The organism is Streptomyces sp. NPDC043878 (genome assembly GCF_056435735.1).
Map to the genome: position 1 here is coordinate 57,007 of NZ_JBWKDW010000025.1, position 56,636 is coordinate 113,642.

Below are 56,636 nucleotides of genomic sequence, written 5' to 3' on the forward strand. Positions count from 1 at the left end.
CGCGGGCCAGTCCGCCGGGGTGCGTACGGTCGTCGTCATGGTGGGGCCGAGCGTACGGGTCCCCGGACGCACGGCGGCGTCCGGGGACGGGCCCGCGCGGTCACGGCCCGGCGGACGGGGCGGGTCAGCCCCCGTCCAGCGGGCGAGGCGGGTCAGCCCCCTCCAGCGCGCGAGGCGGGGTCAGCCCTTGTCCAGCGCGCGCTGCAGCTCGCTCTTGTTCATGCCCGAGCGGCCGTCGATGTCGCGGCGCCTGGCCTCTTCGTACAGCTGGTCGCGGGTGGGGCCCCGGGAGCCCTTTCCGGACCGTTCGCCGCCCCGCTGACCGGCCGACTTGCTGTCCTCGGTCGAGGTGCGGCTCGCGGTCTTCGACTCACCGGACCGGGCGCGTTCCTTGTTCACCGTGCGGGCCGCGATCTCCTCGGCACGTTCGGTGCTCTCGCCCCGGTCCTCGGCGCTGTCCTTGATGTGCTCGTACTGGCGTTCCCGCTTGGGGCTCGAACCACGTGGCATGTCCGTTCACTCCTTCCGGTCCGGTGCACGGGTACCCCCCTCGCGCGACTCCCCCACGTCGTCGCGGGATCAGCTCTCCAGCCGGGCCACCCGGCCCTTCTCGCCCGCCGCCCAGCACCCCTTGTCGGACGCGCAGTCCACCGTGTCGTAGGAGCCCGTGTCGACCGTGCGCCAGGTACGGCCGCCGTCGGTCGTCAGGTCGGTGCCGGTGGGGCCGACCGCGAGCGCGGCCGTGCGGGAGCGCGGGAGCCAGGCGACGCCCGAGCGGTAGGCGGGCGGGGGCGTGGCGGCGGCGCGCCAGGTGCCGCCGCCGTCGCCGGTCACGGCCGCCGCCCGCGGTGACGGCTGGTCGGCGCGGTAGTCGCCGCCGACCGCGAGCCCGTGGTGACGGTCGCGGAAGGCGAGGGCGAAGACACCGCGGGCCGGGTCGCCGGCCGGGATCGGCGCGTCGGCGGCCGTCCAGGTCAGTCCGCGGTCGGCGGAGTGCAGTACGCGCGCGCGGGCGGCCCCGCCGGTGGCCAGCCACACGTCCCGGGGCCCGGAGGCGACCAGGCACTGGCCACTGGCCGCGAAAGCGGCCTCGCCGTCCTGCGCGGCCGGCATGCCCCCGTTCGGCAGGACCTTCCAGGAGCGGCCGCCGTCGCTGGTGGACAGGATGCGGAAGGCGCCGTCCACCGGGTCGCTCATCGCGAGACCGTGGCGGTGGTCGAAGAAGGTGAGGCAGTCGTAGAAGGCGTCGGCGTCGGTGTTGCGGAAGGACTCGGTCCAGGTCGCCCCGCCGTCGTCGGTGCGGTAGACGCGGGACGCCTCGCCCTCCCCGATGGCCAGGACCACGGCCCGCCGCGCGTCGAACGCCTCGATGTCCCGGAACTGGAGGTCGGCGGCGCCCGGCGGGGAGACGTTCCGCCAGTTCGCCCCGCCGTCGGTGGTGCGCAGGACGGTGCCCTGGGTTCCCGCCACCCAGGCGGTGTTCCGGCTGACGGCCGACAGGCCCCTGAACCGCACGTCCGGGGTACCGCTGTCCTTGAGTTCCCAGTGCGGCGCCGGATGCCGGGGCGGGTGCGCCTGCGCCTGCGCCTGCGCGGGTACGGCCGTCACGGCGGCCAGCGCCGCCGCGCACAGCACGCCGGCCGCCGTACGCCGCAGACGTGCCGTCGTGCGTTTCGCCGGCACCCTCTGCCCCGCGGGTACCTTCCGCACCGCTCGCATCGTCCGTATCGCCGGTGCCGTCTGTGCTCCCTGTATCGCCGGTGCCGTCCGTATCGCCTGTACCGCCGGTGCCGTTCGTCGCGTGTTCCCCAAGCGCCTCATGGCGGGCGAAGCTAGCCCACCACCCCGGCGCCGTCCAGACGCCCTCGCCGCGTCACCGGCGTGAGGGAAGGTGGTGACGGACGTCACTCGGCACTCGTGTGCACGGATTGGCCGATTCCGACGTCTCATCGAGTGCCCGGCCTCGTCCACCGGCAGTCCGTCCGTCCGTCGCAAGGGAGCAAGGCGTTGTCCATCGTCATCGAGCAGCCCGTTGAGGCCCGTCTCGTCGCCGCCGCGCCGAGGATGTCGACCATTCCCGCCGTGCTGCACTACGACCGGCGCGACCCCTACGCGGTCCGTATGACCTTCCCCGCCCCGGCCACGCTGGAGGGTGTGGAGGTCTGCTGGACCTTCAGCCGCGAGCTGCTGGCGGCCGGTGTCCACGAGCCCCAGGGCCACGGCGACGTCCGGGTGCGGCCCTACGGCTACGACCGCACGGTCATGGAGTTCCACGCCCCCGAGGGCACCGCCGTCGTGCACGTCATGACGGGCGAGCTGCGCCGGTTCCTGGAGGCCACCGGCGAACTCGTACCGGTCGGCCTGGAGTACCTCCAGCTCGACCTGGACCACGACCTGGCACAGCTCATGCGGGACGCCTGCTGACCGGGCCCTCCCCGGTCCGTCGCCGCCGCACAGCGGGGTTTCCGGCGGCCGGCGGCCTCATTCGGCCACGGACGCCGCCGCCATCGCCGTACGCGCTTCCCTGACGACCGTCCGCAGCACCGGCACCGCCGCCCCGCAGCGACCGGCCAGCGCCTCCACGCGCTCCTCGGGCACGACGCGGTCCCTGCCCGGCAGCAGGACGCGCGGCTCCGCCGCGGCCGCCAGCGCCACCACGGCCGCGTCCCGCTCGGAGACCTCCGCGACCGGCACCGGCCCCAGCAGGACCTCCCGCGCCGCGGTACGCAGCGCGTCCACGGCCGCCTCGCGCTCCAGGACGTACTCCACCGTCGGGAAGACCCCGAGCACCCGCCGCTTCTCCGCGCGCAGATAACCGTCGGCGGTCAGCTGCTCGCGTACGGCCTCCACGGTGATCCGTGCCCGCAGCGTCACCCAGGTCCGCCAGCGGTGCGGCCGGGACTCCCGAACCAGTTCGAGCAGCCCGTCGAGGACCGGGTCCCCGGTCTCGGAGTCCAGGTCGGCGGGCGTGGCGATGCCGTCCTCGTCGGTGAGCAGACCGCGCTGGGCGAGTTCGGTGAGGGCGCCGGCCCGGACCAGCTGGGGCATACGGGTGGCGCCGGAGACCTCCCTCCCCATGGTGTCCCAGGCCAGCAGGCACAGCCGGGCCGGTAGCGAGAGCGAGCCGTCGGACACGGGATCTCCTTCGCGAGGTGCGGTCGGGGCCGAAGTTAACGCGTTGACAGCCGCCGGAGCCGTTCATACGGTGGACGACGGTTCTGTTGCCGTCGATCGGAGAAGGACGTTGCTCGTCTGAGGTTGTGAGACACCGTGTCACACACGTGAGGTGTGTGCGCAGCGTGCGACCTCGGCGTTCGAGCCGTCCCCCCGCGAGCAGGACCCGTTCTCCCTTTCAGGGTTCTCCCTCCGCCCGGTGCCCCGTCGTCGCCTCCCGGTGTCTCGATACGCGTCTGCCCCTGACCGCACCGAGCAACCACGGAGACCCGTATGTCCGCCTCCATCACCTGTACCTCCCTCTCCTTCGCCTGGCCGGACGGCACCGGCGTCCTCGACGGCCTCGACCTCGCCTTCGGCCCCGGCAGGACCGGCCTCGTCGGCGTCAACGGCTCGGGGAAGTCCACTCTGTTGAAGCTGATCGCCGGGGAACTCGCCCCGGCCGCCGGCACGGTCCGCGTGACCGGCGAGGTGGGCCACCTCCCGCAGAACGTCACGCTCGACACCGCGCTGCGGGTCGACGAGGCGCTCGGCATCGCCGACCGGCGGGCCGCGCTGCACGCCATCGAGGCGGGCGACGTGGCCGAGGAGCACTTCGAGACCGTCGGCGACGACTGGGACGTGGAGGAGCGCGCGCTCGCCACCCTCGGCGAACTCGGGCTCGGGCACATCGAACTGGACCGCACCGTCGGCGAGTTGTCGGGCGGCGAGTCGGTGCTGCTGCGGCTGGCCGCGCTGCTGCTGCGCCGGCCGGACGTCCTGCTGCTCGACGAGCCCACCAACAACCTCGACCTGTACGCGCGCAGACGGCTGTACGCGGCCGTCGCGTCCTGGCCGGGCGTACTGGTCGTGGTCAGTCACGACCGCGAACTCCTCGACCTGGTCGACCAGATCGCCGATCTGCGGGCAGGCCGCATCACCTGGTACGGCGGCAACTTCTCGGCGTACGAGGAGGCACTCGCCACCGAACAGGAGGCCGCCGAACGGATGGTGCGCTCCGCCGAGGCCGACGTCCGCCGCCAGAAACGCGAACTGGTCGACGCCCAGGTGAAGTTGGCCCGCCGCAAGCGCTACGGCCAGAAGATGTTCGAGCAGAAGCGCGAGCCGAAGATCGTCATGGGCGCCCGCAGACGCGCCGCGCAGGAGTCCGCGGGCAAGCACCGCCTGCTGCACGAGGAGCGGCTCAGCGGAGCCAGGGAACGGCTCGACGAGGCGGTGGAGGCCGTCCGGGACGACGACGAGATCCGCGTCGACCTGCCGTACACCGCCGTACCGCCGGGCCGGACCGTCCTCACCCTCCAGGATCTGCGGCTCGCGTACGGCGCCCGCGTCGACGGCGGCCTCGACCTGCGCGGTCCGGAACGCGTCGCGCTGATCGGACGCAACGGAGCCGGCAAGACGACGCTGCTGCGCACGATCGCAGGGGAGCTGCGGCCGGTGGCCGGCGAGGTGCGCGCGCACGTCCCGCTGCGTTTCCTGCCCCAGCGGCTGGACGTCCTCGACGGCGAACTGACCGTCGCCGAGAACGTGGCCCGGTTCGCGCCGGGCGCCACCGACAACCGGATCCGGGCCCGGCTCGCCCGCTTCCTGTTCCGGGGCGCCCGCGCCGACCGGCGGGCGGCGACCCTGTCCGGCGGTGAACGCTTCCGGGCCGCCCTCGCCGCGCTGATGCTGGCCGAGCCCGCGCCGCAGCTGCTGATGCTGGACGAGCCGACCAACAACCTCGACATGGCGAGCGTGCGGCAGCTGACCGGGGCCCTGGAGTCGTACGAGGGGGCGCTGATCGTGGCGAGCCACGACCTGCCGTTCCTGGAGTCGCTCGGCATCACACGCTGGCTGCTGCTCGACGGGAAGCTGCGGGACATCGCGCCGGAGGACATCGGGTGAGGCCGCCGGCCGCGCCGGAGTGTGTCGACCGGGCCACAGCCGGGCGGCCGGGGTTTTGCCCCCGCCCACCGGCCCTGCATGATGGCGGACCGGCGCCCGTCACGGGGCGCCGTCACCGTCCCGCCGATACGGAGTCCCCCTCGTGCCCAGCAAGAAGGCCCTCATCCGCCGCCCCGGTCCCCGACTCGCCGAGGGGCTGCTCACCCATCTGGAGCGCGAGACGGTCGACGTGGGGCTCGCGGCCGAGCAGTGGGAGGCGTACGCCGAGGCGCTGAACACGCACGGCTGGGAGACGGTCGAGGTGGACCCGGCCGACGACTGCCCCGACGCGGTCTTCGTCGAGGACACCGTGGTCATGTACCGCAACGTCGCCCTGATCACCCGTCCCGGCGCCGAGTCCCGGCGCGGGGAGACGGCCGGGGTCGAGGAGGCCGTGGCCCGGCTGGGCTGCTCGGTGAACTGGATCTGGGAGCCGGGCACGCTCGACGGCGGCGACGTGCTGAAGATCGGCGACACGATCTACGTCGGCCGCGGCGGGCGCACCAACGCGGCCGGCGTCCAGCAGCTGCGTGCCGTCTTCGAGCCGCTGGGGGCGCGGGTCGTCGCCGTGCCGGTGAGCAAGGTGCTGCACCTGAAGTCGGCGGTCACTGCTCTGCCCGACGGGACGGTCCTGGGCCGTATCCCCCAGCTGGACGCCCCCTCGCTGTTCCCGCGCTTCCTGCCGGTGCCGGAGGAGTCCGGAGCCCACGTGGTGCTGCTGGGCGGCGACAAGCTCCTGATGGCCGCGAGCGCCCCGAAGACCGCCGAGCTGCTCGCGGACCTCGGCCACGAGCCGGTGCAGGTCGACATCAGCGAGTTCGAGAAACTCGAAGGGTGTGTGACATGTCTCTCGGTTCGGCTGCGGGAGCTGTACGTTTGACAGTGAGGGGCACCCAGCCTTTCCGCCCGGGGACCTGCGAACCTCGCCCAACCGGCTCCATCCCCGGCACCCCGCCTGATCAGCGATCTTTACGGCGGGCTTAACCTACGGTCTCGTAACCTACGGATTCGTAGCCTACGATGCCGTAGGTTCCGGCATCGCAGCCGGTTTGCCCTGATTGAGTACGCGTCCCCCTGGAGTTTCCGTGACGATCACTTCCCCTCACCTCGGCAATTCTTCCGTCTGGACCGACGCCAGACTGCTGTACGCCCTGGAGGAAGTGGTCGAGAAGGAACTCAACCGGCACCTCGGGGTGGCCAAGGACTGGATGCCGCACGAGTACGTGCCCTGGAGCGACGGCCGCAACTTCCCCGGCATCTTCGAGGACGGCGAGGCCTGGGACAAGGAGCAGTCCAAGGTCACCGAGCTCGGCCGGATCGCGCTCGTGGTGAACCTGCTCACCGAGGACAACCTCCCCAGCTACCACCACGAGATCGCCTCGCTCTTCGGCCGCGACGGCGCCTGGGGCACCTGGGTGCACCGCTGGACGGCCGAGGAGGGCCGGCACGGCATCGTGATGCGCGACTACCTGCTCGCCTCGCGCGCGGTCGACCCGGACCAGCTGGAGCAGTTCCGCATGGCCCACATGAGTGAGGGCTTCGAGTCGGACAACCGCCACTCGATGCTGCACTCGGTGGCCTACGTCGCCTTCCAGGAGCTGGCGACCCGCGTCTCGCACCGCAACACCGGACACCAGTCGGGCGACCCGGTCTGTGACCGCATGCTGGCGCGCATCGCGACCGACGAGAACCTGCACATGGTGTTCTACCGCAACCTGCTCAAGGCGGCCTTCGACCTCGCCCCCGACCTGACCATGCAGGCCGTGCGCGACGTCATCGTGCATTTCCGCATGCCCGGCCACGGCATGCCCGGCTTCGAGCGGGCCGCGGCGCAGATGGCCATCGGCGAGGTCTACAACATGCGCATCCACCACGACGACGTGCTCCAGCCCGTGCTGCGCTTCCTGAAGGTCATGGAGATCGGTGGCCTCGGCCCGGAGGGGCTCAAGGCCCAGGAGGAGCTCGGCCTGTACATGGGCGGCCTGGACTCCGAGGCAGCGAAGTTCGACGAGAAGCTGGCGGCGCGCAAGGCGCGGATGGCCGCGCGGGCGGCCGGCTGACGCGACCCGGCTGACACGTCCGGCCGGCCCCGGGGTCCGGGGCCGGCCGGACGTCAGTGCGTCGTACGCCTCAGGTGCAGCCGCTCCTTCTCGGAGAGGCCGCCCCAGACGCCGAAGCGCTCGTCGTTGCGCAGCGCGTACTCCAGACAGGCGGGGCGCGTCTCGCACATGCCGCAGATGCGCTTCGCCTCACGCACGGAACTGCCCGGTTCGGGAAAGAAGAAGTCCGCCCCGGTCTGCGCGCACAGGGCCTGTCCCTGCCAGGCGCCGTCGGCCGGGGTGATGGTGTCGGTGTGCATGGCAGAGAGCGTGCCGTGCGGCGAAAAACGTTCGATCAACGCCGGATCAACGCCCCGGTCGGGGGTCGGCGGTCGGCGGTCGGGGGTCGGGGGTCGGGGGTCGGCGGTCGGCGGTCGGCGGTCGGCGGTCGGCGGTCGGCGGTCGGCGGTCGGCGGTCGGCGGTCGGCGGTCGGCGGTCGGCGGTCGGCGGTCGGCCCGATGATGCCGTCGCCGGTGCCGTGAGCGCACGGCGACGCGCGGGGGTGGGGAGCGGACGGCTCCGGTCGCGGCCGTGACCGGTACCCTCCTGGGCGTCCCCCGGCCGCCCGTCGTACTCCGGCAGCGATTGTCAGTGGGCGGTGCCAGACTCGGCTGTGCAGACAACGGGACCCATCCGAGGAGGGCACATGCTCACCACCCGTTTCGTCAACGGCGCACCGAACTGGATCGACGTCAGCACCTCCGACATCGACGGCGCCACCTCTTTCTACGGCGGTCTCTTCGGCTGGCGGTTCCAGTCGGCCGGACCCGAGGCCGGCGGCTACGGCTTCTTCCAGCTGGACGGCAAGACGGTCGCGGGCGGCATGCAGACCACCGCCGAGCAGGGCCCGCCCTCCTGGAACCTCTACTTCCAGAGCGCGGACGCGGAGGCCACCGCCAAGGCCGCCGAGCAGGCGCACGGCAGCGTGCTCATGCCGCCCATGGACGTGATGGACCGGGGCCGGATGGCGATCCTCGCCGACCAGGCGGGCGTGCCGTTCGGGATCTGGCAGCCCGGCCTGACCAAGGGCGTCGACGTGACGGGCGACCCGGGCTCCCTGTGCTGGGTCGAGTTGTACACGCCGGACATCGCGGCCGCCGCCGCCTTCTACCACGCGACCCTCGGCCTGGAGACCTGCGCCGTCCCCTTCGCCGGCGGCACCTACACCTCCGTCAACCCGGCCGGGCTCGGGGAGGACGCCATGTTCGGCGGTTTCGTCGGCCTGGCCGACGACCCGACCGAGGCGGCGACCGGAGCGTCCTGGCTGCCGTACTTCGAGGTCCCCGACGCGGCCGCCGCGGCCGATCGCGCCCAGGAACTGGGGGGCGGCGTGCGGATGCCCGCCACCGACCTCGAAGGCGTCGGCAGCATCGCGAAGCTCACCGACCCCTACGGAGCCCGTTTCGCCGTGATCAGAAGCGCGCCGCGGCAGCCGTGACGGCGGCGCCCGTCAAGCGGTCGGCGGCCCTGACGGAGACCTAGGCGGAGGCGCGTCGTACCAGCGTCGTCGGGGTGACCACCGCGGAGGGCACGTCGGCAGTGCCCTCGCGCCGTTCACCGGTGGCGGGGTGCTCCAGGCCGCGCAGCAGCAGGCGGGCCATCAGCCGGCCCATCTCCTCGATGTCCTGGCGGACCGTCGTGAGCGGTGGGTCGGTCTGTTCGGCGATGGGCAGCATGTCGTCGAAGCCGATCACGGCGACGTCCTCGGGCACCCGCCGTCCGTGTTCGCGCAGGACGCGCAGGGCGCCCGCCGCGGTCAGGTCGTTGGCGGCGAACACCGCGTCCAGGTCGGGGCGGCGGTCGAGGAGTTCCCGCATCGCCCGCTCGCCGCCGGCCGGCGTGAAGTCACCCTGGGCGATCAGCCGCGGGTCGGCGTCGGTCAGGACGTCCCGGAACCCGTCGAGCCGGTCCACCGCGGAGGTCTGGTCGAGGGCGCCGGTGATGTGCGCGACGCGGGTGCGGCCCAGGCCGACGAGATGGCGTACGGCCTCGCGGGCTCCGCCGCGGTTGTCGCTGTCGACGTACAGCACGCCGCTGCGGCCGTCGCTCCAGCCGGGCCGGCCGCCGAACACGGTCGGGATGCCCGCGCGCTGGATCAGTCCGGGCAGCGGATCGTCGAGGTGCAGCGAGAAGACGAGGGCGCCGTCGACGTGACCGCCGGCGAGATAGCGGCCGACACGGGCGTGGTCGTCACGTCCCTCCGTCAGCAGCAGCACGAGCTGGTTGTCGTGCGCCGTCAGTTCCTTGCTGATCCCGCGGAGCTGGAGGGCGAAGAAGGGGTCGGCGAAGACCCGGGTCTCCGGCTCGGCGACGACCACGGCGATCGCGTCGTGCCGCTTCGTGACGAGACTGCGGGCCGCCTGGTTGGGGACGTACCCGAGTTCCTCCACCGCCCGCCGGACCCGCTCCACGAGGGTTTCGCGCACCCCGTCCCCGCCGTTGACCACGCGGGAGACGGTGGCCCGGGAGACACCCGCCCGAGCGGCCACGGCCTCCAGCGTGGGGCGCTGCGCTGTCTCGGTCACTTCGCGGCTCCTCGTCGGCGGATGCGGATCAGGATAGCCGCGGCCGCGCGGACGGTGAGAGCGCTCTCGGCGGCGCTCGGGATCGAGGTCCGGCCGCGCCTGACGGCGATCCGGCCCTACGGCCGTGCGGTTCCGCCCACGGTCCGGGCCTGCCCGCGGTCCGGCCCGCCGACGCTCCGGTCCGGCAGCGGCCCGACGTCGCCCACCGGCCGGTCCGGCAGCGGCCCGACATCGCCCACCGGCCGGTCCGACGACGGTCCGGTTCCACCGACGCCCCGGTCCCGCCCGACGGCGATCCGCCGGCTACGGCGTCTCCTTCTTCGCCCGGCCCGGTGTCTTCCTCGCCCGGCTGGGCTGGACCCTGCTGGGCTCGCCCGGCATCTTCGGGTACTCCGGCGGGTAGGGCAGGTCGCCGAGGCCGTGGTCGTGCTCGTCGCGGCGCGCGAGGTCCAGCAGGGGTTCCAGGGAGAACGCGTGCTCGTCCATGTCGGCGTGCACGTCGCCGAGTTCGGCGAACCGCGCGGGCATCGTGGCGAGGTCGAAGTCCTGCGGGTGGGCCTCGCCGACCTCCTCCCAGCGCAGGGGCGCCGAGACCGGGGCGTGCGGACGGGGTCGTACGGAGTAGGCGGAGGCGATGGTGCGGTCACGCGCGGTCTGGTTGTAGTCCAGGAAGATGCGCTCCCCCCGCTCCTCCTTCCACCACTTGATGGTCACCCGGTCGGGCATCCGGCGTTCCATCTCGCGGCCGACCGCGATCGCCGCCCGCCGCACCTGGGTGAAGGTCCAGCGCGGCTCGATGGGCACGAAGACGTGCAGCCCGCGCCCGCCCGAGGTCTTGGGCCACCCGCGCAGCCCGCCGAACTCGTCCAGGACGGCGCGCAGTTCGTGGGCGGCGCGGGCCGCGTCGTCGTAGTCGGTGCCGGGCTGCGGGTCGAGGTCGATGCGGAGTTCGTCCGGGCGGTCGACGTCGTCGCGGCGCACCGGCCAGGGGTGGAAGGTGAGGGTGCCGTACTGGGCGGCCCACAGCACGGCGGCCTCCTCGGTGGGGCACATCTCGTCCGCGCTGCGGCCGCTGGGGAAGGTGATGTGGGCGGTCGGGATCCACTCGGGCATGTTCTTCGGCGCCCGCTTCTGGAAGAACGACTCGCCGCTCACGCCGTCCGGGTAGCGCTCCAGGGTGGTGGGCCGGTCGCGCAGGGCGCGCAGGATGCCGGGGGCGACGGCCTGGTAGTAGCGGGCGAGGTCCAGCTTGGTGAAGCCCCGCTCCGGGAAGAAGATCTTGTCCGGGCTGGACAGCCGTACGCTGCGGCCGCCCGCCTCCAGTTCCACCGCTTCGCCCATGCGAGCCACGGTAGGCGCACCCCGCATCCTTCGCATTTCTCCTGTCCGCCATATTTCCCTCGTCCCTCGCGTCACTCGCACACCGGGCGGCAGGGGACGTATGGGCGCAGAATCGGAGCATGGATCTGCCGGTGATGCCGCCCGTGAAGCCCATGCTCGCCAAGTCGGTGGCGAAGATCCCGCCCGGTATGCACTACGAGGCGAAGTGGGACGGCTTCCGGGCGATCGTGTTCCGGGACGGGTCCGAGGTCGAGCTCGGCAGCCGGACGGGCAAGCCGTTGACCAGGTACTTCCCCGAGCTGGTCGCGGCGCTGAAGGAGCGGCTGCCCGAGCGGTGCGTGCTGGACGGGGAGATCGTGATCGCGCGGGACGGACGGCTGGACTTCGACGCGCTCACCGAACGCATCCATCCGGCGGACTCCCGGGTGCGGACGCTTGCCGAGCGGACACCGTCGTCGTTCGTGGCCTTCGACCTGCTGGCACTCGCCGACGAGTCGCTGCTGGACCTCCCGCTGGCCGACCGCAGGGCGCTGCTGACCGGGGCGCTGGCCGGGGCGACGGCCCCTGTGCACGTGGCGCCGGCGACGACCGACGCCGAGGTGGCGCGGCGGTGGTTCGAGCAGTTCGAGGGGGCGGGCCTGGACGGTGTGGTCGCCAAACCGCTGGACCTGCCCTACCGCCAGGACGAACGCGCCATGTTCAAGATCAAGCACGAGCGTACGGCGGACGTCGTCGTCGCGGGCTACCGCCTGCACAAGAGCGGGCCCGTCGTGGGCTCGTTGCTGCTGGGGCTGCACGACGGGCAGGGGCGGCTCCAGCACGTCGGGGTGTCCGCCGCCTTCTCCATGCAGCGGCGCGCCGAGCTGGTCGAGGAGCTGGAGCCGCTGCGTATGACGGACGTCGCGGGCCACCCGTGGGCGGCCTGGGCGGAGGCGGCGGCGCACGAGTCGGACCGGCTGCCCGGCGCGCCGAGCCGCTGGTCGGGCAAGAAGGACCTGTCCTGGGTGCCGCTGCGCCCGGAGCGGGTGGCCGAGGTGGCCTACGACCACATGGAGAACGGAGCCCGCTTCCGGCACACGGCCCGGTTCCGCCGCTGGCGCCCGGACCGCACACCCGAGAGCTGCACGTACGCGCAGCTGGAGGAACCGGTGAGCTATGACCTGGCGGAGATCCTCGGCCCGCCGGTGTGACTCAGGGCTGCATCAGCACCTTGACCGCGCCGTCCTGCTTGCGCTGGAACATCTCGTACGCGTGCGGGGCGTCGGTGAGCGGCAGGTGGTGGGTGGCGAAGTCGTCCACGCCGAGCGGGTCCTCGTCGGTGAGGTAGGGGACGATCTCGTCGCTCCAGCGGCGGACGTTGGCCTGGCCCATCCGCATCTGGATCTGCTTGTCGAACAGCGTGAGCATCGGCAGCGGGTCGGCCATGCCGCCGTAGACCCCGCTGAGCGAGATGGTGCCGCCGCGCCGGACCAGTTCGATGGCGGTGTGCAGGGCGGCGAGCCGGTCGACGCTGAAGCGCTCGGCGAACGGGCCGCTCAGCTTCCTCGGCAGCAGGGCGGAGGCGTTCTGCACCATGCGGGCGGCGGCGCTGCCGTGGGCCTCGGTACCGACCGCGTCGATCACGGCGTCCGGGCCGCGTCCGTCCGTCTGGTCGCGGATCGCCTGGACCAGCTCCTTCTCGCTGTCGAAGCTCCTGAGGTCGAAGGTCTCCACGCCCCGGGCGCGGGCCCGGCGCAGCCGCTCGCTCACCAGGTCCACGCCGAACACCCGGCCGGCGCCGCGCACCTGGGCCACCCGGCAGGCCATGTCGCCGATCGGGCCGAGGCCGAGGACGGCGACGCTGCCGCCCTGCGGGACGTCCGCGTAGGCGACCGCCTGCCAGGCGGTGGGCAGGACGTCGGAGAGGTAGACGAAGCGGTCGTCGGCCGGGCCGTGCGGGATCTTGATGGGGCCGAACTGCGCCTGCGGCACCCGCAGATACTCGGCCTGGGCGCCCGGCACCGCGCCGTACAGCCGGGTGTAGCCGAACAGGGCGGCTCCCATGCCCTCGCTGGTGACCTGGGTGGTCTCGCACTGGGTGGGCAGCCCGGTCAGGCACATCCAGCAGTCGCCGCAGGCGATCTGGAACGGCACCACGACCCGGTCGCCGACCGAGAGGTCGGGCACGCCGGCCCCGACCGCCTCGACGATGCCGATGGGCTCGTGCCCGAGGATGTCGCCCGGCGTCATGAACGGCGTGAGCACCTCGTAGAGGTGCAGGTCGGACCCGCACAACCCGCTGGAGGTGACGCGGATGACGGCGTCCGTCGGCTTCTCGATCCTCGGGTCCGGCACGTTCTCCACCCGCACGTCCCGCTTGCCCTGCCAGGTCACTGCCTTCATGACGCGCACTCCCTCTGCCGAGTCGGCTGTCCGGTCCTGGGGTGGCGCCCGAGTACCCGGGCGCCCGGCGCCGAACCACGGAGGTGGGCCGATCGGCGCAGTCGACGCGCGCCAGCGGATACGAACGGGTATAGCGACCGATGAACGTACAAGCACACCATCCCTGACACGAGAAGCGGTGGCCACGGTGGGCATGAGACGCGAGGCGCGCAGACCGCGCGCCGCAACGACGGTGGCACTGCTGGCCGCCACCCTGACGGCCTCGCTGGCGGCGGGCTGCACGGGACACGGCAGCACGTCCGACGACGGACGGGGACGGCTGCGGACCCCGGCCCCGAGCCCCGCCGACACCAGCCCCAGCCCCAACGCCACCCCCCGGGTCGGTCCCGTGCTCGCCGTGAAGATCGACAACGCGCCCGCCGCCCGGCCGCAGACCGGCCTCGACGCCGCGGACGTGGTGTACGCCGAGCAGGTCGAGGGGGGCCTCAGCCGCCTCATGGCGGTCTACGCGACCCGGTTCCCGAAGGCGGTGGGGCCGGTGCGCAGCGCGCGGGAGTCCGACCTGGAGCTGCTGCGCCAGTTCGACCGGCCCACGCTCGCCTTCTCCGGGGCACAGCACAAACTGCTGCCGCTCATCGACAAGGCGTCCCTGCGGGCGGTGCCGCCCGAGACGGCCGGCGACGCCTACTACCGCGGCTCCGGCAGGGCCGCGCCGCACAACCTGTATCTGCGCCCCACCCAGCTCGCCCCCTCGGCGCCGGGCGCCGACGCGCTGACGACCGGCTTCCACTACGGGGCCGCACCCGCGGGCGGCACACCGCAGGCCTCGCGCACCGTCCGCTACCCCGCGGCCCGTTTCACCTTCACCTGGTCCGGCGACCGCCGGCGCTGGCTGGTGTCCATGGACGGCACCCCCGCCGTGAGCCCGGGCGGCAGGGCGGTGGCGCCCGCGACGGTCGTCGTGCAGTACGTGCAGGTGCGCAGGTCGGCCTTCCACGACTTCCTCGGCAACAACACGCCGTACACGCAGACAGTGGGCACCGGGAAGGCGACCGTGCTGCGCGACGGGCGGGCCTACGACGCCGACTGGTCGCGCCGGCGGGCCGTCGACGGTACGGAGTTCACCACGCCGGACGGCACGCCGCTGAACTTCGCGCCGGGCCAGGTGTGGGTGCTGTTCGCGAAGGCACCCTGACACCGGCCGGATGGCGCGCTCAGGGACCGCCCCTCGGTGTTCGCCAAGGCTCGACGCCGCCCGTGGCCCCGAAGCGCCGGGCACCGCGCGGAGGCGTTTCCGCCGCGCGCCGCCGGGCGCGCCCGGTCCCGACACGCGCGCGGCGGACACGATCCTGGCACCGTGCTCGACGCCCGGCGCACACGATCCAGGCAGCGCGCTCGGCGCCCGGCGCAAACGATCCAGCACCGCGCTCGGCGCCCGGCGCATACGATCCAGGCAGCGCGCTCGGCGCCCGGCGCTCGGCCGGAGCCCTCACGGTCGCAGGGCGGTCACGGCGCCCACAGACCCGTGGCCGTCACGCGCCCACAGTCACGTAACCCGCTTGCGCCCACCGTCACTCAAGCCGCACGGGCCCACGGTCGCGAGGCCCGCACAGGCCCACGGTCGCGAGGCCGTCAAGGGCCCACCGGCACGTAGCCCGCACGCGGCCACCGTCACCCCACCCGCAAGGGGCCCACGGTCGCAAGGCGCAAGGCCCGCAAAGGGCCCACGGTCAGCAGGCCGTCACGCGCACTCGCCGTCGCGCACACGGTCGCGTCGCCGCACGGGCGCGTCGCCTCACCGGCGCGTGGCCGTGACAGGCTCCGTCGGGTTGCGGAGTCCTTCGGCCGCGTCCGAGACGCGTTGGATGAGGTCGAGGAACTGGGTCTGTTCCGCCCCGGAGAGGGGGGCGAGGAAGACCTGGTTCATCCGGGCCGTGCGCACGGTCAGCTTGCGGTGGGTGCGGGTGCCCTCCTCCGTCAGGCGCAGCAGGAAGCGACGGCCGTCCTGCGGGTCGCGGACCTTGTCGAGCAGTCCGCGCCGGCCGAGCCTGCTGATCACCTCGGCGATGGTGGACCGGTCGAGCCCCACCCGCTCCCCCACGGTGCGCTGGTCGAGGCCCGGTTCCGCGACCAGCGCGTTGAGGACCGCGAACTGCGGCGAGGTGATCTCCTCGGAGACCATGGCGTTCCACAGGAGGTAGTGCGCCTGTTGCAGCCGCCGAGCCAGGTGCCCGGGGTGGGTGCTGAGGTCCACGGCGGCCATGAGCGCTCCAGGTAGTCGTCCGCGTCTCCGCGCTGTGCTGTCACACTTTCGTTGGTGCACTGAAGGATACCTGCCGGGGGCGACGCTGTCTCGGGGTGTCCGGCGCCGTTGACCTCGCGTGACGCAGGGGTCTTGACGGCGTTCCGGTCCGATGGCAGCGTGAGGGAACGTCACCGAAATACTCAGTGCCCTGATTAATTCTGGAGCGGGCGCTCGGACGGGATGGGGCTTCACTGATGGACAAGGTCGTGGCCGGCGCCCTGGAGGCGGTGGCCGACGTGCCGGACGGCGCGACACTCGCCGTCGGCGGATTCGGGCTGAGCGGCGTGCCGAACGTGCTGATCCAGGCGCTGTACGAGCGCGGGGTCACCGGTCTCGCCGTGGTCTCCAACAACTGCGGCGCGATGGAGACCGGGCTCGCCGTCCTCCTCGCCGCCGGGCGGGTCGCCCGGGTGACCGGCTCCTACATCGGCGGGAACAAGGAGTTCGCCCGCCAGTACCTGTCCGGGGAGCTGGAGGTGGAGATGATCCCGCAGGGCACGCTGGCCGAGCGGTTGCGGGCCGGCGGGGCGGGCATCCCCGCCTTCTACACCCCCGCCGGTGTGGGCACCCAGGTCGCCGACGGCGGGCTGCCCTGGCGCTACGACGGCTCCGGCGGGGTCGCGCTGGCCTCGCCGCCGAAGGAGGTACGGGAGTTCGACGGCGGCGAGTACGTACTGGAACGCGGCATCCGCACCGACTTCGCGCTGGTGCGCGCCGCCAGGGGCGACCGGCACGGCAACCTCGTCTTCAACAGGTCCACCCGCAACTTCAACCCGCTCGCGGCCATGGCCGGCCGGATCACGATCGCGGAGGTGGAGGAGCTGGTGGAGCCCGGCGAGATCGATCCGGACGCCGTGCACCTGCCGGGCATCTTCGTGCAGCGGGTGCTCGCCCTGACACCCGCGCAGGCGGCGGACAAGAAGATCGAGCAGCGGACGGTCTCGGCGCCCGCGGCCGGGGAAGCGGTGAGCGGCTGATGACCTGGACCCGTGAGCAGATGGCCGCGCGCGCGGCCCGTGAACTCCAGGACGGACAGTACGTCAACCTGGGCATCGGACTGCCGACGCTGATCCCCAACCACCTCCCGCCGGGCGTCGAGGTGATCCTGGAGTCGGAGAACGGCATCCTGGGCACCGGCCCCTACCCGACGGAGGAGCAGGTCGACCCCGATCTGATCAACGCGGGCAAGGAGACGGTGACGGTCCTGCCGGGGGCGTCCTTCTTCGACTCGGCGCTGTCCTTCTCGATGATCCGCGGCGGGCACATCGACGTGGCCGTGCTCGGCGCCATGCAGGTGTCGGCCGGGGGTGACCTGGCGAACTGGGCCGTCCCCGGGAAGATGATCACCGGTATCGGCGGGGCGATGGACCTGGTGCACGGTGCCCGCACGGTCATCGTGGTCATGACCCACACCGCCAAGGACGGCAGCCCCAAGATCCTTGAGGAGTGCGCGCTGCCCCTCACCGGCAGGGCCTGCGTGAACCGGATCATCACCGACCTGGGCGTGCTCGACGTGACGGACGAGGGCCTGGTCCTCGTCGAGACCGCGCCGGGCGTCACGGCCGAGGACGTCGCCGCCCGGACCGGCGCCAAGCTGGGTGTCGCGGAGGAGCTGCTGTGAACGCCATGAACACCGTGTACGTCGTGGACGCCGTCCGCACCCCGGTCGGCCGCTACAACGGTGCCCTCGCGGGCGTACGCCCGGACGACCTCGCCGCCCACGCGATCCGTGAACTCCTCGCTCGTACACCGGAGCTGGACCCGTCCCGGATCGAGGACGTCTACTTCGGCAACGCGAACGGCGCCGGCGAGGAGAACCGGAACGTCGGCCGGATGGCCGGGCTGCTGGCCGGTCTGCCGGTCTCCGTGCCGGGGGTGACCGTCAACCGGCTGTGCGCCTCCGGGCTGGAGGCCGTCATCCAGGCGGCCCGTGCCATCGCCGTCGGGGACGCCTCGATCGCCGTCGCGGGCGGTGTGGAGTCCATGACCCGCGCCCCCTACGTCCTGCCCAAGAGCGAGCGGCCCTTCCCGGCCGGACACGCCGAGCTGTACTCGACCACGCTGGGCTGGCGCATGGTCAACCCGGCGATGGAACCGCGGTGGACGATCCCGCTGGGCGAGTCGGCCGAACTCATCGCCGACAAGCACAAGATCAGCCGCGAGCAGCAGGACGAGTTCGCTCTCGGCAGCCACCGAAAGGCCGCCGCGGCCCAGGAGGCCGGCCTCTTCGACGTCGAACTCGCCCCCGTGCCCGTTCCGCGGGGCAAGGGCGAACCGGTCGCCTTCACCGCCGACGAGTCCGTCCGCGCGGACGCCTCGCTCGCGGCGATGGCCCGGCTCAAGCCGTCCTTCCGCGCCGAGGGCGGGACCGTCACCGCGGGGAACGCCTCCCCGCTGAACGACGGCGCCGCCGCCCTGCTGCTCGTCGACGAGGCGGGCCTGAGGGCCACCGGCCGCACGCCTTTGGCCCGGATCGGCGCCACCGGCGTCTCCGCGATCGAACCGCACCACTTCGGGCTCGCGCCGGTCGAGGCCGTCCACCGCGCGCTCACCAAGGCGGGCAGGGGATTCGGCGACCTGTCCGTGCTGGAGCTCAACGAGGCGTTCGCCGCCCAGGTCCTCGGCTGTGTGGCCGAGTGGCCCGAGTTCGACCCGGCGATCCTCAACCCGCAGGGCGGAGCCATCGCCCTCGGTCATCCGCTCGGCGCGTCCGGCGCCCGCCTCGCCGGCACCGTCGCCCACCAGCTCGCCCGCAGGGGCGGCGGCACCGGTGTCGCCGCCCTCTGCATCGGCGTCGGCCAGGGCCTCGCCCTGGTCCTCGAACGGTAGGAACACCCATGGAACTCACCCAGCGGGACATCGACCTGGAGATCGCGGCCGAGCACGCCGCGTACGAGAGGCGGGTCGCCGAGGGCGCGCCCGTCGAGCACCACCCGCGCCGCGACTACGCGCCCTACCGCTCCTCGCTGCTGCGCCATCCCCGGCAGCCGCCGGTCGCCATCGACGTCGGCAAGGACCCGGAGCTCGTCGAGCTGGCCTCGCCCGCCTTCGGCGAGCGGGACATCACCGAGATCGACAACGACCTCACCCGGCACCACGCCGGTGAGCCGATCGGCGAACGCATCACCGTCTCCGGCCGCGTCCTGGACCGCGGCGGGCGTCCGGTGCGCGGGCAGCTGGTCGAGATATGGCAGGCCAACTCGGCCGGCCGCTACGCCCACCAGCGGGAACAGCACGACGCCCCGCTGGATCCCCACTTCACCGGGGTGGGCCGCACGCTCACCGACGACGACGGCTTCTACCGCTTCACCACCGTGCAGCCGGGCCCCTACCCGTGGCGCAACCACGTCAACGCCTGGCGGCCGGCGCACATCCACTTCTCGCTGTTCGGCTCGGCGTTCACCCAGCGGCTCGTGACCCAGATGTACTTCCCGAACGACCCGCTCTTTCCCCACGACCCCATCCTGCAGTCCGTGACGGACGACGCGGCCCGCCGGCGCCTGGTCGCCACCTACGACCACAGCCTGTCCGTGCCCGAGTTCTCGCTGGGCTACCACTGGGACATCGTGCTCGACGGCCCGTCCGCCACCTGGCTCGAAGAAGGACGCTGACCCGCCATGACGAAGATCGACACGAGCAGCCCGGAGAACGTGCTGCCCACCCCGTCGCACACGGTCGGCCCCTTCTACGGCTACGCGCTGCCCTTCCCCGGCGGCGGGGACATCGCGCCCATCGGCCACCCGGACACCATCACCGTGCAGGGTTACGTCCTCGACGGCGCGGGCCGGCCGCTGCCGGACGCCTTCGTGGAACTGTGGGGGCCCGACCCGGACGGCGGCCTGCCGACGACCGACGGCTCGATCCGGCGCGACCCGGCGACCGGCGGCCACCTCGGCCGCAACGGCGTGGAGTTCACCGGCTGGGGCCGCGTCCAGACCGATGCCAACGGCCACTGGTACGCCCGGACACTGCGGCCCGGCGCCCGCGGACACAGCGCGCCCCACCTCAGCCTGTGCGTCTTCGCGCGCGGACTGCTCACGCACCTCTTCACCCGGATCTACCTGCCGGGCGACGAGGCGGCGCTGGCCGCGGACCCGCTGCTGTCGAGGCTGGACGAGGAGCGGCGCGGCACGCTGATCGCCGGGGACGGGGGCCACGGCACGTACCGTTTCGACATCCGCCTTCAGGGCGAAGGCGAAACGGTCTTCCTGGAGTTCCAGTGACACCTTCTGCCGCCCCCCGCGGTCCCGCCGACCCCGGCACCGACACCGACCTCGACTCCGGCACCGGCCTGCTCGCCCCCGGCTGGACCGGCTCCCCGGCGGCGGCCGCGACCGGCGACACCGCCTATCTGCGGGCCCTGCTCGACGCGGAGGCCGCCCTGACCCGGGCCCAGGCCGGACTGGGCCTGGCCCCGGCCGGGGCGGCGACCGCGGTGACCGAGGCGGCCGACCCGGACCGCTTCGACGCCCGGTCCCTCGCCGGACAGGCCCGCGCCGGCGGCAACCCGGTGATCCCCCTGGTCGCCGAGCTGACACGGGCGGTCGGCGAGGAGTACGGCCCGTACGTGCACCGGGGCGCGACCAGCCAGGACATCATGGACACGGCGACGATGCTGGTCGCCCGGCGCGCCCTGGCCCCCGTCCTCGCCGACCTCGGCCGCACCGAACGGGCGCTGGCCGGCCTGGCCGCCGAGCACCGGGACAGCGCCCTGCCGGGGCGGACGCTCACCCAGCACGCCGTACCGACGACGTTCGGGCTCAAGGCGGCCGGCTGGCGGTCCCTGGTGCTGGACGCACGGGACCGGGTGAGCGCCGTACGGCACTCGCTGCCGGCCCAACTGGGCGGCGCGGCCGGGACGCTGGCGGCCTTCGGCGCGTACGGCGCCCCCGAACCGGCCCTGCTGCCACCTGCCTACGCCCGTGAACTCGGCCTGCGGGCGGCCGACCTGCCCTGGCACACCCTGCGCACCCCCATCGCCGACCTCGCGGGGTGTCTGGCGTTCACGGCGGGGGCCCTGGGCAAGATCGCGGCGGACGTGCTGACCCTGTCCCGCACCGAGATCGCGGAGGTCGCGGAGGGCAGCGGCGGCGGCTCGTCGGCCATGCCGCACAAGGCGAACCCGGTACGGGCCACCCTCGTCGCCGCCGCGGCCCGGCGCGCGCCGCAGCTCGCCGCCACCCTCTACGCGGCGCTGGTGGCGGAGGACGAGCGGCCGGCCGGGGCGTGGCACGCCGAGTGGGAGCCGCTGCGGGACCTGCTGCGGCTGGCCGGCGGAGCGGCCCGGGACGCCGCCGAACTCGCCGAGGGCCTGCGGGTCCGTGCCGACGTCATGCGCGAACACCTGGCGCTCACCCACGGGTTGATCGTGTCCGAACGGCTGTCCGCGGAACTGGCCGCACTGCTGGGCCGCGACCGCGCGAAGTCCCTGCTCACCGAACTCGCGCGGCGCGCCTACACCGAGGACCGCCCGCTGGCCGAACTACTGGCCGAGCGACCGGAGCTGCGGGACGTCGACCTCGCCGGACCGACCGACCCGACCCGCTACACCGGCTGCGCCGGCCTGCTCACCGACCGCGCCCTGGAGCGACGTTGACCGACACCCTCCTCAACCACCGTGCGGAAGGCGCCACTTCGGCTCCCCCGCTGCTCCTCGGCCCCTCGCTGGGCACCTCGTACGCCCTGTGGGACGCGGTGGCGCCGGAACTGTCCGTGACCCACCGGGTGGTGCGCTGGGACCTGCCCGGGCACGGCGGTTCACCGGCCGGCGCGATCGGTCCCGGCGCCACCGTCGCGGATCTGGCCGCGCTGGTGCTCGCGCTCGCCGACGCGCTGGGCATCGAACGGTTCGCGTACGCCGGGGTCTCGCTGGGCGGGGCGGTCGGGCTGGAGCTGGCCCTGCACCACCCGGAGCGGGTGTCCTCGCTGGCCGTGATCTGCTCGTCCGCCCACTTCAACGGCGTGAAGCCGTGGCGGGAACGGGCCGCGCTGGTACGGCGGGAGGGGCTGGCGCAACTCGCCGAGAGCGCCGACGCCCGATGGTTCACCCCCGGCTTCACCGTGCCGCGGCTGGTCCGGGACCAGCGCGACGCCGACCCGGACGCGTACGCCGCCTGCTGCGACGCGCTGGCCGCCTTCGACCTGCGCGAGCGGCTCGCGGAGATCACCGTCCCCACGCTGCTGGTCGCCGGCCGCGAGGACCGGGCGACACCGCCGTCGCATCTGCGGGAGATCGCGGACGCGGTGCCGGACGCCACGCTCGTGGAGCTGCCGGGGGCCGCGCATCTGGCGCCGGCACAGCGCCCCGAGGCCGTACTCGCCGCGCTGCGCGCCCACTTCGGCACCGAGGCACCGCGGGGCATGGCGGTACGACGCGAGGTGCTCGGCGACGCGCACGTGGACCGGGCGCAGTCCCGGCAGACCCCGTTCACCGCCCGATTCCAGGACTTCATCTCCCGCTACGCCTGGGGCGAGATCTGGACCGATCCCACTCTCAGCCGCCGCGAGCGCAGCATGATCACCCTCACGGCGCTGGTCGCGCACGGCCACTACGACGAGCTGGCCATGCATGTGCGGGCGGCGCGGCGCAACGGGCTCACACCCGACGAGATCGGTGCCGTACTGCTGCAGACCGCCGTGTACTGCGGGGTTCCGGCGGCCAACTCGGCGTTCGCGACGGCCCAACGGGTGCTCGCCGAGGACGAGGAGAAGGAGGCCGCGGGGAGGGAGGACGGGGAGGAAGGCGGCACGGCGGGCTGAGCACGGATGCGGCACCCGGCGGGGTCACCGTAGTCCGCGGCCCTGTTCCAGCACCTTCCTGGCCTGGGCCACCAGGCCGTCCGCCCCGCACGAACGGGCCAGCGCCAGGCCCCGGTTGAGCTCGGACGTCGAGCGGGCGGCGATGCCGTACTCGACCCGGGCCGCCGCGTGTTCGTACTGGCAGGGCGAGGCCTCCAGGTAGGCGACCGCCTGGGCGGCCAGCCGGACCGCCCGCTGGCCGGTCTCCAGGGCGGCGGCGCAGCGCAGGGCCTCACCGATCGCGGTGTCGGTGCCGAAGCGTTCGGCGTGCCGGCGGGCGTCGGCGGCGAGCTGCGCGGCCCGCAGCGGGTCCTCCGTGGCGAGGGCGCGGGCGAGGTCCACGGCCCACGGGACGAGCACCGGGTTGTGGTGGCCGCGCACGGCCGCCGCCTTTTCGGCGGCCTCCAGTTCGTTGATGCCGTCCTTGGTGCGGCCGACGGCCAGCAGCAGCCGCCCCCGTACGGACCGCGGGTCGGGCAGCACGATCGTCGACGGGTACGGCGGCGCGAAGCCGTACTGCTCGGCGATCGCCCACGCCTCCCCGACATGTCCGCGGGCGAGCAGGGTGTCGACCAGGTTGCAGGTCGCCGACCAGTACAGCGGCAGGCCGCGGCCGACGCGCTCGGCGAGCCGCAGCGACTCGCGCAGCGAGGTCTCCGCCTCCCGCAACCGGCCGCGCCTGCGGTGGCCGAGCCCGACGTAGGCGTGCGCCAGGGCGAGGTGGCCGCCGCTCCAGCCGGCCGTCTCATAGGCGCGCAGGCCCTCCGTGTAGAGGGCTTCGGCGCGGTCGAGCCGGTCGGTGTAGGCGTACGCGTTGGCCAGCATCAGCAGGAGTTCGATGCCCCACTCGGTGTCGGTCCAGCCGAGTCCGGGGGCGAGGCGGCCGTTGACGAGGGCGCGGTCGGAGAGTTCGACGACCTCCTCGGCGTTCTCACCGCGGGTCATGGCGTCGAATCCGCGCAGGATCAGCAGGGCGCGCTCGGAGTTGTCACGGCCGGTGCAGGTACGGGCGAGTTCGGCGAGGCGCTCGGAGCGGCCCGGTGAGCTGGTCTCCCCGGCGTGCAGGCCCTCCCACATGTACTGCACGGCCTGGAGCCGCATCCTGGCCGGGCCGGGTTCGTGCCGGGCGGCCTCCGCCTCGACCGTGCGCACGGCCTCCTCCAGCTGGTCGTTGTGGAGCAGGGCCTGGGAGAGGCGGAAGACGGCGTCCACGCGCATGTCGCCGTCGAGGCCGGGCATGGCGAGGGCGGTCCGCAGATGGCCGATGGTCCTGGCGGGCGCGGTCAGCAGGGTGGCGCAGCCCAGTTCGAAGAGGACGATCGCGTGGACCTCGGGGCGCGGCGGCTCCAGCAGGGCGCGTTCCAGGCAGCGTCGGGCGGCGTCGGGGGCGCCCACGGCGAGGTGTTCACGGGCCGCCTCGCGCAGTTGCTGGACGAGTTCCTCGTCGTCGTCCGGGTGCACCTGGAGGAGGTGGCGGGAGGCGGCCGCGGCGCCGAGTCCGGAGTCGGTGACGACCTGGGCGGCGATGCCGTGCATGGCGGTGCGCAGGGCGTCGGGGATGGAGTTGTAGACGGCGGTGGCGATCAGCGGGTGGACGAACTCCAGGTCGCCCTCCTCGGCGGGGCCGTGCGCCGGGTCGGGATGGGTCAGGATGCGGGCGGAGCGCAGGAGTTCGGCGCAGCGCACCGCCTCGTCTCGGCCCATGGTGGCGAGGCGGGCCACCAGGCCGACGGAGATGCCGGTGCCGAGGATGGCGGCCGCCCAGGCGAACCGGGTGGCGTCTATGCCGAGTTCCTCCAGGCGGGCGACGAGGCCGCCGCCGCGGGCGGAGCGGTTCAGCTCGCGCAGTTCGGCCGCCGCGGACTCGGCCGGTTCCAGCTCGCTGTCCCGGACCTTCGCGAGGAGCTCGACCGTCTCGTACGGGTTGCCGCCGGTGACGGCCCAGACCTCGCGGCAGAACGGGGCGTCGGCGTGTCCGCCCAGGGTGGCGCGGGTGAGGCCGGCGGTCGCCTCAGGGGTCAGGGCGTTCAGGGTGGCGACGGGGCGGCCCGCGGTGGCGGCGACCGCTTCGAGCAGCCGGGCGCTCTCCCCGGACACCTCCCCGGGCCGGCGGGCGACCACGACCAGCACGGACAGGTCGTCCAGGCGTTCGGCGAAGGCGGCGAGCCAGCGCAGGGTCTCCTGGTCGGCCCAGTGCGCGTCGTCCACCAACAGCACCAGCGGCCAGTCGCGTTCGGCGAGCCGGCGGACCGCGGCGACCAGGCCGTCGCACACGCCCTGCGGGTCGGCCTGCCGCTCGCCGGGGTCCGCGATGCCGAGGGCGGGGCCGGCGATGTCGTACCAGTCCCCGAGGTACTCGCGGGCCTCCTCGGGCAGCAGCGACACGAGTGCCGGCTGCAGCAACTGCCGTACGACGTTGAAGGGGACGGACCTGAGGGTCTCGCCGCCGCGCGCCGACCACACCGTGCAGCCGCGGAGTTCGGCGATGCGCCGGGTCTCGGCGAGCAGGGCGGTCTTGCCGAAGCCGGCCTCGCCCCTGATCACCAGCAGGCTGCCGGTGGACGAGCGGTCCGCGCACAGGATGTCCACCGCGCGCTCCACGGCGGCGACCTCCTCGTCGCGCTCCCACAGGGAACCCGGGGCGGCCGCCATGGGCCCTGCCTCGCTCATCCCGCCATCTCCCCAAGTCGGCCCGGACGACGTCCAGACCTTGAGCGTAGTCGTCCGACCGCGGAAGTGGAGACCGGTCCGGTCACCTGTTGCCGTCAGGGGTGACTTCGGGTACGGCGGGGGGACGCGGGGGCGCGACGACCGGGGGCGGACAGACTGACTGTCAGTCAGCAAAGCTACTGTGACGGCGACTTGACGTGTCTTTTGCATGCGCATGGGGCGTTGACGGTTCAGGGTGCCAGGTGTGTGCGGGAGTTGGCCGGGGACACCGGGCGGAACGAGAAATGACATGGCCTGGTGATCGACCTCAGGGGTGCGCGTGGCGCGGCGATCACCTGGCTGCCGGCGGCCGGTACGGCCCTGTGGTGCGCCGTCCGCGTCCGGCCGCGCGTGCGAGCACCCCCCGGCCGAGGGGACACCTCACCCTTCGGCTGTGGGGCACCGTCCGCGTCCGGCCGCGCGTGCGAGCACCCCCCGGCCAAGGGGACACGGCGCCCTTCGGCTGCGGGGCGCCGTCCGCGTCGTGCCGCGCGTGCGCGCACCCCCGGGCGGCGAGACACGGCGCCCTTCGCCGCCCCCGGACTGGACCGGTCGGTGCACCCCACCCACCCGGCCGCCGGCGAGCCGCGGTGATGGCGAGCGCTGTGCCCGGGCGGCGCCGGTCCGCTCTCCCGGCCCCGCGCCGCCCGCCGCCCCTCCGGGCGGAACCCCGCCCCGCCCCCGCCGGGGCCGCCCCGCCCGTGGATTGCCTCGGATACGGGCGGCCCCTCTCATCCCTCTTTCACCCACGCCTCATACGGTGGGGGCATGACGCAGGCGACTCCCCCCGGGTGGTACCCCGATCCCGGACAGACAAGTGACGGTCCCGCCACCGAGCGCTGGTGGGACGGCAAGGCATGGTCGGACCAGACCCGTCCCGCGGGATCGGCGGCCGCATGGGGTCCCCCGACGCTGCCGCCGGCCGTCGGGGGGCATCCGGCGTACCCGGTCCACCCCGCCGGGCCGGCCCCCGCCGGCTCCCGGCGCGGTCTGCGCACGGGCATAGCCGTGGCGGTGGCGGTGGCGGTGCTCGCGAGCATCGGGGTCGGCGTGTACGTGCTGTCCAATGACGACGGCGGGAGCGGCGGCACCGCCTCGCAGCAGGGCCCGGGCGGACAGGGCGGTCCCGGCGGCGGTCAGGGCGGCCCCTTCGGTGGTTCCGGCGGCTCGGGCGGTTCCGGTGGCGCGTCCCCGTCCCCCTCCCCCGACCAGTCCCGGGCACCGAAGATCAAGAGCGGATCGGTCACCGACCCGGTCGACGGGATCAGCATCCCGATACCGGACGGCTGGTACGGCCAGCAGATGTCGGTGGGCGCCCAGATCACGTCCGAGAGCACCTACAAGTGCCCAGGCGACACCTCCAAGTCCTGCACGAAGGGCGGCGCGTACTCGGCGCCGGCGGTGGCGCTCGGCAGCAACGGCAGCACGGCCGAGGCGGTCGCCAAGGCGGACATCGCGGCGAACGCGAAGGAGTCCTACGGCGGCACCACGTACGGCTCGATCACCTCGCACGACGTCCTGGCGTCGAAGACGGTGACGGTGGCCGGGCAGAAGGGCTACCTGGTGCGCTGGAAGGCCGTCACGAGCAAGGGCTCGGACGGTTACGTCCAGTCGCTCGCCTTCCCCTCCCCCGCGAACCCGCGGCAGATCGTCGTCGTCCGCTTCGGTGTCGACGTCGGCCAGACGCAGTCCGTGATCGACGACGTCACCAAGGGCATCGAGGTGTCCACCGGCGGCGGCTCCGGCCAGAAGGTCTGACCGCCCCGCACACCGGTCGGCCGGGTGGGGCGCCTCTCCGCTCAAGAGGAACCCCACCCGGCCGGGGGGTGCGCGCCGCCCCCGTCCCCACGGTGCGGCGCGAGCAGGCCACCGTCCAGTCATCCCGTGGACGGCGGCCTGGGTATCAGGTGGAGTCCGGGGCCGGCCCGCCGGACAGGCCGAGAGCCGGCAGTACGGCGGCCTCCACGAACCGGGCCACGTAGTCCGGGTCGGCGTACTTGCCCTCCAGGACGGGCCGCACGCGCAGGATGCCGAACAGCTGCGCCGGGATGTACTCCAGCGCCGGGTTGTCGGCGGGGACCTCGCCCCGCTCGACCCCGCGGCGCAGGACCTCCTTGAGCGCGGCGATCTCCGGCCAGACGAGCGCCTCGCGCAGCGCCTGCGCGAGGTCCCGGTCCTGGGTGACGGCGTGCCCGAGCGCCTCGATCAGCTTGCTGTCCTTGCCCGACCACTGCCCCACGGCCCGCGCGGCCTGGCGCAGGTCCTCGGCGAGCGAGCCGGTGTCGATGTCGGCGAGGGGCACCCGGCGGCTGGCGCGCAGGGCCGCCGCGACGAACTGCGGCTTGGTCTTCCACTGCCGGTAGAGCGTGGACTTGCTGCACCGGGTGCTGGAGGCGATGGCCTCCATGGTGAAGGAGTCGTAGCCGCATTCACGGATCTGTTCGAGCACGGCGTCGAAGAACTCCCGTTCACGCTCCGGCGTGATCTTGGAGCGGCGCGTGGCGGCGACCATGTCCGGTCCGTCCGCGGCCTGCGACGTCATGGGCTCTGCTCCTCACGTGTGTCCGGGCTCGTGTCCCACGGCCCCGGGGGGCCGCCGCCTTCCAGTGTGGCGCACTTCGGCGATGTGAACTTCGTCTATCGATACGCCAGTGTACCGGTACCCGATCGTATCGGTACACTGGCGTATCGGTACGCTGACGTACCGATGATTTCAAGGTGGCCCGCCGGGTCACCAGCACAACCGGCAGCACCACACGCACCAGCGTCAGTGAAAGTGAAGGGGTCGGGAGATGCATGCCCGCACCGAGCCCGCGGAAGCGGAGCCGAGCGCGATAGCGCGACCACCGCTCGTCCGTGAGCTCCTGCTCGTCGCAGGGCTCTTCCTCGTGTACAAGTTCGGCCGGCAGCTGGCCACGGGCCACACCGCCGAGGCGTTCCGCAACGCGCACCGCGTGTGGGACCTCGAACGCGCCGTCCATCTGCCAGGCGAGGGCTCGGTGCAGTCCCTGCTGCTGCACGGCGACACGTTCACGCACCTGGCGAACACCTACTACGCGACCGTCCACTTCCCGGCCACCGTGGCCTTCCTGGTCTGGCTCTACCTGCGGCGCCCGGCGCACTACGTCTGGGCCCGCCGGATCCTCGCGGCGCTCACCTCCGCCGCCCTGGTGCTGCACCTTCTCTTCCCGCTCGCCCCGCCGCGGATGCTCTCGGTGACCGGCCTCGTGGACACCGCGCGGGTGTACGGCCCGTCGGTGTACGGGCCGCCGCGGACCGACCACCTCTCCAACCAGTTCGCCGCGATGCCCTCACTGCACTTCGGATGGGCCCTGATGGTGGCGATCGGCCTGATCGTGGCCACCCGCTCACGCTGGCGCGGGCTGTGGCTGCTGCATCCGCTGCTGACCCTGCTGGTGATCGTCGGCACGGCGAACCACTACTGGCTCGACGCGCTCGCGGCGACGGCCCTGCTCGGGATCGCCCTCGCGGTGATCCACCCGCCACACCGGACGGCCACCACGGCCGGACGCGCTCAGGACACCCTCGTACCGGCCGAGAAGCCCGTCCTCGTGGGAGCGGCCCGATGAACGCCACCCTGACCGCCGTCGTCCTGTCCCTCTTCTCCGCCGTCGCCTACGCGGCCGCGGCCGTCGCCCAGGAGCGGCTGGCCTCGCGCAGCCCCGGCGGGGGCACCCTGCGGCTGCTGACGGCCGGCGCCTGGTGGTGGTCGGTCGCGCTGAACGCGTCCGCCGCGCTGCTGCACGTCGTGGCCCTCAGGTACGGGCCGCTGACCGTGGTCCAGCCGCTGGGCGCGCTCACCCTCGTCGCGGCGGTGCCGCTGGGCGCGCGGATCGCGGGCCGCAAGGTCACCGCGAACGAGTGGCGGGGCACGGCCTACACCCTCGCCGGCCTGGCCGCGATCCTCGTCACCGCGTCCGGGGCGGCACCCGACACCGTGCTGAGCGTCCCCGAGGCGCTGGCGGTCGCGGGAGCGACGGCCGCGTTGATCGGCACGCTGGCCCGGCCGGGCGCCAAGCCCGGACTGCGGCACGCGAGCGCGTCGGGCCTCGCCTCCGGGGTCGCCTCGGCGCTCACCCAGACGGTGACCGTCGCCGCGACCGACCGGACGGGCCCACTGCTCAGCGTGCAGGTGGTCGGGGTGGCGCTCCTCGTGGCGGCCTTCGCGGCCGGCGGTCTGCTGCTGTCCCAGACGGCCTACCGGGGCGGCCTCGGCGCCCCGCTCGCCATGGTCACCCTGGCGAACCCGCTGGCCGCCGCGGCGATCGGGCTCGCCCTGCTGGGCGAACGGCTCCAGGGCGGTGCGGCGGGCGTACTGCTGGCCCTGGCGGGAGCCGGACTCGCGTCCTGGGGCGTGGTGCTGCTGGCGCGGACGGCTCCCGCCGAGGCGGCCGCGCACCACGAGAGCGGCGACGCTTTCGAGCACGCCGGGCACACCGACGGCCACGAGGCGCACCCCGTGGCCGCGGTACTGGCACTGGAACCGGGCTCGGCCTCGGCCGAACCGGCGCTGCTGCCCCGGCAGTCGGAGCCGGGGCACCTCACCACCCTGTGAACGGGCTCAGCCGAGCCCGCGCGAGTCCTGCTTGAGAGCCGTGTCGACCGTCAGCGCCGTCGCCACGACCAGGCTCAGCAGCGGCTCGGGCAACTGGTAGTGAATCTGCAGCACATAGTTGTCCGCGGTGGTGAACATCGTCTTGGCGAGGCCCTCCCAGGTCTTGGTGATCCGGGCGACCTCGTTGTCCGCGTGGTCGACGATCGCGAAGTTCCACGCCCGCCAGTTCTCCGCCTTGATGGCGCCGATCTGCTGACCGCCCGCGTTGATCGCGAAGTTGATCTTGCCGAAGACGTTCTTCTGCACGATCTCGCCGACCGGCTGCCCGTCCGGACGCGTCACGACGACCCGCGACTTGACGATCTTCCCCGGCCGGGTCAGCAGCAACTGCGGCCGGCCGTGGGCGTCGCGGATCTCCAGTTTGTGCGTCATGAACTGGTCGATGCTGGAGAGGAAACGCACGATCTTCCTCAGCAGGCTCTGCCCGACCTGGACGACCGAGCCGATCTGGTTGCCGGCCTGATCCATGACCTTGTACTCGTTGGTCAGCTCGATCAGCTTGGCCTTCTGGTTCACCACCAGCACCGGCTCGGTGAACAGGGTGCCGCCGCCGGAGCCGCTCGGCGCGACCCCGGCCTGCTGCTGCACCTGACGCTGCACGCGCGCGTCCGGGCCGGCCGACTGCTGCGGCATCTGCCCGACGGCCTGCTGGGCCTGGTTGGTGTTGTCGGTCCACTGCACGCCGTCCCAGTAACGGAGCGTCTGGGGCGCCCCGTGCGGATCGGGGTACCAGCCTGCAGGTGTGTTCGATTGGGTGGTCACCGGGGCACACTACCCCGAGCCCACCGGTACCTGACCAGCCCCGGCGACACCCCGTTCACCAGGGTTTCACCCCGCCTTTCAGCGGGCGCCGAGGGCCGGATCGCTCACCCCCGCACGGCCGTTCTCGACATGTCCGGCGAAACGCCGCAGGAACGCGGGGTCGGTGTCGCAGGTGACGGTCAGGTCGTACCAGCGCAGGCCGGCCGACAGGTCGACGGTGTGCCGGACACTCGCCCCGGCCCGCACGGTGAACGTCCTGGCGGAGCCGCCGTAGCCGTCGGCGACCCGCAGACGGGCCGTGCTCTTCCCCCTGTTGGTGAAGGTCAGCTCGACGTCGTCGCCCGCCCGGCGTGCGCGCACCTCGGGCCCGGCGGTCTTGTTCGGGCCCTTGAAGACCCGCAGGAAGCCGTTCGGGCCGTGCACCGTCAGGTCGTACGAGCCGCCGGAGTACGCCGAGTTCCACGTGTCGGACACGGTCTCGCCGGCCCCGGTGGTGTAACTCCAGGGCCCGTCGGCGCGGTTGCCGGAGGTGACCAGGAACGCGGCGCCGGTCTTGACGCCGGACGCGAAGGTGAGGGTGAACGTGCCGGCCGCCGTGTCCGCCGAACCGTCCACGACGGGGCTGTACTTGAGCGGGCGGGCGCGGCGCAGACCGCGTTCCTGCCGGGGCATGGCGGGCGTGGCCGGCGGGGCCGGGACGTAGTCGGGGTGCCGGTTGCCGTCCGGCGGCTCGTAGCCGTCGGTGTCGGGCAGCGCGACCGGTCTGGTGTCCCGGCGGGAGAAGTCGAAGGCTGCGGTGAGGTCGCCGCAGACCGCGCGCCGCCAGGGCGAGATGTTCGGCTCGTGCACGCCGAAGCGGCGCTCCACGAACCGGATGATCGAGGTGTGGTCGAGCGTCTCGGAACAGACGTAACCGCCCTTGCTCCACGGCGAGACGACGAGCATCGGCACCCGCTGGCCGAGGCCGTAGGGGCCGGCCGGGTGGCCGCTGCCGCCCGGGAACAGGTCCGGTCCGACCTCGACCGTCGACCTGCCCTGTGCGGCGGAGCCCGGCGGGAACGGCGGGACCAGGTGGTCGAAGAAGCCGTCGTTCTCGTCGTAGGTGATGAACAGGGCCGTCTTCGCCCACACCGCGGGGTCGGCGGTGAGCGTGTCGAGGACCTGCGAGATGTACCAGGCGCCGTAGTTCGCGGGCCAGTTGGGGTGCTCGGTGAACGCCTCGGGGGCGACGATCCAGGAGACCTGCGGCAGTGTGCCGCCCTTCACGTCGGCCCTCAGCCGGTCGAAGAAACCCTCGCCCTTGCGGGCGTCGGTGCCGGTGCGGGCCTTGTCGTAGAGCGGGTCGCCTGGCTTGGCGTCGCGGTACTGGTCGAAGTAGAGCAGCGAGTTGTCGCCGTAGTTGCCCCGGTAGGCGTCGGGTATCCAGCCCCAGGAGCCGTTCGCGTCGAGGCCGTCGCCGACGTCCTGGTAGATCTTCCAGGACACCCCGGCCTGCTCCAGCCGCTCGGGATACGTCGTCCAGCTGTAGCCGGCCTCGTCGTTGCCGAGCACCGGGCCGCCGCCCCTGCCGTCGTTGCCGGTGTAACCCGTCCACATGTAGTAGCGGTTGGGGTCGGTCGAGCCGATGAAGGAGCAGTGGTAGGCGTCGCAGACGGTGAAGGAGTCGGCGAGCGCGTAGTGGAACGGGATGTCCTCACGCGTCAGGTACGCCATCGTCGTGGAGCCCTTCGAGGGCACCCACTTGTCGTACCGGCCCCCGTTGAAGGCGGCGTGCCCGTCGTTCCAGCTGTGCGGGAGGTCCTGGAGGAAGGCGAGACCCAGGTCGTCGGCGTCGGGGTGGAAGGGCAGGATGTCCTTCGTGCCGTCGGACTGGTGCCAGACCGACTTGCCGTTCGCCAGGGTGACCGGGCGCGGGTCGCCGAAGCCGCGGACGCCTCTCAGCGAGCCGAAGTAGTGGTCGAAGGAGCGGTTCTCCTGCATCAGGACGACGATGTGCTCGACGTCCTGGATCGTTCCCGAACGATGGTTGGCGGGGAGCGCGGCGGCCCGCTGGATGCTGGCGGACAGCGCGGTGAACGCCGTTGTGGCGCCCGCGACCTGGAGGAATCGGCGCCGGTTGACGTCGGGCATGAGTGAGGTACCTCTCGCCTTGGGGATGTGCTGACCCGGCTCCGGAGGGCCTGATCATGACGGGGTGCGCGCGCAAGGAGTGTTCCAGGACCACCGAACGGCAGGGAAGGGTGCGGTGGCGCACGTGTGAAGGTCGGCGGTACGTGCGGGGCGGCCCGACGCGAGCGGAGCAGGTGACCCGGCCGGGCGGGTGGCGCGGCCGGGCGGGTGGCGCCTCCCCCGGCGCGACGGACGCGACGTCCCGCCCCGGGCGGGCCGGGCCGACGCGGACGGCCAGTCCGCCCGCGGTACCCGGCGCGCGATTTGTCCTGCGAAGCCCTGGCTCTGAGGGCCGGGGAATGGGAACGTTGGCGCCACGATGATCGAACAGGGGTCCGCCTAACAGACCATCCGGCGGCCCGGCACGGACACGTCCGGCCGGGCACCGGCACCGCCCGAGGCGGCGGCGTCTCCGGTTCCGTTCGACGAGGAGAAAGGTTCATCCCGTTGAGCTCCAGTATCCAGCCGACCGCCCAGGTCGACGAGACGGCGACCATCGGCGACGGGACGACGGTCTGGGACCTGGCCCAGATCCGGGAGGACGCCCGGCTGGGCAGCGGGTGCATCGTGGGCCGGGGGGCCTACGTCGGCCCCGGCGTGCGGATCGGCGACCACGTGAAACTCCAGAACTACGCGCTGGTCTACGAACCCGCGGTGCTCGGCGACGGCGTCTTCGTCGGCCCGGCGGCGGTCCTCACCAACGACTACTTCCCCCGCTCCGTGGACCCGGAGGGCCGGCTGAAGCGGGGCGGCGACTGGGAGGCCGTGGCGGTGGAGGTCGCCGAGGGGGCGTCGCTGGGGGCCCGTTCGGTGTGCGTGGCGCCGGTCCGCGTCGGACGCTGGGCGCTGGTCGCGGCCGGCGCCGTGGTGACCCGGGACGTACCGGACTTCGCGCTGGTGGCCGGAGTTCCCGCGCGCCGGATCGGCTGGGTCGGCCGGGCGGGGGTCCGGCTGGTCGCGCGGGAGGGCGAGCCGGGCGGCTGGGAGTGCCCGGAGACGGGCGCGCTGTTCGAGGAGAAGGACGGCGAACTCGCCGAACGGGCCTGACTGCTGAATCCCAAAAACGCCAAACATCGAACATCTTCAGGCATAACGTGTGCGCTAACGGTGCAGACCGTGCACAGTGAGCACACAATCCACTAGTACCCAGGGGGGGCCGGGTGGGGACAACTGTGCGCGAAGCGAGGAGTGACGACCGCTTAGGCGCCTGACGTCTGCTTTCCGCCATGTCGCTGTCCGCGACGTGGCGATCAGAAGTGTGTGCAAAAAGGATCCACAGGGGGTTGGTGTGGCCAAACCATGACCATTTCACGTCTGGCGGCGCTCGGTCGTGACGAGCCGCCGCTGCTCGAACTCACCCGACGACTACTCGCGGTGGCGGAGTCGGGGCTCCCGTCGATGCTGCTTCCCGGCGGTGAGGCCTTCGCCTTCACCATGGCCGGGCGGAGGGCGGCCGACGGTTCCTGGACCCTGGAACGCCGCGGGACCAGCATCCGGTACGCGGCGATCACCGTGCTGGGGGCCAGGTTCCTTCCCGAGGACCGCCAGCGCGCGGTGCTCGGCGGGCGTACCGCCGAGGAGTTCGCGGGCCTGCTGGTCGAGTCGATGCCCGCGGTGACCAACCTCGGTGACGCGGCGCTCATCTCCTGGGCCGCGGCCGAGACCGCGCACCCCAAGCTGTCCGACGCCCTCGCGCAGGTCGACCTCCTCGATCAGGAGGGCCGGCCGCAGTACACCGTCGAGGCGGCCTGGGTGCTCTCCGCACTCGCGGCGGCCCGCGGCACGGTCGATGTGGAGAGACGTTTCACCGCAGCTCGCGACCGCCTGCTGCGGGCCCGCGTCGGGGACAGTCCGCTGTTCCCGCACGCCACCGGACCCGGCCTGGTGCCGTGGTACCGGGCACATGTGAGTTGTTTCGCCGACCAGACCTACCCGATCCAGGCGCTGGCCCTCGCGCACGCCGGCGGCGACGGCGATCCCGAGGCGCTGGCCGCGTCCGAGGCGTGCGCGGCGCGCATCTGCGAACTCCAGGGCGACGGCGGGCAGTGGTGGTGGCACTACGACGCGCGCACCGGCGGTGTCGTGGAGGGCTACCCGGTCTACAGCGTGCACCAGCACGCGATGGCACCGACCGCCCTGTTCGACCTCGCCGACGCCGGCGGCACCGACTTCGGCGCGGCGATCCGCAAGGGCCTGCGCTGGATGACGGAGGTGCCCGAACTGGCCGCGCGCCCGGAGACCCGGGAGCCGATGATCCTGGACGGGCTCGGCGCCACCTGGCGCAAGGTCTACCGGGGCGACCCGAAGAAGGCCGTCCGCGCCGCCCGGGGGCTGGGCACCCGCCTCGCCCCGAACCTCCGGCTGACGTCCCTGGACCGGGTGTACCGCCCCCTCTCCGTGGACCGCGAATGCCGGCCGTACGAGTTCGGCTGGATGCTCCACGCCTGGCAGGGGGGTCGGATATGAGGGAACGTCGGTCACTGTTCGGGGTCGAGCTGGACCCGCTGACCATGGACGAGACCGTGCGGCACTGCCTGGACGCGGTGCGGGACGGCCGTCAGCTGGAGATCGGCGTGGTCAACGCCGCGAAGCTGGTGAACATGCGGCGCGACGACCGGCTCGCCCGCGCCGTCGCCGGCTGCGACCTGGTGCTGGCCGACGGGCAGGCCGTGGTCTGGGCGGGCCGGGTGCTGCGCGCCCCGCTGCCGGAACGCGTGGCCGGGATCGACCTGTTCCTGCGGCTGCTGGCCGAGGCGGAGTCGGCCGGCATGTCGGTGTACTTCCTGGGCGCCCGCCAGGAGGTGCTGGAGCGGATGCTGGACCGGGTGGCCGAGCGCTTCCCGGGTCTGAAGGTGGCGGGCAGCCGCAACGGCTACTTCGACGACTCCCAGCAGGAGTCCGTGGCGGGCGCGATCGCCGACAGCGGCGCCCAGATGCTCTTCCTCGGCATGACCTCGCCGAAGAAGGAGATCTTCACCGCCGCCTACGGCGAACGCACCGGCGCCCGCGTCGTGCACGGGGTCGGCGGTTCCTTCGACATCCTGGCCGGGGTCACCAGGCGGGCCCCCGAGTCGTGGCAGCGGTGGGGGGTCGAGTGGCTCTACCGCGCGCTCCAGGAGCCGCGCCGGCTGGGCCGGCGCTATCTCACCACCAATGCCGCCTTCGTCCTCATGACGGTGCGCGAGTTCATCCGGCTCACCCCGTCGTCCGCTTCAGCGAACAGGAGTCACTGATGCGCGTCGTCGTGGTCGGACAGGGATACGTCGGCCTGCCACTGGCCGTCCGCGCCGCCGAGGTCGGACACGAGGTGATCGGCTACGACGTCGACTCCCGCCGGGTCAAGAGCCTCGCCGCGGGTGAGTCCTTCGTCGAGGACGTCTCCTCGGAGCGGATCCGCGCGGCGCTGGACCGCGGCGCCTACCGTCCCAGCGAGTCGGCCCGCGACTGCGGCGGCTTCGACGTCGCCGTCGTGACCGTGCCCACCCCGCTGCACGAGGGCACCCCCGATCTCCGGTACATCAGGGAGTCGGCCGTCACCCTCGCCCGCTACCTGCGTCCCGGGGCCACCGTCGTCCTGGAGTCGACCACCTATCCCGGTACCACCCAGGAGTTGTTCGCGCCGATCCTGGAGGACGGTTCGGGGCTGACCGCGGGCACCGACTTCCACCTCGGCTACAGCCCGGAGCGGATCGACCCCGGCAACGCGGTGTGGGGTTTCCAGGAGACCCCGAAAGTCGTGTCGGGCGTCAACGAGACGTCGCTGACGGCGGTTCAGGACTTCTACGCCCAACTCGTCGACACCACCGTGCCGGTGCGGTCGCCGAAGGAGGCGGAACTCGCCAAGCTCCTCGAGAACACCTTCCGGCATGTGAACATCGCGCTCGTCAACGAGATCGCGATGTTCGCGCACCACCTGGACATCGACGTCTGGCAGGCCATCGACGCCGCCTCCACCAAGCCCTTCGGCTTCATGAAGTTCACGCCCGGACCGGGTGTCGGCGGCCACTGCCTGCCGATCGACCCCTCGTACCTGTCCTGGCGGGTGCAGCGCGAACTCGGCCAGAGCTTCCGCTTCGTGGAGCTGGCCAACGACATCAACAACCACATGCCCGAGTACGTGGCGCGCCGGATCAGCGACCTGTTCAACCAGCGGCGCCGGTCGGTCAACGGCTCACGCGTCCTGCTGCTCGGGCTGGCGTACAAGAAGAACACCGGCGACGCCCGCGAGTCGCCCGCGCTGCGCATCTCCCAGCTGCTGCTGGACATGGGCGCGCAGGTCAGGGCGGCGGACCCGCACGTCGTGGAGAGCCTGCCGGTGGACACCCGGCTGGTGCGGGTCGAACCGGTGCAGGAGGAGCTGGCGGCCGCCGACGTGGTGGTCCTGCTCACCGACCACGACAGCTTCGACTACGAACTCATCGCCGAACACGCCCCGTTCGTGCTCGACTGCCGGCGCCGGCTGTCGTCCGGCCCCACGATCGAGGTGCTCTGAACCATGCCCCGAATCGTGTGCGTCGCGGGGGCGCGCCCCAACTACATGAAGATCAAACCGGTGATGGACGCCCTGGAACGCCGGGGCGCCGAGGTGCTGCTCGTCCACACCGGCCAGCACTACGACCCGGCCATGAACGACGTGTTCTTCGCCGACCTCGGCATCCGCCCGCCCGACCGTTTCCTCGGGGTCGGCTCCGGCAGCCACGCCGAACAGACCGGGCGGGTGATGACCGCGTTCGAGCCGCTGCTCGACGAGGTGTCCCCGGACCTCGTGGTCGTGGTCGGCGACATCAACTCCACCCTGGCCTGCGCGCTGGTCACCGCCAAGGCGGGACCGCTGCTCGCACACGTCGAGGCGGGTCTGCGCAGCCGTGACTGGAGTATGCCGGAGGAGGTCAACCGGGTCGCGACCGACCGGGTCAGCGACTACCTGCTGGCCCCCTCGCCCGACGCCGTGGACAACCTGCGCGCGGAGGGTTACCGGGAGGACCAGATCCACCTCGTCGGCAACGTCATGATCGACACGCTGCTGGCCAACCTGGAGCGGGCCAGGGCCTCGGACGTGCTCAGCCGCTACGGCCTGGACCGTGGCGGCTACGGCCTGGTCACCCTGCACCGCCCCGCCAACGTGGACGATCCGGGGACCCTCGCCGCGCTGCTGAAGGCGCTGGGCGAGATCGCCGTGCGGTGCCCGCTGGTGCTGCCGGTGCACCCGCGCGCGGCCGGACGGCTGGCCGAGATCGGCGTCCCCGGGGGCATCCGGCTGGTGCCGCCCGCCGGGTACCTCGACTTCATCGCCCTGCAGGACTCCGCCCGCCTCGTGCTGACCGACTCGGGCGGCGTACAGGAGGAGACCACCGCGCTGGGCGTGCCGTGTGTGACCCTGCGGGACAACACCGAACGGCCCATCACCGTGGAGCAGGGCACCAACGTGCTGGCCGGCCGCGATCCGGAGCGCGTCGTGTCGACGGTCGACCGGGTGCTGGACGATCCGCCGGCGCCGCGCAGGCCGGAGCTGTGGGACGGCCGGGCGAGCGACCGGATCGCCGACGTGCTGCTGGAGGGAGGCACCGCGAACACCCGGCCCAGACCCACTGACCAGCAGAGATCCACTGACCAAACGTTCCTCATATGATCCGCTTGCGACATATGCTCGTCGAACGTCGGGGTGCGAGGGGGGACCACCATGGATCTCGCTGAGATCTTCCGGGTCATGCGCAGGCGCTGGTACGTCCTGCTGCCCGGACTGCTGCTGACCGCCGGGCTGGTGGCCGCCGTGACCGTGTTCGTCCCGGTCACCTACCAGTCACAGAGCACGGTGCTTCTCCTGAACTCCCAGAAGGCCACCGTGGCCTACGACGGGAACCCCTTCCTCAGCACCCAGACCTCGCTCACCGGCATGGCCGACAGCCTGGCCCGCAACCTCAACTCCGACGTGTCCGTGCGGGAGCTCAAGTCCCGTGGCGCCACCGGCACGTTCGGGGCCAAGCTCGCCGACAACGCGCAGGGCCCGCTGATGTGGCTCACCGTCACGGGCACCGACCGGTCCGCCGTGCTGGCCTCGGACCGCGTCCTGACCGCGTACGCCAGGGAACGTCTGGAGCAGTTCCAGCACCAGCAGTCGGTCGCCCCCAAGGCCATGATCCGCCTGACGACCATCGTGGCCCCGCAGAACCCGACGGCGCAGACCAAGACCCGGCTCGAATACATGATCATGGCCGGTGGACTGGGGCTGGTCCTCAGCATGTTCACCGCCTTCTACGTGGAGGCGCGCAGGAGGCCGCACGCGCAGGAGCCGGAACCCGGGCCCGCGCCCGAGCCCGCGCCCGAGCCGGCCGCCCCGCTCACCCAGCCCGAGGAGGAGACGGCCGTCCCGCCCGCCCCGACCGGGAGGGCGGCCCGGGAGCCGGCCGTGGAGGAGACACTCGCCATCCGGCGGCCGCCCAGCTGGTCGCGGTCCACCGGGACCGGGCCGGCCTCCGCAGAACCCGAGGCGCCGCGGGCCGCCATGGCCGTGACGACCGCCGCCGAGCCGCTCGACGAGGAGTCGACGCATGGACACCGTCCGCGCACCGGACAGCGAGACCGGTGAGCCGAGCGAGGTCTCCGCTCCTCCCGCTCCCTCGTCCCCGGCCGCTCCCACCCTCGGCCCCAGGGTCCGTTCGGCGGCACGCTGGAGTTTGATCAACACCGTCGTCATGCGCCTGGGCAACTTCGCGACGGGCATCGTGCTGGCGCGCTTCGCCCTGGGCCCCGCGGAATGGGGCGTGTACGGCGTCTCCCAGACCGTCCTGCTGGTCCTGCTGTCCGCGAACGAGCTGGGTGTGGGCCTGGCCATCGTCCGCTGGGAGGGGGACGCGCGACGGTTCGCGCCGACCGTCCTGACCCTCAGCACCCTCTCCAGCGGCCTGCTGTACGTGGCGCTGTTCGCGGCGGCGCCGACGGTGGCCGGCCTGCTCGGCTCGCCGGACGCGGCGGGCGTCCTGCGGGTGATGTGCCTGTGCGTGGTGATCGACGGGGTGGCCCAGGTGCCGGGCGGCTTCCTCACCCGTGAGTTCGCGCAGGGCAGGCGGATGGTCATCGACGGCCTCAACTTCGTCGTCAGCACCTCGGTGACACTGTTGCTGGCCTTCGAGGGCCGGGGCGCGATGAGCTTCGCCTGGGGTGCCGTCGCCGGCAACGTCGTGACACTGGCCGGCTGCTGGCTGGCGGCACCGGGCACCCTGAAGTTCGGCTGGGACCCGGGACAGGCCCGGGCGCTGCTCCGGTTCGGGCTCCCGCTGGCGGGGGCGAGCATGCTGGCCCTCGCGGTGGTCAACGTCGACACCATGGTGGTCGGCGCGACACTGGGCAACGTGTCCCTGGGCTTCTACGTGCTCGCCTTCAACATCTCGGGCTGGCCCGTGCGGATCATCTCCGAGGCCGCCCGCCGGGTCTCCTTCGCCGGGTTCTCCCGCCTGGCCGACTCGCCGCGGGCGCTGGCCCAGGGCTTCGGTCGCGCCCTGGGCGTCCTGATCACCGGCACGGTCCCGCTGTGCGTCCTGCTCGCCCTCCTCGCGGGACCGGTCGTCGAGCTGATCTACGGCAGCCACTGGAGTCCCGCCGCCGCGGCACTGCCCTGGCTGATGGTCCTCGGCCTGATCCGCATCGGCGGCGAACTCGCCTACGACTGCCTCGTCGCGATCGGACAGCGCCGCTCGCTCTTCCTGGTGCAGGGCCTGTGGCTGGCGGCCCTGATCCCGGTGCTCCTCGTCGCCGCCCGCGTGAACGGCATCGTCGGTGTCTCCCAGGCCCATGTCCTGGTCGGCGGCGGCATGGTGGTGCCCGTGTTCCTCCTCGCCCTCCGCCGTGGCGGCATCGGCGTCGGCCTGATCGCCAGGGCCTGCGCCTGGCCCTTCCTCGGCGGCGCCGTGATGGCCGCGACCGTCCTCGGCCTGCGGCACGCGTTCGGCGACGGGCGGCTCGTGCTCCTCGCCATCGGCGCGGTCGCCCTGGCCGCCTACACGGTGTGCGTACTGCCCAGCCGCGCCTTCCTGCGCGGCGTCCCGCCCCACCGCGGCCGGCACCGGTCGACCGCGCCGGTCCGGCCGGCCCGACAGGACGTGAGGTGAGCCCGATGTCATGGCGCATCAGCCGAACCCCGCTCGCGGGGCTGCTGCTGGCAGCCCTGCTGGCGGCCGGGAGCGCGGCCTGCTCGGGATCGCACGGGTCGGCGCTGCCGGCCTGCCCGGACGACGCGCTGACCTGCCCCGCGAGCGGGACCTCCGCGTCACCGGACGCCGGCGACCCGACCGCGGACGGCACGGCCACGAGCCACCCCGCCCCGGCCCCCTCCCCCACCGCGACGCCCGCCACGACGGCGAGGACCACCGGGGCACCGGCCGCGAGCGGCGCGTCCGGCACCCCCGCGGCGAAGACCGCCTGCGCCTCCCCGGGGGCCTGCGGCTTCCCCGACGCCCGCACGACCGGTCCACGCGTCCCCCTCACCCCCCACAAGACCGGGTACCGGGCGATCCGCACCAACGGGCTCGTCATCCGCGGCTGGGACATCACCGGCTCGCTCGACATCTACGCCGACGACGTCACCGTCATCGACACGAAGATCACCTCGGACAGCTGGTGGGGCGTCAACCTGCGCCCCGGTTTCCACGGACTGCGCGTCCTGCACTCCACCATCACCGCCGTCCCCGGGAAGGGGCCCGACAACGGCGGTGTGGACTACGCGGTGTCGAACATGGGCGGCAGCCCCGTCGAGGTCGGCTGGTGCGACGTCTCGGTGTTCGGCGACGCCCTGTCCACGGGACAGGGGAACCTGCACGACAACTACGTCCACGACATCGTGCCGTTCGTGAACCTGGGCGGCGAGTGGCAGCACACCAACACGGTCATCAGCGGCGGCGGCAACACCGGTGAGCTGATCATCCGCCACAACACCCTGCTGAACCCGACGAGTCTCAAGCAGGGGGCCTCGGGCAGCATCGGCCTGTTCGCGGACACCGGGGTGGTCCGCAACGTCACCGTGGACCACAACTGGGTGGCCGGCGGCGCGTACGCGCTCTACGGCGGCGACACGGGCGCCACCGGGATCAGGGTCACCGGCAACGTGTTCTCGACGCAGTACCATCCCGCCTCCGGCGGCTACGGCGTCGTCGCGCACTGGAACGCGGGCGGCGCGGGGAACGTGTGGCGCGACAACCGGATGTCCGACGGCCGCCTGATCCAGCCCGAGCCGGCCTCGTGACCGGGGCACCGGGCCGCGAGACGACCCCCCTGACGCGCCGGGCCGCGCGGGCGCCCTGGACCCTGCTCAAGGCGGTGTTCGGCTGGCTGGTCCTCTTCGAGGCCAGGAACAAGGTCCTGCTGGCGCCCTCCGCGATCGGGCTGCGCCGCGTCGAGAACGCCGAGACCCGGCGGCTCGCCGCCGGCCTCCCGTCCGCGCCCACGGCACTGGTCGCCACCGTCATCGCCACCCACCGCCGCCCCGCGGCGCTGCTCGCCGCGGTGCGCTCGGCGCTGGCCCAGAGCGTGCGCGACCAGGTCGTCATGGTCGTGGACGACGGCGCCGGACTCCCCGAACTGCCCGACGACCCACGGCTGTTCGCGGTGTCGCTGGCGTGCAACACCGGCACCGCCGGCGTCGTCCGCAACGTCGGCATCCGGCTCACCCGGTCCCGCTATGTGGCGTTCCTGGACGACGACAACCTGTGGGAGCCCGATCATCTCGCCCGCGCGCTGGAAGCCCTCCAGGCACCCGGCGGCCCCGACGGCGTCTACACGGCGCTGCGCCGCGTCCTGCCGGACGGCAGCGAGCGGGACGTCCTGTCGGTGCCCTACGACCGGCGCAGGGCCGCCCGCGAGTCCTTCCTGGACACCAACGCCTTCGTCGCCCGCCGCGACCGCTCCCTGCGCTTCAGCCGTCTGCGGCGCACCCCGGAGGTGCTGCCCCGCGAGGACTGGGAGCTGATCCACCGCTACGCCCGCACGCACCGGGTGCTCCATGTGCCGCACCCCACCGTCCGGTACCTGATGAACCCGGCCAGCTTCTTCACCCGGTGGTGACGGCCCGGCCGGACCGCCCCGGCCCCACCGGCCCGCTCCCCTTCCCTACCGACCACAGGTGGTTGATCCCATGCCCCGCTCCCGCGCCCTCAGAAACAGGTTCGTCGACGCGCCCGGCTCACTGGGCGAACGGATGCGCGTCGCCCGCTGGCAGCGGTTCGGGCGCTGCTTCCCCGGCATCGAGAACATGCGGGTCGTGGACCTGGGCGGGACGGCCGAGATGTGGCTGCGCGCGCCGCTGCGCGCCAAGCACGTCCACCTGGTCAACCTGGAGGATCATCCCGCCGAACTGCCCGACTGGATCACCGCGGAGGTCGCCGACGTCACCGACCCCGCCGTGGCCGCCGAGCTGAGCCGCAGGGGCGGCTACGACCTGGTGTTCTCCAACTCGACCATCGAGCACGTGGGGGGCCACAGCCAGCGCCGCCGGTTCGTCGCCGCCGTGGAGACCCTGGCCCCGCTGCACTGGATCCAGACGCCGTACCGCTACTTCCCGGTCGAGCCGCACTTCGTGGCGCCCGGCTTCCAGTTCCTGCCCCTGACCGCCAGAGCCCGTCTGGTACGTCACTGGCCGCTCGTCCACAGCCGCCCCGACAGCCCGGAGTCGGCGATGGACGCGGTGATCAACATCGAGTTGCTGACCCGCACCGAGATGCGCTACCTGTTCCCCGGCTCGGTGCTCCTCAACGAGCGGGTGCTCGGTGTCACCAAGTCACTGACCGCCGTACGAACGGAGCCCGGATGCTGAACAACCTGGTCAACAGACACGACGCGGACCGGCTGCTGCGCAAGGTGCGACGGCTGGAACTCGACCCGGTCCTGGCCAAGCTGCGGGTGCGCGGCGGCGCGCGGGTGGTGCAGCACTGGTCGCGGGTCGACCCGTCGCTGACCGAGTGGTGGGCGATACCGGCGGTCGTCAGGCGCTGGAACCTGCTGATGACCGGCGACGCGGACACGTCCTTCCCCGCCTATGTGGCAGCCGAGCACTTCGCGCCGCGCGCCGGTCTGCGCGGCCTGTCGCTGGGGTGCGGAACCGGCGGCAACGAACTGCTCTGGGCGAGGACCGGCGCGTTCGGTCTCCTGGAGGGCGTGGACGTGGCGCAGCAGCGGATCGACTTCGCCACCCGCGCCGCCGCCGAGAACGGCCTCGCCGACGTCCTGCGTTTCCGGGTCTCCGACGTCAACCGGATGACCGGCGACGGGGAGCGCTTCGACGTGCTCCTCGGCCTGCAGTCGCTGCACCACTTCGACGACCTGGACGCGACCCTGCCGCGGCTGTCGCAACTGATCGAGCCCGACGGGCTGTTCGTCGTGGACGAGTTCGTCGGTCCCACCCGCTTCCAGTGGACCGACGCCCAGCTGGAGGCGGCGAACGCGCTGCTGGCCCGGCTCCCCGAGGAGCGGCGGCGCCTGGCCGACGGACGGATCAAGCACCGTGTCGTACGGCCCAGCCGGCTGTCGATGGTGCTGGACGACCCCTCGGAGGCGGTCGACGCGGCGGCGCTGCTGCCGGGCCTGCGGCGCCATTTCGACGTCGTCGAGGAACGGCCGTACGGCGGCACGGTCCTGCACATCGCGCTCTCCGGGATCGCGCACAACTTCCTCGACCAGGAACCCGCGACCCTCGCCCTCCTGGACCGCTGCTTCGCCGCGGAGGACGCGGCCCTCCCGGAGGTGGGCCATGACTTCGTCGCGATGATCTGCCGCCCACGCGACCCGGCCCGAACGCCCCGCCGGGAGCGCGAGCCGGCCGAGCGCCCGTAGCGGGGGCGCGGGAAGCCGCGCGACCGGCCACGACGAAGTCGCCACCCCCGACCGGGCCGACCCGGCGCGGTCGGTGGACGCCCGGCGCCCCGGGCCGGCCCGCCGCAGCCGGCGTGCCGTCACGGCCCCGGCGTGGCCCGCAGCGCCCCCGGCCGCACCAGCGCGACCGCCGCCGCCCGACTGGCGGGACGGCCGAGCGCGGCGCGCGAGCTCTCCCGCAGCAGGACCGCGGCGCGGAAGGCGGCCGTGGCGAGGGCGTGGTGCCGCCGCTGGTACAGGCGGACCCGGTTGAGGGTCAGCAGGGTCCACAGGCGGGGCGAGACACGCGAGTCACCGCCGAGGTGCACGGCCTCGGCGGCCGGCTCGAGCCGGGTGCGGTGGCCGCGGTCCCGCGCGCGCAGGCAGTACTCGGTCTCCTCGGAGTAGAGGAAGAAGGACTCGTCCCACGGCCCGCAGTCCGCGAGGCACTCCGCGGACAGGGCCATCATCGCCCCGGTCGCCCAGTCCGCGTACGTGGGCTTCCGGTACGCGGCGGGGTCGGTGACCAGTTCGCTCAGGCGGGGGAACCGCCCGGCCCGCCGGTTGCCGATGACGGCCTCGCCGAGGGCGCGGGTCACGCTGGGCTCCCGGCGCAGCGAGGGCAGCGGTGCCTCGCGGTCCTCCTCGTACAGCAGGGGGACGCTGATGCCCGTCCCGGGCCCGAGGGCGTCGACGAGGAGCTTGCCGCAGCCCTGGCGCATCCGGATGTCGGGGTTGCAGACCAGGACGGCCCGGTAGCCGCCCTCCCACGCGTCCGCCGCGCCCAGCGCCGCGTTGACACCGGCCGCGTATCCGGCGTTGCGGCCGGTCCACACGAGGGTGGCGTCGGGGGCGAGGGCGCGCAGTACGTCCACGGTGTCGTCGGCGGAGTCGTTGTCCGCGACGACGAGCCGCCAGTCGAGCCCGGCCATGCCCTCGGGGAGCGCGGCGAGGAAGCCCGGCAGCACGGCGGCACTGTTCCAGGTGACGACGAGCACGGCGACGGGGCCCTGGTGGGACATCATGACTCCACGAGTTGGGGAAGCGGGGACTCGGCGGCCTCGCGGGGCGCCGCCGCGGTCTGCGCGGCGGCGGCGGCCGCGGCCGCCTCGCGGCGGACGAAGCCGAGGTAGCTGCCGCCGGCGCCCAGGGTCAGGAAGAACATCCCCGCGTACATGGGGAAGCTGAGGGCGTCGAAGGTGGCGCTGATGACCAGGGCGACCAGGGCCGACGCGAGGAACGCCTGCCCCAGCTCCCGGTCCGAGTCGGTGCGGGCGAGCCGGCGAATGGCGCCCCCGGTGTGGATCCCGGTGACGAACAGGACGAGGAGCGCGACCAGTCCCACGCCGCCCATCTCCGCCAGCGTCAGCATGTACTGGTTGTCCGTGAAGAAGTACAGGTCGGGCGTGAAGGTGCCGAACCCGCGCCCGAACCAGGGGCGTTCGCTGAGATACGGGACGATCGCGCTGTACTTCACGGTGCGCGCCTGGGTGCTGCTGTCGGAGTTGGACAGGAAGCTGGCGAACAGGTTGGTGATGGTCCCGATCAGCCCGGGGATGATCACCTTGAAGCCGGCCACCGAGCCGAGGATCAGCCCCATCGCCGCCCAGCGGCGCTGCGGCTTCCAGCGGGGCACCATCACCAGGGCCACCACGAGGGCTCCGATGATGGAGGTCCGGGACACCGTCAGCGGAAGCGCGCCCGCCATGATCGCCACCGGGGCCCAGCGGCGCAGCGCGCCCGCGTGCCGGCGTACCGGGTCGAACGCCTGGTGGACCGCGAAGGGGACCAGGATGGCCAGCATCCCCCCGAACTCCAGCGGATGGGCGGTGGTGGAGCGGGGGCGGGTGAACGAGCCGCGGTCCATGGCGCTGATCCCGGCGGTGCTCGACCGGAGGCCGGGGATGTGGATGGAGTCGGCGATGTTGGTCGCGGCGAAGAAGTCGTAGTAGCCGATCAGGGCGACCACCGTGCCCAGCACGACGAGCCGGCGCATCAGGACCTCCAGCCGGCTGCGTTCCTGGATGCCGGCCGAGGCCAGCACCACCAGCGCCACCCACACGCCGAGCCCGATGAGTCCCCGGTCGGCCCCGAGGACCTCCTGGTGGGAGCTGTCGCGGGTCGCGTCCGCGAGGTAGGACAGCAGGACCGCCGCGGCGAGCACGCACATCGCCACGCGCGGCAGCCTGGTGCCCTCGGCCGGCCGGATGCGGCCGCCGAGCCAGGTCGCGAGGTACCACAGCAGCCCCAGCAGGGCGAAGACGTTGGCCGGGGTGCCGACGCCGCCCAGCGCGGGCAGCGTGAGGTTGGAGGGGACGAAGAAGGCCAGCACCAGATAGCCGGAGAGGATCGTCGTGGCGTCCAGCCGGCGCGCCAGCAGTCCCCTGGGCGCCCGCTCGGGCGGCCGGCCGCGGTGGCGCCGGGGAACGTATCCTTCGCGGGCGCGTCCCCGGCGGCGGACCACCGCGACGCCCTCGGCGAGGATGGACAGCAGGAACGCGCTGACCATCCCGACGATGACGACCGCCGCGATGTCCTGGTAGCGGGCCTTGGACTCCGAGACGGGAGTCTGCGGAAGGACGACCGGCGCCGCCTGCACGAGGTAGCCCGTCGGCACCTTGGAGGCGGCCTGGAGGGCCTTCAGCTGCTCACCGGTGAACCGGGTGAGGACCGTGGTCTCCCGCAGCACCTTCGCCCGGTCGGTTCCGGTGACGCTGAGGGTGAGCAGCGGGCTGTCGGCCTCGGGCGCGAACCCGGCCGTGTACCGGTCGGTGACGCCCCGCGAGTGCAGTTCCCTGGCGGAGTCGCTGGACTGGAGCGTCCTGATGAGCAGGTCGGCGGTGACGACCAGCGAACCGCCCGCGTTCGAGATGGGGTTGCCGAAGGTCGGTGCCAGATCGGCGACCGCGGTGGAGTCCAGCAGCGTGACGGAGCTCTGTGACTGGTAGGACACCGGGATCGTCCGGTAGAAGTACCCGCCGGCGAAGACACTCAGCAGGGTGAGGGGCACCATGAAGTACCAGCGCCTGCACATGATCGCCCAGAGGTCGCCGAGGCTCATGAGAACTCCCCCCGGCCCGGCGCGACGGGACCGGACGTCCGGACTCCGGCGCGGCACGGGCCTTGTGATTCGGTGGCGGCTCGCCCCGCCGCCTGCCAGTATCGGTGCCTACGGAAGGAGTCCCTGTGTCGCCTCGTGACGTCGCCGAAGCGCTGCTCCGCCGCTGGTACGTGTGGACGCTCGCGCTGCTGCTGACGGCCGCCGGGGCCTACCCGGTGCTGCATCCCGCCCCGCGGTACCTGAGTTCGGCGGTGGTCGTCCTCAAACCGCCGGTCACCGGGAACCAGCCGAACCAGCTGACGAACCTCCAGCCCCCGCTCGCCGCGCTGTCGTACGGGGTCATCCAGCAGCTGGAGTCGCCCGCCGGACGCAGGGAGCTGGGTTCCGCCGGAGTCCACGGGTCGTACCAGCTGGTTCCGCGCAACAGCGGCACCAGCGCGACGCCGCGCTACCTGATCCCCTCGTTGCAGGTGCAGGCGCGCGCGGCCGGCGCGGCCGAGGCCGACTCGGCGGTGCGCCGGATCGTCGCCGTCTACACCCGGCATGTGACGGACATGCAGGACGCGCAGCGGATCGCGGCCGGTGCGCGGATCAGCGCGACCGTCCTGGTCGCCCCGAGCGCCGCCCCGGTGCAGGGCACCAGGAGCCGCGCACTGGCCGGTACGGCCCTGCTGGGTACGGGCGTCGCCGTCCTGAGCGCGCTGTGGTTCGACCGGTTCGCGCTGCGCCGCAGGGGCAGGCGGCAGGGCTCCCGGGACCCGCTGCCGGCCGGCGGGGTCCCGGTGGCGGGCTGAGCCGTGCGGGCGTGACCGTCCGCGGGGCCGGCCGGCCGTGGTTCCCCGGTGGGGCGTGACCATCAGATGCCGCGGCGCTTCCAGGACTCCCACCACAGCCACTCCCGTCCGCGTTCGGCCACGGCGGACCACACCAGCGGCTGCAGGTAGGGCATCGCCTTCGGTCCGATCCGCCGCCGCAGCCGCAGCGCGCGGTACTCGGGCAGCGCGGCGTACCCGGGCAGGCACTCCTCGGCGAACGCCACGCACTCGTCGACCGGTACGACACCGGTGCGGCCCCGGTCGTAGGCCCGGTAGGCCCGGCGCAGGGCGAAGCGGGCGAGCCGGGTGTGCACCTCGTCGGCGAGGCGGCCGGCCTCGGGCAGCCGGTCGGCGCACTTGGTGAGCACCGAGTCGAAGGCCACCAGGCGCTGGCGCAGGTCGTCGAGCTGACCGCCGAAGTCGGTCGTGGACATGTTCTTGCCGTGCACGCGATAGAAGGCCTGGTCGGCGCCGCGTACGTAGCCGACGTCGGCGTGGGCGGCGAGCCGCATCCACATCTCGATGTCACCGGCGTGCGGCAGCGCCGGGTCGTAGCCGCCGACCGTGCGCTGCAGGCTGGTGCGGACGACGACCTCGGGTGAGGTGATGCAGCCCGTGCCCTCGCGGAAACGGCGCTCCAGCCACCACGTGCCGGGGTAGACGACCGATCCGGTGCCCCGGGTGCGGGCCGCCGGCAGCGGGTCGCCGTGCCGGAAGCGCAGCGGGCGCCCGTAGGCGAACCCGGCTTCGGGGTGGGCGTCCAGGAGGTTCGCGGCCCGGACCAGTGCGCCCGGTACGAGCCGGTCGTCGGCGGACAGGAGCGCGACGTAGTCGCCGTCGGCCCACTCCAGCAGGCCCTCGTTGTAGGTGGCGATGTGCCCCTTGTTGGTCGCGTGGACCCGGACCTCGATGCGCGGGTCGGCCGCCGCCAGCTTGTGCGCGGTCTCCGCCGAGTCGTCGGGCGAGGCGTCGTCGATGATGAGGACCCGGACGTCCACGCCGTCCTGCTCGTCCAGGACGCTGCTCACGCAGTCGGCGAGGAAATGGCCGTACCGGTAGCAGGGGATCACAACACTGACGCTGGTCATCGGTGAGAAAGCCAATCCCCGGTGCCGGCCTCACGGGAGGCCGGCACCGGTGGGCACTAGTGCTTCTTGTGGACGGTCTTGCTCTTCAGGACCCAGCTGCGGGACTTCACCGTGTGGTGGTGCCTGTCCCGGGCCGTGACCGTGATCTTGAACCGGGTGCCGTCGGGCAGCGGGGCGGACAGGTGGACGGACACCTTGTGGGTGGCCCGGTCGTAGGACAGGACGGTGGTGACGTGGAGCCTCCTGGCGGCCGCCGCCCTGGCGGCCGCCGCCCTGGCGCCCGGCAGGACCGTCACCGTCGCCTTCACCGACGACAGCCGGGTCGTGGCGGGCAGCGAGGTGACGAGGGCGCTGTCCGCGTCGGCGGTGTGCGCCAGCGAGGACGCGGTCACCTCCGAGGCGGTGGACGACGCAAGCGACGCGGACGGGTTGTCGGCGGTGAAGACCGGCCCGACCCAGTAGTTGGCCGACCCGTAGGAGCCGTTGGGGAACGCCACGTCACTGCCGTACCGGTAGAGCCCGTTGTGGGCCGAGGCGGTGTCGGCGGTGGCGGTCAGCGGATAGGACTGGTGGGCCGCCGCGAAGTAGCCGCCGTCCACCGCGTAGTTGCCGTTCGGCGCGTGGTAGGAGACGACGTACGGCGTGTCGGCGCTGACCGCCACCGGGGTGGCGAAGGTCATCCGCTGCCAGCCGGTGGCCGACTCGCTGGTGAAGGTGCCGGAGGCGAGGAGCGTGCCGTCGGCGGACCAGAGGCTGCCGGTGTGGGTGCCGGTGTTGCCGGTGCCCTTGTAGAAGGTGACGCCGGTGACCCAGCCGCTCGCCGAGGACTGGAAACGGGTGCCCAGTTCCAGGGAGTTGGGGTCGTCGGTGACGTCGGTCCTGGCCGGCACGGTGGCGGCGTTCCACAGCGTGCAGGGGCAGGTGACCGCGGGCGGGGTCGAACTGGTGGTGAAGCTCCAGGTGACCGGGGCACCCATGTCGTTGCCCCACAGGTCGGAGGCCTGGACGGAGGCGGTGTACGTGGTGTGCAGCGCCAGTTCCGTCGACGGTGTGAAGGTCGCCTTGTTCGCCGAGGGAAGCGTCCTGGTCCCCGGCACGGTGTTGCCGTCGGGGTCCTTCACGGTGAACGTCAGGCTGTCGCCGTCGATGGCGTGGTCGAAGACGGCCGACACCGGTGCCGTGATCGACACACCGGTCGCCCCCGACGTCGGGGAGGTCGAGCTGACCACGGGCGGGGTCGTGCTGGCCGTCGAGGTGTCCAGCACCACGTCGACCCAGTAGTTGCTGCCCGGGGCCGCCGAGGACGGGAAGGCGCTCGTGGAGCCGTAGTGGTAGAGGCCGTTGCCGCCGTCGGTGCCGGACTGCAGGGCGGTGAGCGGGGCCAGGCCGGCGGCCTTGCCGGAGAAGTAGCCGCCGTCGTAGGAGTATCCGCCGTTCGGCGCGAAGTAGGAGGCGACGTAGGTGGTGTTGGCCTTGACGGTGACCGGGGTGGCGAAGTTCAGCTGCTGCCAGCCGGACGCCGTCTCGTTGGTGAAGGTGCCGGTGGCCAGGCGGGTGCCGGAGGCACTCCACAGGCTGCCGGTGTGGGTGCCGGTGTTGACGGGCGACTTGTAGAAGCGGACGCCGGTGATCGAACCGGCCACCGTGGTGCGGATCTTGACGCCGAGCTCCAGCGAGCCGCCGTCGCCGCCGTTGACCGTGCCGGGTACGGCGGTGGCGGGCCAGACGGTGCACGGGCAGGCCTGCGGGCCGACGGTCAGCGGGATGGTGGTGACGGCGCCGATGTTGACACTGTCGTCCACCGCGCGGACCTTGACCGACGCGGCGCCCGGGGACGTCGGGGTCCAGCTGTAGCTCCAGGACGCGAGGCCCTTGGCGGCGTTCCAGGTCGTACCGCCGTCGGTGGACACCTCCACGCGGGCCACGACTCCGCCGGAGTCGGTGGCGCCGCCGGTGATGGTGACCGGCTTGAGCGCCGGGACGGTGACCCCGGAGGCCGGGCTCGTCACCGTGACGGCCGGGCCGCTGGTGTCGGTGGTGGCCGTGGCGGCGACCAGGTTGCTCTGCCGGGTCTGCGGCTGGACACCCATGTCGGCCAGGACGTTGACCGTCGCCTGCTGCATGCGGGCGTCCTCGGTGACCACCACGTCGGCGGGGTCGTACGCCGGCAGGTTGGTGAGACCCCACGACCACTGCACGGTCCCCGCCCCGAACACCAGGGCTCCGGAGTCCTGGTCGCGGAACTCGACGAGGTTGTGCGTCGCGGTGCCGTTGCCGTAGGTGTTGCCCCAGTCCAGCCGGTACTTGTCGTCGGCGATGTCCACGGTGGTGGACGACACGTCGATCGCGCCGGAGGGTCTGGTGCTGTTGGTGATGTCGCTGTCCCACTCGTAACCGAGGGTGCCGGTCGGGAAGGTCGCGGTCTGCGCGGCGGTGAGGTTCGCGATGGACGTGTTGCGCCACAGCCGGTTCTTGCCGTACGAGCCGGGGACCGTGATCGCGTCGTTGCGGTAGCCGTTCACCTGGAACATGGAGCCGGTGAGGATGTTCGGCGGCTGATAGCTCTGGCCGTAGTCGGTGCCGGCCGGGTCCATCCAGGTGCCCGTCCAGGTGCCGCTGGGATCGGCGATGCCGTTGTTCTGCGCCATCTTGGTCATCTTGTAGCAGACCAGGGTCCGGTTCGCCGTGCTCGTGCCGTCGTTGCTCGGCGCGAGCCGGGTCTTCCAGAAGACCTCGTTGCCGCTGAAGAAGGCCTGCCGCACACCGGCCTTCCTGGCCGCCAGCACGTTGGAGTACTGGCTCTGCGTCCAGTACTCGTCGTGGCCGGAGGACATGTACACCTTGTGGTTCTTCAGCAGGGTGGCGCCGTTGGCCGACACGTCCACGCCGGACAGGTAGCTCACGTCGTAGCCGTTGCGCTCCAGCCAGGACAGCATCATGAACTCGGAGCCGTAGATGCCGTTGTCGCCGCCGATGTCCAGCGGCCGGTTGTAACTGACCTCGTAGGCGCGGCCGTCCGGCGCGGGTCCCGCGCCGCCGTAGAGATCCTGGCCGCCGTAGTCGTTGTACGCCTGCCAGGTCTGGTCGCTGGTCTGCACGACGATGTCGGAGGTGCTGGAGTCCTTGCGGACGACGAAGGGGTACGGCATGAGCCCGTCGCCGTCCGTCTGTGTCAGGTTCGCGATGTACAGGCCGGACACGGCGCCGGCGGGCACCGGCCAGCTCGCGGTCACGGGCCAGCTGCCGCAGTCGACCAGGCCGGTGCTGCTCTTGGTGGCGCAACTCGCCGGGTTGTTGCTGTAGTTGGCGGGGTAGGTGACCGCCGCCTGCGCCGCGGTCGACATCTCGCGAGCGCCGTCACCGCCGTACCAGCCCAGCCGGTAGATCTCCACGTGGTACGAGGTCTTCGACTGGACCTTGAACTGGACGGTGTCACCGGCCTGGACGCTCTCCTTGGTGGAGAAGCCCTTGATGTCACCGTAGGCGTTGGGCGAGTACCAGTCGGACATCGGGCTGCCCGCCTTGGAGTTCTCGCAGACGATGGGGTTCATGCCCGTTCCGCACGGGTCGGACGCCGCCTGGGCGGGCGATGCCTGCGGGAGCACAGCCCAGACCATGGCTGCTATCACGGCGAGGCGGCCGCCCCGGAACCGTCTGCTCCATCTGTTCATGTGTACCTCTCAGCGGTGCTGTGCAGGACCGACCCTGAGAGTCGGCATTGGTGCGTCAAGAAGGGACCGGTCAGCGTCGGAGCGCGTCGGCGAGCGCGTCCACGACCCGCTGCTGCTGGTCAGGGGTGATCTGCGGGTACAGCGGCAGTGACAGGATCCGGTCGGCCGTCCGCTCGGCGTTCGGGAAGTCACCGCGGGCGTGGCCGAGATGGCGGTACGCCGGTGTGAGGTGGACCGGGGCGGGATAGTGCACGCCCGCGCCGATGCCCTCGGCGTTGAGCTTGCCCACGAGGTCGTCGCGGTCGGCCCCGTCGACCTCGACGACGTACAGGTGCCACACATGGACGTTGCCGTCCGCCGTGACCGGCCGGACGATCCGTCCGGCTGCCGCCAGGTCGGCGAGCAGCGCGTCGTAGCGGGCCGCGGCCGTCCGGCGGGCCGCGTTGCCGTCCGCCAGCCGGGCCAGTTTCGCCCGCAGGACCACGGCCTGCAGGCCGTCCAGCCGGCTGTTGAACCCGGGTACGTCGTGGCGGTACTTGGCGACGCCGCCGTGGTTGGCCGTCGCGCGCACCAGCGAGGCCAGTTCCTCGTCGTCGGTCAGCACCGCTCCGGCGTCGCCGTAGGCGCCCAGGTTCTTGCCCGGGTAGAAGCTGGTGGCCGCGATCCCGCCGCTGCCCGGCGAGCGGCCGTCGCGGGTCGCGCCCTGGCACTGGGCCGCGTCCTCGACGACCCGTACCCGGGCGGGCAGCCGGCCGGCCAGCTCGGTCACCTCGGCGCACTGCCCGTACAGGTGCACGGGGACGACCGCGCGGGTGGCCGGGCCGACCGCGTCCAGCGCGGCCTGGGGGTCGAGCAGATGGCTGCCCGGCAGGCAGTCCGCCAGGACGGGTCGCGCGCCGGTCCTGGCGACCGCGCCCGCGGTGGCGATGAAGGTGTTGGCGGGCACCACGACCTCGTCGCCGCCCCCCACGCCGACGGCGCGCAGGGCGAGTTCCACGGCGTCGGTGCCGTTGGCCACGCCCACGCAGTGGGCGACCCCGCCGAACCGCGCGTACTCGCGTTCGAAGAGGCCGACCTCCTCGCCGCCGATGAACGCGGTGCCGGCCAGGATCCGGTCGAAGCCGGCCCGTACCTCGTCGGCGACCTCCTCGTGGGCCGCCTTGAGGTCCACAAGCGGTATCTGGTTCATGTGACCTGTCCCCCCGTTGTTCGCGTCGCGAGTTCGTCACGTGCCGCGGCCGGTGCCGCCCGCAGCCGGCGGGCCGGGCTCCCCGCCCACACCTCGCCCGGCGGGACGTCGCCGAGCACGGTGCTCCCCATCCCGACCAGGGACCAGGCGCCCACCGTGGTGCCCTCCCTGACCAGGGCCCCGGAGCCGACGTAGGCGCCGCGCTCCACCCGTACGCCCCCGCCGAGGCGGACGCCGGCCGCGAGCGTGGCGCAGTCCCCGACCACGTCGTCGTGGGTGAGGACGACGTGTGGCATCACCGCGACGTGCGCGCCGACCCGTACGGCGGCGGTCAGGACGCAGTGCGCGAGCAGGACCGAGCCGGGGCCCACCTCCGAGGTCCCGGACACCGACGCCGTCGGGTGGATCACGGTGGCGTAGCGGTCGGCGGGCAGGCCCAGCCTGCGTACCAGCCGGGCACGGGCCGCGTAGTCGCCGGGGTTGCCCACGCAGATCACCACCCGCGCCCCGGGCAGGTCGTGGACCAGGTCGCAGCCGCCGAGGACGGGCACGCCGTCCACCTCGGTGCCGTGCAGCGCGGGGTTGTCGTCGAGGTGCCCGAGGAGCGTGGCCTCGCCCGCGTCCGCGACGGCCTGCGCGGTCTCCCGGGCGAAGCCGCCCGCGCCGACGACGAGCAGCCCGCTCATCTTCGGGCCTGTTCGCGCAGCGCGGCCACGACACGGTCCTGCTGGGCCTCGGTCATGGTGTGGAACAGCGGGAGGATCAGCGAGTCGCGGCTGATGCGCTCGGTGACCGGCAGCGGCCCGCGGGGGTGGTCCGCGTAGGCGGGTTCGAGGTGGGAGGCCATGATCCCGCGGCGGGCGGAGACGCCCGCCGCGGCCAGCGCGGCCAGCAGGTCGTCCCGGCCGAGGGGGAAGTCCTCGCCCAGCAGCACCCAGTACGACTGGAAGTTGCTCTGCCCGTGGGCCGGATCGCGTACGGGGGTGAGACCCGGGATTTCCTTCAGCAGGGTGTCGTAGCGGGCCGCCAGCTCGCGGCGGCGGCCGATCATCGCGTCGAGCTTCCCGAGCTGGACCAGGCCGATCGCGGCCTGGACGTCCGTCATCCGGTAGTTGTAGCCGACCTCCAGATAGCTCTCCAGCACCGGTTTGTCGCTCGCGTGGCGCTCGGCGGCCGAGGCGTTCATGCCGTGCTCGCGCAGCCGGCGCAGCCGGGCGGCCCACTCGGCGTCGTCGGTGGTGATCATGCCGCCCTCGCCGGTGGTGACGACCTTGCGGGGGTGGAAGGACCAGGCGGCGATCAGCGCGCCCTGTCCGACGGGCTCGCCGCCCACGGTCGAGCCGATGGCGCAGGCCGCGTCCTCGACCAGCGGGAGGTTCCATGCGGCGCAGGCGGCGCGCAGGGCGTGCACGTCGGCCGGTACGCCGCCCTGGTGGACGGCGAGGACGGCCCTGGTGCGGGGGGTGCGGGCCGCGTCGACGGTTGCGGTGGTGAGGTTGCCGGTGGCGGGGTCGACGTCGGCGAACACCGGGTCGGCACCGACGTAGCGCACCGCGTTGGCGGTGGCGATGAACGACAGGGAGGGCACCACGACCTCGTCGCCCGGGCCCAGCCCGAGCGCGACGAGCGCCAGGTGCAGGGCGGTGGTGCAGGAGCTGACCGCGACGCCGTACCCGGCGCCCACCCGCTCCGCGAAGGCCCGCTCGAAGGCGGCGACCCGGGGGCCCTGGGCGACCCAGCCGGACAGCACGGCGTCGGAGGCGGCCCGGGCCTCCTCCTCGCCGAGCCACGGGATCATCACCGGGATGCGGTCGGCGCTCATCGCGAGCCCTCCGCGGCGGCGGCGCGCTCGGCACGCCACCACTCCACCAGGTCCCGCAGTCCGGTCCGCAGGTCGATCCGGGCCGTGAAGCCGAGCCGTTCGGTGGCCCGGGTGGTGTCCGCGAGCCGCCGGCTCACCCCGTTCACCGCGCGGGCGGGGCCGTGCACCGGCTCCAGGCGCGGGGCGCCCATCGCCTCCAGCAGTCCGTCGGCGAGCTCGCGCAGCGAGGTCTCCGTACCGCTGGCCACGTTGAAGACCTCGTCGGTCAGATCGGACTCGGCGGCCAGCACGTTGGCCCTGGCGATGTCCCGGACGTCGACGAAGTCCA

At 72.9% G+C, this 56,636-nt stretch carries 50 protein-coding genes (2 of these 50 only partly in view); 29 read left to right on the forward strand and 21 right to left on the reverse strand.

Annotation, left to right across the window (positions count from 1 at the left end):
- The 3 genes from AC07AZ_RS29520 to AC07AZ_RS29530 all read right to left on the reverse strand — a co-directional run.
- Nucleotides 1–39, reverse strand: partial view of an endonuclease V gene (locus AC07AZ_RS29520; protein ID WP_478853044.1) — the 5' portion only. The gene continues 654 nt to the left of window position 1, outside the view; only the first 39 of its 693 coding nucleotides appear in the window; the start codon lies at nt 37–39; its stop codon lies off the left edge, out of view.
- Between the two features lie 141 nt (nt 40–180).
- Nucleotides 181–510, reverse strand: a complete 330-nt coding sequence (locus AC07AZ_RS29525; RefSeq protein ID WP_478853046.1) for a plasmid stabilization protein — start codon at nt 508–510, stop codon at nt 181–183.
- Nucleotides 511–579: 69 nt separating this feature from the next.
- Nucleotides 580–1,632 carry a WD40/YVTN/BNR-like repeat-containing protein gene (locus AC07AZ_RS29530; RefSeq protein ID WP_478853193.1) on the reverse strand — a complete coding sequence of 351 codons (1,053 nt, stop codon included), beginning with the start codon at nt 1,630–1,632 and terminating at the stop codon, nt 580–582.
- Between the two features lie 375 nt (nt 1,633–2,007).
- On the opposite strand from AC07AZ_RS29530, the gene ssgD reads away from it, so the two are divergent.
- A complete protein-coding gene (gene ssgD / locus AC07AZ_RS29535; RefSeq protein WP_478853048.1) occupies nt 2,008–2,424 on the forward strand; it encodes a spore wall synthesis regulator SsgD in 417 nt (138 codons plus the stop codon).
- A gap of 57 nt (nt 2,425–2,481) precedes the next feature.
- Here the strand turns inward: ssgD and AC07AZ_RS29540 are convergent, their stop codons facing one another.
- Complete coding sequence (locus AC07AZ_RS29540; RefSeq protein WP_478853050.1) at nt 2,482–3,135, reverse strand: GOLPH3/VPS74 family protein; 654 nt, start codon at nt 3,133–3,135, stop codon at nt 2,482–2,484.
- Between the two features lie 312 nt (nt 3,136–3,447).
- On the opposite strand from AC07AZ_RS29540, the gene AC07AZ_RS29545 reads away from it, so the two are divergent.
- From AC07AZ_RS29545 to AC07AZ_RS29555, 3 genes are all read left to right on the forward strand, one after another.
- Nucleotides 3,448–5,061 carry an ABC-F family ATP-binding cassette domain-containing protein gene (locus AC07AZ_RS29545; RefSeq protein WP_478853052.1) on the forward strand — a complete coding sequence of 538 codons (1,614 nt, stop codon included), beginning with the start codon at nt 3,448–3,450 and terminating at the stop codon, nt 5,059–5,061.
- A 142-nt stretch (nt 5,062–5,203) separates the two neighbouring features.
- Entirely contained in the window at nt 5,204–5,980 is a 777-nt protein-coding gene (gene ddaH / locus AC07AZ_RS29550) for a dimethylargininase (protein ID WP_478853054.1), read from the forward strand.
- A gap of 205 nt (nt 5,981–6,185) precedes the next feature.
- Nucleotides 6,186–7,160 carry an acyl-ACP desaturase gene (locus AC07AZ_RS29555; protein ID WP_478853056.1) on the forward strand — a complete coding sequence of 325 codons (975 nt, stop codon included), beginning with the start codon at nt 6,186–6,188 and terminating at the stop codon, nt 7,158–7,160.
- A gap of 53 nt (nt 7,161–7,213) precedes the next feature.
- Here AC07AZ_RS29555 and AC07AZ_RS29560 read toward each other — a convergent pair whose 3' ends face one another.
- Complete coding sequence (locus tag AC07AZ_RS29560; RefSeq protein WP_478853058.1) at nt 7,214–7,459, reverse strand: WhiB family transcriptional regulator; 246 nt, start codon at nt 7,457–7,459, stop codon at nt 7,214–7,216.
- A gap of 387 nt (nt 7,460–7,846) precedes the next feature.
- Here AC07AZ_RS29560 and AC07AZ_RS29565 point away from each other — a divergent pair, with 387 nt between their 5' ends.
- On the forward strand, nt 7,847–8,638 hold the full coding sequence (locus tag AC07AZ_RS29565; RefSeq protein ID WP_478853060.1) for a VOC family protein: 792 nt from the start codon (nt 7,847–7,849) through the stop codon (nt 8,636–8,638).
- A gap of 40 nt (nt 8,639–8,678) precedes the next feature.
- On the opposite strand, the gene AC07AZ_RS29570 is transcribed toward AC07AZ_RS29565, so the two are convergent.
- Entirely contained in the window at nt 8,679–9,725 is a 1,047-nt protein-coding gene (locus AC07AZ_RS29570) for a LacI family DNA-binding transcriptional regulator (RefSeq protein WP_478853062.1), read from the reverse strand.
- Nucleotides 9,726–10,028: 303 nt separating this feature from the next.
- Nucleotides 10,029–11,066, reverse strand: coding sequence for a non-homologous end-joining DNA ligase (ligD, locus tag AC07AZ_RS29575; protein ID WP_478853064.1), 1,038 nt, complete (start codon nt 11,064–11,066; stop codon nt 10,029–10,031).
- 119 nt (nt 11,067–11,185) lie between these two features.
- Between ligD and AC07AZ_RS29580 the strand changes: the two genes are divergently transcribed.
- Entirely contained in the window at nt 11,186–12,256 is a 1,071-nt protein-coding gene (locus AC07AZ_RS29580; RefSeq protein WP_478853066.1) for an ATP-dependent DNA ligase, read from the forward strand.
- 1 nt (nt 12,257) lies between these two features.
- Here the strand turns inward: AC07AZ_RS29580 and AC07AZ_RS29585 are convergent, their stop codons facing one another.
- Nucleotides 12,258–13,448 (reverse strand): zinc-dependent alcohol dehydrogenase, encoded by a 1,191-nt coding sequence (locus AC07AZ_RS29585; protein WP_478853068.1) that lies wholly within the window; start codon nt 13,446–13,448, stop codon nt 12,258–12,260.
- Nucleotides 13,449–13,641: 193 nt separating this feature from the next.
- On the opposite strand from AC07AZ_RS29585, the gene AC07AZ_RS29590 reads away from it, so the two are divergent.
- Nucleotides 13,642–14,643: a DUF3048 domain-containing protein gene (locus AC07AZ_RS29590; RefSeq protein ID WP_478853070.1), complete on the forward strand. Its 1,002-nt coding sequence runs from the start codon at nt 13,642–13,644 to the stop codon at nt 14,641–14,643.
- Between the two features lie 600 nt (nt 14,644–15,243).
- Here AC07AZ_RS29590 and AC07AZ_RS29595 read toward each other — a convergent pair.
- Nucleotides 15,244–15,711: a MarR family winged helix-turn-helix transcriptional regulator gene (locus AC07AZ_RS29595; protein ID WP_478853072.1), complete on the reverse strand. Its 468-nt coding sequence runs from the start codon at nt 15,709–15,711 to the stop codon at nt 15,244–15,246.
- A 236-nt stretch (nt 15,712–15,947) separates the two neighbouring features.
- Here AC07AZ_RS29595 and AC07AZ_RS29600 point away from each other — a divergent pair, with 236 nt between their 5' ends.
- The 7 genes from AC07AZ_RS29600 to pcaDC are packed head-to-tail and all read left to right on the forward strand — an operon-like array spanning nt 15,948 to nt 22,512.
- Nucleotides 15,948–16,730 (forward strand): CoA transferase subunit A, encoded by a 783-nt coding sequence (locus tag AC07AZ_RS29600; protein WP_478853074.1) that lies wholly within the window; start codon nt 15,948–15,950, stop codon nt 16,728–16,730.
- On the forward strand, nt 16,730–17,374 hold the full coding sequence (locus tag AC07AZ_RS29605; RefSeq protein WP_478853076.1) for a CoA transferase subunit B: 645 nt from the start codon (nt 16,730–16,732) through the stop codon (nt 17,372–17,374). Before AC07AZ_RS29600 ends, AC07AZ_RS29605 begins: the two co-directional genes overlap by 1 nt.
- 5 nt (nt 17,375–17,379) lie before the next feature.
- Nucleotides 17,380–18,582, forward strand: coding sequence for a thiolase family protein (locus AC07AZ_RS29610; RefSeq protein WP_478853195.1), 1,203 nt, complete (start codon nt 17,380–17,382; stop codon nt 18,580–18,582).
- Between the two features lie 8 nt (nt 18,583–18,590).
- On the forward strand, nt 18,591–19,364 hold the full coding sequence (pcaH, locus tag AC07AZ_RS29615) for a protocatechuate 3,4-dioxygenase subunit beta (RefSeq protein ID WP_478853078.1): 774 nt from the start codon (nt 18,591–18,593) through the stop codon (nt 19,362–19,364).
- A gap of 6 nt (nt 19,365–19,370) precedes the next feature.
- Nucleotides 19,371–19,976, forward strand: a complete 606-nt coding sequence (gene pcaG, locus AC07AZ_RS29620) for a protocatechuate 3,4-dioxygenase subunit alpha (protein ID WP_478853080.1) — start codon at nt 19,371–19,373, stop codon at nt 19,974–19,976.
- Nucleotides 19,973–21,349 carry a 3-carboxy-cis,cis-muconate cycloisomerase gene (gene pcaB / locus AC07AZ_RS29625; protein WP_478853082.1) on the forward strand — a complete coding sequence of 459 codons (1,377 nt, stop codon included), beginning with the start codon at nt 19,973–19,975 and terminating at the stop codon, nt 21,347–21,349. The genes pcaG and pcaB overlap by 4 nt, the downstream gene beginning before the upstream one ends.
- Nucleotides 21,346–22,512 (forward strand): bifunctional 3-oxoadipate enol-lactonase/4-carboxymuconolactone decarboxylase PcaDC, encoded by a 1,167-nt coding sequence (gene pcaDC / locus AC07AZ_RS29630; RefSeq protein ID WP_478853084.1) that lies wholly within the window; start codon nt 21,346–21,348, stop codon nt 22,510–22,512. Before pcaB ends, pcaDC begins: the two co-directional genes overlap by 4 nt.
- A gap of 24 nt (nt 22,513–22,536) precedes the next feature.
- Here pcaDC and AC07AZ_RS29635 read toward each other — a convergent pair whose 3' ends face one another.
- The gene (locus AC07AZ_RS29635; RefSeq protein ID WP_478853086.1) at nt 22,537–25,221 is read right to left on the reverse strand and encodes an ATP-binding protein; all 2,685 of its coding nucleotides are present in this window, start codon (nt 25,219–25,221) and stop codon (nt 22,537–22,539) included.
- 807 nt (nt 25,222–26,028) lie between these two features.
- Between AC07AZ_RS29635 and AC07AZ_RS29640 the strand changes: the two genes are divergently transcribed.
- A complete protein-coding gene (locus AC07AZ_RS29640; protein WP_478853088.1) occupies nt 26,029–27,018 on the forward strand; it encodes a DUF2510 domain-containing protein in 990 nt (329 codons plus the stop codon).
- A gap of 145 nt (nt 27,019–27,163) precedes the next feature.
- Here the strand turns inward: AC07AZ_RS29640 and AC07AZ_RS29645 are convergent, their stop codons facing one another.
- Entirely contained in the window at nt 27,164–27,802 is a 639-nt protein-coding gene (locus AC07AZ_RS29645; protein ID WP_478853090.1) for a TetR/AcrR family transcriptional regulator, read from the reverse strand.
- 250 nt (nt 27,803–28,052) lie between these two features.
- On the opposite strand from AC07AZ_RS29645, the gene AC07AZ_RS29650 reads away from it, so the two are divergent.
- Together AC07AZ_RS29650 and AC07AZ_RS29655 are read left to right on the forward strand one after the other, a co-directional pair.
- A complete protein-coding gene (locus tag AC07AZ_RS29650) occupies nt 28,053–28,850 on the forward strand; it encodes a phosphatase PAP2 family protein (protein ID WP_478853092.1) in 798 nt (265 codons plus the stop codon).
- Complete coding sequence (locus AC07AZ_RS29655) at nt 28,847–29,836, forward strand: hypothetical protein (RefSeq protein WP_478853094.1); 990 nt, start codon at nt 28,847–28,849, stop codon at nt 29,834–29,836. The genes AC07AZ_RS29650 and AC07AZ_RS29655 overlap by 4 nt, the downstream gene beginning before the upstream one ends.
- A 6-nt stretch (nt 29,837–29,842) precedes the next feature.
- Here AC07AZ_RS29655 and AC07AZ_RS29660 read toward each other — a convergent pair whose 3' ends face one another.
- A complete protein-coding gene (locus AC07AZ_RS29660; protein WP_478853096.1) occupies nt 29,843–30,658 on the reverse strand; it encodes an LURP-one-related family protein in 816 nt (271 codons plus the stop codon).
- Between the two features lie 78 nt (nt 30,659–30,736).
- Entirely contained in the window at nt 30,737–32,788 is a 2,052-nt protein-coding gene (locus AC07AZ_RS29665) for a phosphocholine-specific phospholipase C (RefSeq protein WP_478853098.1), read from the reverse strand.
- A 486-nt stretch (nt 32,789–33,274) separates the two neighbouring features.
- Between AC07AZ_RS29665 and AC07AZ_RS29670 the strand changes: the two genes are divergently transcribed.
- The 11 genes from AC07AZ_RS29670 to AC07AZ_RS29720 all read left to right on the forward strand — a co-directional run bounded on the left by AC07AZ_RS29670 (nt 33,275) and on the right by AC07AZ_RS29720 (nt 44,644).
- A complete protein-coding gene (locus tag AC07AZ_RS29670) occupies nt 33,275–33,874 on the forward strand; it encodes an acyltransferase (RefSeq protein WP_478853100.1) in 600 nt (199 codons plus the stop codon).
- A 252-nt stretch (nt 33,875–34,126) separates the two neighbouring features.
- The gene (locus AC07AZ_RS29675) at nt 34,127–35,293 is read left to right on the forward strand and encodes a hypothetical protein (protein ID WP_478853102.1); all 1,167 of its coding nucleotides are present in this window, start codon (nt 34,127–34,129) and stop codon (nt 35,291–35,293) included.
- Nucleotides 35,290–36,060, forward strand: a complete 771-nt coding sequence (locus AC07AZ_RS29680) for a WecB/TagA/CpsF family glycosyltransferase (protein ID WP_478853104.1) — start codon at nt 35,290–35,292, stop codon at nt 36,058–36,060. The genes AC07AZ_RS29675 and AC07AZ_RS29680 overlap by 4 nt, the downstream gene beginning before the upstream one ends.
- Nucleotides 36,060–37,319: a nucleotide sugar dehydrogenase gene (locus AC07AZ_RS29685; RefSeq protein WP_478853106.1), complete on the forward strand. Its 1,260-nt coding sequence runs from the start codon at nt 36,060–36,062 to the stop codon at nt 37,317–37,319. The genes AC07AZ_RS29680 and AC07AZ_RS29685 overlap by 1 nt, the downstream gene beginning before the upstream one ends.
- A 3-nt stretch (nt 37,320–37,322) precedes the next feature.
- Nucleotides 37,323–38,456 carry a non-hydrolyzing UDP-N-acetylglucosamine 2-epimerase gene (gene wecB / locus AC07AZ_RS29690; RefSeq protein ID WP_478853108.1) on the forward strand — a complete coding sequence of 378 codons (1,134 nt, stop codon included), beginning with the start codon at nt 37,323–37,325 and terminating at the stop codon, nt 38,454–38,456.
- 51 nt (nt 38,457–38,507) lie between these two features.
- Complete coding sequence (locus AC07AZ_RS29695; RefSeq protein WP_478853110.1) at nt 38,508–39,413, forward strand: YveK family protein; 906 nt, start codon at nt 38,508–38,510, stop codon at nt 39,411–39,413.
- The gene (locus tag AC07AZ_RS29700) at nt 39,376–40,932 is read left to right on the forward strand and encodes an oligosaccharide flippase family protein (protein WP_478853112.1); all 1,557 of its coding nucleotides are present in this window, start codon (nt 39,376–39,378) and stop codon (nt 40,930–40,932) included. The genes AC07AZ_RS29695 and AC07AZ_RS29700 overlap by 38 nt, the downstream gene beginning before the upstream one ends.
- Nucleotides 40,933–40,937: 5 nt before the next feature.
- Complete coding sequence (locus AC07AZ_RS29705; protein ID WP_478853114.1) at nt 40,938–42,062, forward strand: hypothetical protein; 1,125 nt, start codon at nt 40,938–40,940, stop codon at nt 42,060–42,062.
- Entirely contained in the window at nt 42,059–42,880 is an 822-nt protein-coding gene (locus AC07AZ_RS29710; protein WP_478853116.1) for a glycosyltransferase family 2 protein, read from the forward strand. The genes AC07AZ_RS29705 and AC07AZ_RS29710 overlap by 4 nt, the downstream gene beginning before the upstream one ends.
- 70 nt (nt 42,881–42,950) lie before the next feature.
- Nucleotides 42,951–43,628: a class I SAM-dependent methyltransferase gene (locus tag AC07AZ_RS29715; RefSeq protein ID WP_478853118.1), complete on the forward strand. Its 678-nt coding sequence runs from the start codon at nt 42,951–42,953 to the stop codon at nt 43,626–43,628.
- Nucleotides 43,622–44,644, forward strand: a complete 1,023-nt coding sequence (locus AC07AZ_RS29720) for a class I SAM-dependent methyltransferase (RefSeq protein ID WP_478853120.1) — start codon at nt 43,622–43,624, stop codon at nt 44,642–44,644. The genes AC07AZ_RS29715 and AC07AZ_RS29720 overlap by 7 nt, the downstream gene beginning before the upstream one ends.
- Nucleotides 44,645–44,763: 119 nt before the next feature.
- On the opposite strand, the gene AC07AZ_RS29725 is transcribed toward AC07AZ_RS29720, so the two are convergent.
- Complete coding sequence (locus tag AC07AZ_RS29725) at nt 44,764–45,684, reverse strand: glycosyltransferase family 2 protein (protein ID WP_478853122.1); 921 nt, start codon at nt 45,682–45,684, stop codon at nt 44,764–44,766.
- Complete coding sequence (locus AC07AZ_RS29730; RefSeq protein WP_478853124.1) at nt 45,684–47,723, reverse strand: O-antigen ligase family protein; 2,040 nt, start codon at nt 47,721–47,723, stop codon at nt 45,684–45,686. The genes AC07AZ_RS29725 and AC07AZ_RS29730 overlap by 1 nt, the downstream gene beginning before the upstream one ends.
- Nucleotides 47,724–47,848: 125 nt before the next feature.
- Between AC07AZ_RS29730 and AC07AZ_RS29735 the strand changes: the two genes are divergently transcribed.
- The gene (locus tag AC07AZ_RS29735; protein ID WP_478853126.1) at nt 47,849–48,517 is read left to right on the forward strand and encodes a hypothetical protein; all 669 of its coding nucleotides are present in this window, start codon (nt 47,849–47,851) and stop codon (nt 48,515–48,517) included.
- A 62-nt stretch (nt 48,518–48,579) separates the two neighbouring features.
- Here the strand turns inward: AC07AZ_RS29735 and AC07AZ_RS29740 are convergent, their stop codons facing one another.
- The 6 genes from AC07AZ_RS29740 to AC07AZ_RS29765 form a co-directional block, all read right to left on the reverse strand.
- A complete protein-coding gene (locus AC07AZ_RS29740; RefSeq protein ID WP_478853128.1) occupies nt 48,580–49,626 on the reverse strand; it encodes a glycosyltransferase in 1,047 nt (348 codons plus the stop codon).
- Nucleotides 49,627–49,682: 56 nt separating this feature from the next.
- Nucleotides 49,683–53,177 carry a DUF4082 domain-containing protein gene (locus AC07AZ_RS29745; protein ID WP_478853130.1) on the reverse strand — a complete coding sequence of 1,165 codons (3,495 nt, stop codon included), beginning with the start codon at nt 53,175–53,177 and terminating at the stop codon, nt 49,683–49,685.
- Between the two features lie 190 nt (nt 53,178–53,367).
- Nucleotides 53,368–54,486 carry a DegT/DnrJ/EryC1/StrS family aminotransferase gene (locus AC07AZ_RS29750; RefSeq protein WP_478853132.1) on the reverse strand — a complete coding sequence of 373 codons (1,119 nt, stop codon included), beginning with the start codon at nt 54,484–54,486 and terminating at the stop codon, nt 53,368–53,370.
- Nucleotides 54,483–55,172 carry an acetyltransferase gene (locus AC07AZ_RS29755; protein ID WP_478853134.1) on the reverse strand — a complete coding sequence of 230 codons (690 nt, stop codon included), beginning with the start codon at nt 55,170–55,172 and terminating at the stop codon, nt 54,483–54,485. Before AC07AZ_RS29755 ends, AC07AZ_RS29750 begins: the two co-directional genes overlap by 4 nt.
- Complete coding sequence (locus AC07AZ_RS29760) at nt 55,169–56,308, reverse strand: DegT/DnrJ/EryC1/StrS family aminotransferase (RefSeq protein WP_478853136.1); 1,140 nt, start codon at nt 56,306–56,308, stop codon at nt 55,169–55,171. The genes AC07AZ_RS29755 and AC07AZ_RS29760 overlap by 4 nt, the downstream gene beginning before the upstream one ends.
- On the reverse strand, nt 56,305–56,636 hold the 3' portion of the coding sequence (locus AC07AZ_RS29765) for an NAD-dependent epimerase/dehydratase family protein (protein ID WP_478853138.1). The gene runs 655 nt beyond the window's last position; the window shows 332 of its 987 coding nt (coding positions 656–987); its start codon lies off the right edge, out of view; its stop codon occupies nt 56,305–56,307. Before AC07AZ_RS29765 ends, AC07AZ_RS29760 begins: the two co-directional genes overlap by 4 nt.

Coding starts and splice junctions, on each gene's coding strand:
- AC07AZ_RS29525 (WP_478853046.1), bottom strand. CDS start 510: ATGCCACGTGGTTCGAGCCCCAAGCGGGAACGCCAGTACGAGCACATC.
- AC07AZ_RS29545 (WP_478853052.1), top strand. CDS start 3,448: ATGTCCGCCTCCATCACCTGTACCTCCCTCTCCTTCGCCTGGCCGGAC.
- AC07AZ_RS29560 (WP_478853058.1), bottom strand. CDS start 7,459: ATGCACACCGACACCATCACCCCGGCCGACGGCGCCTGGCAGGGACAG.
- AC07AZ_RS29565 (WP_478853060.1), top strand. CDS start 7,847: ATGCTCACCACCCGTTTCGTCAACGGCGCACCGAACTGGATCGACGTC.
- ligD (WP_478853064.1), bottom strand. CDS start 11,066: ATGGGCGAAGCGGTGGAACTGGAGGCGGGCGGCCGCAGCGTACGGCTG.
- AC07AZ_RS29580 (WP_478853066.1), top strand. CDS start 11,186: ATGGATCTGCCGGTGATGCCGCCCGTGAAGCCCATGCTCGCCAAGTCG.
- AC07AZ_RS29585 (WP_478853068.1), bottom strand. CDS start 13,448: ATGAAGGCAGTGACCTGGCAGGGCAAGCGGGACGTGCGGGTGGAGAAC.
- AC07AZ_RS29590 (WP_478853070.1), top strand. CDS start 13,642: ATGAGACGCGAGGCGCGCAGACCGCGCGCCGCAACGACGGTGGCACTG.
- AC07AZ_RS29595 (WP_478853072.1), bottom strand. CDS start 15,711: ATGGCCGCCGTGGACCTCAGCACCCACCCCGGGCACCTGGCTCGGCGG.
- AC07AZ_RS29600 (WP_478853074.1), top strand. CDS start 15,948: ATGGACAAGGTCGTGGCCGGCGCCCTGGAGGCGGTGGCCGACGTGCCG.
- AC07AZ_RS29605 (WP_478853076.1), top strand. CDS start 16,730: ATGACCTGGACCCGTGAGCAGATGGCCGCGCGCGCGGCCCGTGAACTC.
- AC07AZ_RS29610 (WP_478853195.1), top strand. CDS start 17,380: ATGAACACCGTGTACGTCGTGGACGCCGTCCGCACCCCGGTCGGCCGC.
- pcaH (WP_478853078.1), top strand. CDS start 18,591: ATGGAACTCACCCAGCGGGACATCGACCTGGAGATCGCGGCCGAGCAC.
- pcaG (WP_478853080.1), top strand. CDS start 19,371: ATGACGAAGATCGACACGAGCAGCCCGGAGAACGTGCTGCCCACCCCG.
- AC07AZ_RS29635 (WP_478853086.1), bottom strand. CDS start 25,221: ATGAGCGAGGCAGGGCCCATGGCGGCCGCCCCGGGTTCCCTGTGGGAG.
- AC07AZ_RS29640 (WP_478853088.1), top strand. CDS start 26,029: ATGACGCAGGCGACTCCCCCCGGGTGGTACCCCGATCCCGGACAGACA.
- AC07AZ_RS29645 (WP_478853090.1), bottom strand. CDS start 27,802: ATGACGTCGCAGGCCGCGGACGGACCGGACATGGTCGCCGCCACGCGC.
- AC07AZ_RS29650 (WP_478853092.1), top strand. CDS start 28,053: ATGCATGCCCGCACCGAGCCCGCGGAAGCGGAGCCGAGCGCGATAGCG.
- AC07AZ_RS29655 (WP_478853094.1), top strand. CDS start 28,847: ATGAACGCCACCCTGACCGCCGTCGTCCTGTCCCTCTTCTCCGCCGTC.
- AC07AZ_RS29665 (WP_478853098.1), bottom strand. CDS start 32,788: ATGCCCGACGTCAACCGGCGCCGATTCCTCCAGGTCGCGGGCGCCACA.
- AC07AZ_RS29675 (WP_478853102.1), top strand. CDS start 34,127: ATGACCATTTCACGTCTGGCGGCGCTCGGTCGTGACGAGCCGCCGCTG.
- AC07AZ_RS29680 (WP_478853104.1), top strand. CDS start 35,290: ATGAGGGAACGTCGGTCACTGTTCGGGGTCGAGCTGGACCCGCTGACC.
- AC07AZ_RS29685 (WP_478853106.1), top strand. CDS start 36,060: ATGCGCGTCGTCGTGGTCGGACAGGGATACGTCGGCCTGCCACTGGCC.
- wecB (WP_478853108.1), top strand. CDS start 37,323: ATGCCCCGAATCGTGTGCGTCGCGGGGGCGCGCCCCAACTACATGAAG.
- AC07AZ_RS29695 (WP_478853110.1), top strand. CDS start 38,508: ATGGATCTCGCTGAGATCTTCCGGGTCATGCGCAGGCGCTGGTACGTC.
- AC07AZ_RS29700 (WP_478853112.1), top strand. CDS start 39,376: ATGGACACCGTCCGCGCACCGGACAGCGAGACCGGTGAGCCGAGCGAG.
- AC07AZ_RS29705 (WP_478853114.1), top strand. CDS start 40,938: ATGTCATGGCGCATCAGCCGAACCCCGCTCGCGGGGCTGCTGCTGGCA.
- AC07AZ_RS29715 (WP_478853118.1), top strand. CDS start 42,951: ATGCCCCGCTCCCGCGCCCTCAGAAACAGGTTCGTCGACGCGCCCGGC.
- AC07AZ_RS29720 (WP_478853120.1), top strand. CDS start 43,622: ATGCTGAACAACCTGGTCAACAGACACGACGCGGACCGGCTGCTGCGC.
- AC07AZ_RS29725 (WP_478853122.1), bottom strand. CDS start 45,684: ATGTCCCACCAGGGCCCCGTCGCCGTGCTCGTCGTCACCTGGAACAGT.
- AC07AZ_RS29730 (WP_478853124.1), bottom strand. CDS start 47,723: ATGAGCCTCGGCGACCTCTGGGCGATCATGTGCAGGCGCTGGTACTTC.
- AC07AZ_RS29740 (WP_478853128.1), bottom strand. CDS start 49,626: ATGACCAGCGTCAGTGTTGTGATCCCCTGCTACCGGTACGGCCATTTC.
- AC07AZ_RS29745 (WP_478853130.1), bottom strand. CDS start 53,177: ATGAACCCCATCGTCTGCGAGAACTCCAAGGCGGGCAGCCCGATGTCC.
- AC07AZ_RS29750 (WP_478853132.1), bottom strand. CDS start 54,486: ATGAACCAGATACCGCTTGTGGACCTCAAGGCGGCCCACGAGGAGGTC.
- AC07AZ_RS29755 (WP_478853134.1), bottom strand. CDS start 55,172: ATGAGCGGGCTGCTCGTCGTCGGCGCGGGCGGCTTCGCCCGGGAGACC.
- AC07AZ_RS29760 (WP_478853136.1), bottom strand. CDS start 56,308: ATGAGCGCCGACCGCATCCCGGTGATGATCCCGTGGCTCGGCGAGGAG.